The organism is Parabacteroides caeci, from assembly GCF_023656795.1.
Lineage (GTDB): Bacteria > Bacteroidota > Bacteroidia > Bacteroidales > Tannerellaceae > Parabacteroides > Parabacteroides segnis.
Genome location: NZ_JAMOKT010000015.1, coordinates 1 through 57671 on the forward strand (window position 1 = coordinate 1; position 57671 = coordinate 57671).

Consider the following 57671-nt stretch of genomic DNA (forward strand, 5'->3'; position numbering starts at 1 on the left):
AAGCTATATCGTTATTAGTTAATAATGAATTTGATACAATACAAAGTTAACTAAAATGGTATAGCTTTTGTAGTGCTATCTCGTGCTATCCGTCTTTTCCGATTTTAAACATAGGAACTATTTTTTTCATACGACAACTTCATTTATTCAAGCGTAGAACCTATTTTATCATAAGGAATCTCTTCAAATCCATTGATCCGCTTAAATACGTCCGCCCCTTTCCTAAATCCCTTCAAAGGGTCGGAAGCATCTACAAATCCCGGATCTTCATTGGTCGTCCAGTTGTTCCAGAACTCGCCCCATTGGCTATTGCCACGTAGGACATTCGTTACCTTATAAAACAGGTTTCCATGAATCCGGTTCCGCTTCGGGAAAGCGGGGTCTTCCTGCCAATAATTCACCAGTTCGGGATAAGCCACGCTATAAGGCGGTTGCGTATAATTAACGGCCTGAAAACGCTCGTCATAAATTCCTCCTTTGTCAAGCATACTCTTCGCCCAATTCTGCAAACGATTGTCTATATGGATAGCTGTCGGCGAATCGATGAAAATATTATTGTAATAATGATGGTCCATCCCTCCGCCAATCAATACAGGCAGAGACCCTGCTTTAAAATAAATATTTCCGTAGACTTCGCTTCCACAGGCTCCGTCATCATGATAGGTGGCTGTCACCCGATGACGGGGACTCAACTCATGGAAATAATTGTAACGAATCACATTTCCTCTTTCCGACGGATCACGACCATAGTAAATAGCCCCTTGATCGTCTACCTCCTGACACACCTGCGTGATGTCGCAATATTCAATTACATGCTCATTGCCATGAAACAAAATAGCCATACTGGGAGCGTCCGATATGTCGCATCGGGTAACCCGGTTTCCTACGCCATCCATCCAAACACCCGGGCGGTATGACTTTTCAATACGGTTATATCGGGATATCTTACAATTCTCCACAAAATTATCCGAACGTTCCAGCGTCAGACGATTCCCGCCTCCCAGGCTGACACCCCCGGCACCGGTATTATAGATATAACAATCTTTCACGCCATTATGCTTTCCCGCTTGCCTATCCAACACCGTGTTTTCATAAATCTTTCCCATCATATCCCCGATCACGCGCCCGCACAATTCGCCACCGGCTTCCATGGCATGCTTGTGGAGAGGACTCTGTTTCTCCGAAGAATCCGTCCCCTTCCCGATACAGACACCCACGTTACCGAGATTACGGATCGTACATCCCTGTACCACGACATGTTCCGTGTTGTCCATATAAACACCTATACCCCGGCTATTTTCAATCGTAATCCCTTCGATAGTCACATTACGGCATCCTTCGATCGCTATCACAGGTGTTTCCAAAACAGTCAAGCATACGTTAGAGGACTTTTCCCCATCCGGCAAAAAATAAAACTTACGGCTTAACGGGTCCATCACGAACTCGCCTGGCCGATCTATTTCCTCCAATAGGTTCAAGGCAAACCACCGGCGAAAATCCGCCCCCGTAAAGAATTGGTAAGTGGTAAACATTCCCACATGGATGGTCGAATCTTCTGCGCGGATCGACCGAAGAGGAATCATATCATCGGCATATCCATATCCGAAATAACCGCCGATCCATATATTGTCCGTAGATTTCCATTGCGACGGACGTTCTTCCTGATAATGGAATACAGGTAACCGTCCGGCTTTTTTATCTTCCAAGCCACCAGACACGTCCACCCGCCCGATCAACGCCATTGAATCGTTCGGCCAGCGTGAAAGATGGAGCGGTTCCTTATCAACAATCAACTCCGACCACGAAGGCAACGATTTACGCCCGAAACCGGAAGGGTGAATATTCGCCAATGTATCCACAATACCCCGACAATCGACCTCCATAACCTTCCCTCGAACACTCTCCTGCAAACGGGCCAAGACTTTCTTGTCTTTCACCGGCCTTATCCGGTTCAAAGGAATCACCTTATCTCCCGAAACAGAGACATGCTCCCCTGCCCGGCTCCTGATCCGTAATGAGTTCCAAGCTCCTTGCCCTATTTCAATAGTCTTTTCCGTCCGATACTCGCCTCCCTTCATTTCTATGACAACATCCCCCGTGAGCCCGGAAGCTCTACGAATGGCCTGTTGCAAAGAGGTAGTTCCGGGGTTAACCGTAATCGTTGTCGGTGAATCATGAGATTCGTCCGCCCCATATACAAAGACAGTTCCACCCAACCAAAGAGCTACCACAGAAAGTAGATATTTCAACTTCATAATCTATCTATCCTTTTTATATACTTACTATTTTACATTCAGCACAAAAATAAAAGCAACTATCACTATAAAAAATAGTAAATAGTTGCTTTTTACGTGGATTATTACTTCTTTTCCACCCGTTTGCAGGGCGTAAGATGTAACACACATCCGCTATCGCCTTCCACTTCCAACGTCAAATGGTCTTGTTCCTGCCATTTGAGTTCTTTTACGCGAACAACATCTTTCTTATTACCCGGCTGGTAATACAAGGTCGCTTTATAACGAGATGCCGATTTCAACATATCTGTCAGAATGGTAACCTGCCGTTTATCGCCGGCATTCAGGACGCTGACATACCAGTCGGATGCCGAACGGCGGGCAACTACCGCATACGAATCCATATCCCCTTCATAGAAGCGGGTATCATCCCATACAACAGGAATCGAACAATAAAAGTCGGTTATGGCATCCGTCTTAATCACCGATTCGGTTGAACCGGCACCTCCGTCACGTGCCGGAGCCTTGTAAGGACGGTCATACCAGAAAATAAACTGCCAGGGACTGTAAATGGCAATACGTTTAGCCAATTGAGCCGCACGACCGCCCATCTTTTCCGTGACCCTTTCGGCAAAGAAACAGTTTGTATTATCGCCGGCTCCACAAATCATACGGTTATACAATGTATAAACCGACTGATTCAAGTTCGGGCTTTCCTCATCTCCGCGGATACCTTCCTGCGTAATCAGGTTCGGATAGGTACGGGAATAACCGGTCGGACGGTATTCGTCGTGAACATCGACCATGAGTTCATATTTGGCCGCTTTACGGATTGCCTGATGCAGCCAGGCTGTCGAATATTGGTCGCCGACATTTACAAAACCGAATTTAATACCTTTGATTCCCCATTTTTTATACAGCGGAAGGATTTCATCCAACTGTTTATGCAAGGCCTTTTTGTTTACATAGACCAGGATCCCTACGTTTTTAGCGTTGGCATATTCAATCACTTTCGGCAAATCGAGCGGTCCTTTGGAACGCGCCGGGTCGACGATAACGGTTGTGGCATCCGAAAGCGTATCTTCTTCCGCACCGTACCAGCCGGCATCGAACTCGACATAAGCGATATTGTTTTCAGCGGCAAAGTCGATGGCGGCAAAAGAGCCGGCAGTGGTTAAAGTCACCTCACGGAGCACTTCTCCCGGTTTAATCCAGCTGGTATTCTGAATCTGGTTCGGTTCGTTCAGGTTCAACACCAAATCATTGTTCTGCACCAACTGTCCGGGATGGTCGGCCACCATCACATAACGCCAGGGAGACTGGTAACCGGCTAAATCAAGATTCACATGACCGGACAAGACAGACTGCACACCTATCCCCTCGTTACTCTTGCCCAGCTTCATGCGGGAATAATCCACCAAGGCAGCTTCGCCGATTGCCACAAACTTCCGGTCGTTTACCTGTATCACCTGCGGACGGTCTCCTACACCTTTCAGCGCACTCAGTTTCGTTTTAGCATAAGCGCCTTGCGCCATACCGGTCACCCAGGTATCGCAATCGCGGCTAAAGAGGAACTGCGTATTTTCGGCAGTCAACGTACAATTCCAGAAATCCAGCTTATCGAAGGCATACCGGAAAGCCAACCCTTCATCATACAAGCGGACGAATAGGGTCATTTCTTTTTGGTTCTGATCGGAGCGTAATAAAAGTTCCAGTTCGTTATACCGGTTTGTCACCAGCGAACGTTCCCCGTAAACCGGTTGCCAGGTCTGGTCGACCGAAGTTCTCGTCTGACCGGCTACCTGCCAGTTTCCGGCTAACATGTTTTCTTTCAGCTCCAGCTGTAATGTTTTCGCTTCCATGACTTTCTCCCCCTTGTCGGACAATGCAATCCGTACAGACTTTTCATTCACCAGGATATCCGCCTTCAATGTTTCCGAAGGGCTTGTCAATGGCAACATCGTTTGTGCACAAATCCATAAGGGTTGTAATAAGGCACACAATAACAAATTTACTCTTTTCATGATATTTCTTTTCATACTACCAACATCTGCCTAATTAAAAGGGTGTTGTACAAGCAATGGACGCTGCCACAACACCCTCTTTCAATATGTACTACAAAGGAACGAATAAATTTTAATATCCGTCATTCTGAATCAAACCACCTTCCTTGTTTGCTTCTATTTCAGAATTGGGGATAGGTAATTTATTCAGATGATCATCTAATTTATACCCGGCTTGGATAACCTTCGGGTTATATTTCATCAGGTATTCGACCAGTTTATTCATTCGCATCAGGGTATTCAGACGAAAATCTTCCATATAGAGTTCACGGGCACGTTCGTCCAGAATCAAATCAATATTTACATCTGAAGCTGTTACCGGAGTTGCGTTTGCCCTATTACGTACCGCATTTATGTCTGCGGCAGCAGCATCTGCTTTTCCGGCCAGCAAGTTTGCTTCGGCACGCAATAAATAGGTTTCTGCCAGACGCATAATATACCAGTCTTTATAAATACGGCCATTGTCATGGGTTTCTCCGCTCGTGGCATCTTTGAACTGTCCGTGATGCTGGGCGGTAACGACTTTAATAAAAATAGGTTGAGTAACCCGGAATAAGTCTTCTTTATTGCCTAACGTCTCTTCTGTCATCAGTTGACCGTAAAAACGGCTATTCGGGTTTGTCCAGTAATATTCACGCCGCATATTATATTTGGAGTTACGCATATCACGCTCCCAATCTCCTTTGTACTGCCATATTTGATTGGCAGCATAATCTGTTATGGAAATCTGATCTACCGGACGTCCGCTTAAGACATCTTTCAACCAGTTCGGATTGCCATCGGCATCTTTCAAGTTCCACCACATTGTTCCTATCCAACGTTCCAAAACAAAATTTCCTCCGGAGACACCCACATTTCCGCCTCCTTCCAGTTCTACATCAAACTGTACATTCCAGATGCATTCCTTATTCCCGTCAATTCGATTAAAATTATTCTCTCTGAACAAATCCCAGTATACGTCACCCCAGCGTTCTTTCTCTCCCTGGTAGTCATAACCTTCGAATGTAAAATCTTTCAGTTTACCGAACCTCTCCGTCATCAAAGACATCGACGGATTGTCAATAACAGCGGTAGCCTGTTCCACCGCACCGTTATAATCTTTCATACAAATCAAAATCTCCGATAACAGATGACGGGCCGCTACATTTGAGGCTCTTCCTCCTTTTTGGCTATCTATTTCCGGCATCCACTGGATGGCAAACAATAAATCTTCTTTACATTGCTTATAGATTTCCTCCTGCGACACACTCTGGTAATTAAATTGGGGAGAAGTTGTTTCTTCCAAAACGACAGGTGCATTTCCCCACATATTAGCCAAAAAGCGGTAGGCGAACGCACGTAAGAATTTCGCTTCCCCTACAACCGCATTCTTTTCTTCTTCGGAATTCCATTTTACAAGCGAACTTTCTGCCCGGTTGATAATCACATTACAACTGTAAATATATCCGTATAACCGCTGCCACCATTTTTTAGCAAATCCGTTATCAGCATTCAATGTATTCCAGTAGAAATATTCCGGATATGTATCCGTACCGGAACGAGGACTGTTCAAATCTACATCAACCCCCATCAGGTCATAATTCTGCCAGCTATCCGTATTGGCATAAAAATCATTCCTGATGCTCAAATAGATATTCGCCAGGGCTGCCTCAAAACCTTTTCTATCCGTATATGAGTTTTCCGGTGTTAAGAAGTCCTTAGGTACCTCTGTCAATAAATCATAACATGAAGTCATGGACCCGGCAAGTACCAATCCTATAAATAGTTGTCTTATTACTTTCATTTTTAATCAGATTAGAAGTTAAACAATAAAGTCATTTGATATGTACGGATAGAAGGAGAAGATGAAATCTTCAATCCGGAATCCGTCTCAGGATCCAATCCATCCCAATGAGGCGCGAATGTGAACAAGTTGTCTGCACTCAGGGACAGACGCATGTTATTAAATCCGAACGGTTTCACGTAAGGAGACAAATCATAGCTTAAAGCAACCTTCTGCAATTTAATAAAGCTGCGGTCCATATATTTGGTACCCTTGTATCGTGCATTTGAATTATAGTCCAGACGGGGATACTTCGCTCCCGTATTCTGTGGTGTCCAATAGTCGAAAACAGTCCGGTTATGGGCTCCGCTGTTTATATATTCATCATAATAGGGCGTATTGTTGCCTGACAGGAAGTAACCGTTTCCACCCCAGATGGAATTAATATAAATCATTAGGGAGAATCCTTTATAATCAAACGTATTCGTCAGACTCCAACGGAAATTTTCTTTAGAAGTACCCAAGAACTGACGGTCTTTGTCGGAACTGATTTTCCCATCACCATCCACATCTTCCAACTTGTAGTCACCGGGACGCATACCTTCCATGATTGTACCATTGTCCACATCTTCCTGTTGCCACATGCCATTTACTTTATAATTGTAAATAGTACCTAATGTTTTTCCGATAAAGTAACCGGAACTGATCAGGTCATCCTCTTTTCCGTCACCATCATTATCTTCGCCATAAATAGTAACCACTTTATTCCGGTTCAGGGAGAAAGCAAAATCAGAAGTCCATCTGAAGTCTTTCGATTCTATATTTACCGAATGTAATCCAATCTCCACACCTTTGTTTCTAATCTTTCCTAAATTAGATAACATAGATGTTTTACCGGAAACAGAAGGTAATGACAAACTAAACAACAAATCCGTCGTATTGGTAAAATAGGCATCGACATTACCGGAGAGACGGTTATTCAAGAGAGAGAAGTCAATTCCCGTATTAAATCCGGTTGTTTTTTCCCATCCCAGATCATTCAAGGCAAACGAACTGATGCCCTGTGTAATCGAATAAGAAGGGTCTCCGGCAAAAATATACTTATTAGTTCCCACTTTAGCCAGCGTACTGTAAGGGTCAATCGACTGGTTACCGTTTGAGCCGTATGAAACACGCAGAGCCAGATTATTAATAGGTTCAACATCTTTCATAAAAGACTCATTGGAAATGTTCCAGTTCAAACCGCCAGAAGCGAATGTCGCCCATTTCCGGTTAACACTAAACGCGGAACAACCGTCACGACGAACCGTTCCTGTAATAGAATAACGGCTATCAAAAGTATAAGTACCCCGTGCCATCCAAGCTATCGCACCACTTTCACCGGCACCGGTGTCTACCGTTTGTTTCTTTCCATCTTCCAGTTTGTTATCACCTAAAATCGTATTATCGAAGTTTTCAGCATAGGCAGTTGTACTTTCCCAGGTGCGACGTTCCCGCGAGTACAGGAAGGTTGCATCGACATTATGTTTTTGATTAAAGGTGTTATTATACTTTATCATGTTATCCAACAACATGTTATAGTTGTTCTCATGCTTCCGTTCACCTTTACCGTTTTTCCCCTGGCCGGTCGTGGTATATTCGTCATAGAAATAATATTTCTCCGACCAGCGTAACGTATTCGAATAAACCATCTCATAAGACAATCCTTTCACCCAGGGAACGGTTATCTTAGCATTCAGGATAGCTCCCAGGATATTGTATTTTTCCGTATCATCGGTCTTCATACTCCAGAAAGGACTTTCAAAAGAAGTCGTTGTTTGCGGATATTGCAGGTAACGGCCTTCATCATCATATAAAGAGGCATACGGACTGAATTGTGCCGCTTTAGTCATCGAAGGAGAGTCGCCGGAATAATCGCGAATACTATAATTTGTTTTTACTCCCACTTTCAGCCAGCTTGTCAAATTGCTGTCGATATTGACACGTCCGGAAAAGTTTTTATAACGGTCGTTCATGACAACACCTTTCTGGTCGGTCAGTGCCGCTGAAATATAATAATTGGCAAAATCCGAACTGTTGGATATGCTGACATTAGCCTTTAAATTATAAGCATTCTGACGGAACAATTCATAAGGATCGCTAAAGGTCGGACGATGGTCTGAAGTGGCATTATAATTGTTAGCTTCTTCCGGTTGGAGATAAATAGCTATCTTCTCAGGATCGGCATCCAATCCGTTAGCCTCACGCACATCTAACAATTTTTTAAGATATCCCTGTGCATCATAGACTTTCAAACGTTTCAATTCATTGCTTATCCCATACGACAAATTCACTGAGAACTCCGGCTTAGAAGTTTTACTTCTACCCCGCTTCGTCTGAATCAGGATAACCCCATTCGACGAACGGCTACCATAAACAGCCGCAGCGCTGGCATCTTTCAAAACCGTAAAACTCTCGATATCTTCAGAGGGGATGTCTGCCAACGAACCGTCGTAGATAGCTCCATCCAATACGATCAACGGATTATTACCACCGTCCCGGGTTGAATTCTGGCCACGTATACTGAATCCTGCCACACTACCGGCTTTATTCACACCTCCGACATTCAGACCGGGAACCGAACCTTTAAGCGTTTCCATAATATTGTTTGTCGGTACATCTCGGTAAGTATCAATATTCGCTTTAGTAACAGAACCGGTTATCGCTTGTTTGTTTAGCGTACCATATCCAATTACGACCACTTCATCCAGGGTCTGTGTATCTTCCTGCATTTTTATCTTATAGACAGTCTGATTACTTACCGTTACTTCTTTGGTTGCATATCCGATATATGAAATCAGCAAAGTCATGCCCGGAGAGGCTTCGAGATTGAACTTTCCGTCCACATCCGTTATTGTTCCGGTTGTAGTCCCTTTTATCGAGACATTGGCACCGATAATCGGTTCGTTATTATCGTCGACGATGGTTCCGGAGACTCTTAAGGGATTGGCACCAGCTTTCTTTACAGCAAGATAAATCTGATTGTTATCTTTCTTCTCATAGATTAGTCCAGTCCCATTCAGCAGACGGCTCATAGCTGCATCTATCGACTGATTATTGACTTCAAAGGATACTGTTTTATCCAAATCAGGAAGTTGATTACTGTAAAAAAATCGGTAATCTGTGGCTTTCTCAATAGTACGTAACGCCTGCTTGATCGTTTGTTGCTTTACGTTGACAGTTACCTGTGCAAATACTGAAGTTGTGAGAAAGGCAGACAAACATATAGCCCCTACTTTTCTCATAATCTTTCTTTTTTGAATAATGGAAGAAATAGTTTCTGATTTTTTATTCATACTTTTGTGTAGTATTAAATGGTTAATTACCAGAGAGTGACTACTTGCGAATATTCAACTCTCTTGATTGACTAATGGAGGGGAAGGTGTTGCAAGCACTTTCCCTTTTTGCATACATGTGTTTTTTCTACGTCATATCGATAAAATTTAAAAGGTTAATCACTATAGAGTTCTATCACGTCATCTTTTTTCTTATAAGAGATAGAAGATGTAAATTGCAAAGCATATAGTGTTGATTGCAAGCTGGCATTTTTCAGTGTACCGGAGAAAGTAACGCTATTCAGTTTATCGCTTTTAATCTCAAACTTCACATTATAATTACGCTCCAGCAGTTTGATAATATTCAGGATCGGCTCATCGTTGAATACCATTTCATTATTCATCCAGGCGATAAACAACCGATCATCCTCCTCTTGTTTCTTTGTCATCCGGGTATCTGCCAACGAATAAACAGCCACTTCCCCCGGACTTAAATTAAAGGACTGGTCCGGCGATGAAACTATAACCGAACCTTCTGCCAGATAAGTCGTGATATTTTCATCATCAGGATAAGCATGGACATTAAATGAAGTCCCCAAAGCACGTACCTGAATATCGCCGGCTTTTACAATGAAAGGAGATTGGGCATCCTTTGCTACATCAAAATAGGCTTCACCGGTCAGTTCTACCTGACGCTGTTTCCCGTTAAAATGACTGCCGTAACGCAGTTTGGAATCGGCATTCAGATGGACTATTGTGCCGTCCGGCAGGGAAATGTCCGATTTTTGTCCGTGACCTACTTCTACGGTCATATCATTATATTTGGTTAACAACCGGTTTTCGTTCCAATAGAACAATGATATGGCAACGGCACCGAAAACTGCCGCGCAGGTAGCCATACGCATAAAAAACCTTCTGATATTTATCTTTGCAGGATTGACCGTTGCTGTGATAGCCTTAAAAATCCGCTCGTCTACCGAATCAGGCATATGACCGAAGGAATGATCCCATATTTCATCAAAATCATCCGTCCACCTGTCTGGATCATTCAACAGCCCGGCTAACTGACGTTTCTCACTTTCGGTAGCTTTATTGTCGTAGAATTTATCTAATAATTCAATCTGTCTGCTCATAGTTATTTCTTTAAAATAAGAATGAAAAAATAGGATAAAGTAATAAAGCTATACCATTCAGCAGGTCACCCCTGTTCGCTCTCAGCATCTGGGTAAGGAACTTCGTCGACTGTTTCAGATGACTCTCCACCGTGTTTTCCGAAATACCCAGCAGGCTGGCTATCTCCTTTTGCGAAAGATGCTCGATGTGTTTCAAACGATATACTTTTTGTCTGGCGGGTGGCAACATGGAGATGATACGCTCCACTTCCTCCAGCAACAGGTTCAACTCGACTTCATCCTCCACACAATTCTCGGCTACCCTGACATTCTCTATCTGTGAGATCATCAATTGTTCCTGAATACGTTTTGCCGTTTCTTTCAGGAACAGGTTACGGGATACCTTTTTCAGATAACCCTGAAATGAAAATTCAACCACAATCTTCTTCCGGTTCTCCCAGATAATGATAAATGTCTCCTGCACAACTTCCTCTGCCATCGAATAATCGCCGTGCGAAAGCCGGATGACAAACTGAAAGAGAGTATGTTTATATCTATTGTAAAGCTCTGTGAAAGCTTTAAAGTTATCAGACACGATCTCCCTCATTAACTGTTGGTCTGATAACTGCTCCATTTTGTGCATTCGTGGTATTTTTTCTATAAATGATACATTACATTATTACCGAATCTATATTAAGGATACTATACCGTTATAGTTTCCGTGATTCGACAGTCAATATTTAACATTGTTTTGCATATCAGATCTACGATAACAGGAAATACAATTGGTAGCACTATAATATCACCCGTCTTCACATAGTAGTGCTAATGGTACTGACACTACTATGTGAAGGCGGGTGACACTATAGTGCTGGCATGATGGCACTACTATGCCAAACATCCATATCGGTATCAAAGCCGAGGCCAAATCTTCCATTCCTGTTTACCCGGCTTTTCCACTTCTATAGGACCGGGAAAAGGAGCCGACTTCTTGCGCTTCTTCCCCCAATAATCAGTTGAAACCTTTAGCGGGCTTCCGTCGGGATCCGTAAACTCCTGTTGGGGGACAACCGCCTTTCCCAGCATACCGGTCGTAACGAGTTTTCGTTTCCCATGCTTCTGCCAATCCGGAGAGACATTCATCGACAAATACCAACCATCCGCCCTCTCTTCCAATTGAAGGTCCGGTTGGAATATAGAATCCGTCAATGCCGTGTTATCCGAAGAGGCAGCGACAGTACCTTCCAAAAAGATATTCCCATCGTACTTGACCGGATAATGGAACTCCTTCCAGTTTCCGAATGAAGCCTGCCCCATCAGCAGATTATTGTACCATTGCAGATCACCTCCTTTGCTCTCTATCTTTCCAGCCGACACAGTCCCATGAGGTTCATAAAAATAGGTATGGCGACCATCGCCATGGGCAGAAATAGTTCCACGAGCCAAATTATGTACACATGCCACCCCTTCTCCGATATTCAAAGATGTCTTCGACAATAGGATGTTATTTGCCAAAAGAATAGGTCCATGACAGACTTCAATGAAAATATCCTCCGTCTGGTCGTTATCATGGAAAAGATTCCCTATAACCTGGGCACCCTGTCCTCCCCAGTCTAACCAGAGACCTCGTATCGTACGATAGATATGATTGTTTTTCAAAACCACATCATTTGCAAAATGCAGTTTGATACCAGCTACCTCTTCACCGGTAAAGGTTTCCCCCATACAGATATCATGTATCTCATTTCCCTCTATCCGGCAAAAAGCTCCGCCGCTACACCCAACGATTCCAGCCTGGCCGCATGCATAAATATGATTATTGCGAATGACATGAAAACCGGCAGCCTCTTTTTTCCAGGATGCATTCTCAAAATAATCCAGCAATTCTTCTACCGTCTGCCCTCCATCGGGATCAGCATACACACGCGGAGGTAACTCCTGATAATGATGCGAATGCCCGAATGTAGGACGCCCTAACGAAATCCCGGAACAACGTGAGTTCCTGATTATATTATCCTCAATAATCCATCCTTTTGACCATCGCGGGCCAATAAGACCGGGTTGTTCAGCAGAAGGGGAAGCCCAATTGGTCGCTGCATTCTCTAGGATAAATCCGCGAACCGTAATGTAGTCGATACCGGTTTTATCCGGATAAAAGACTTGTGGGCGGACGGATATTTCAACAGGAGTATTATTCGGATCCATCCCTTTCGGGAATTGAGCCCAAATCGTTGTTTTTCCGTTCTCTTTAGCCTTCGGAGCCTTGACCACCAGGCAAATGTCGTTTTTCCCGGACAGTTTCCGCGCCATCTTCAGATGAAAAACCGAGAATGTTTCCCAATCACCGGTATTGGTCACAAGATACGTTCCCAGCAACTCACCGTTTGCATTTCCCAGTCTTACCTCCAACAAGCTTTCCTTGACCAACGTTGCCGCCTCAAAAGAAAGGGAATCCGTTCCTTTTCCAAAATCAACATCGTCGAAATACATGACAGAACCATCTTCCAGATACCCGAAAGGCCAACCGGCATCGGGCGAACCCCATTTATAACAAATAGCCTGGTCACCCCCCTCTACAGAGGCTTGTACAGAAGTCATCTTCTCTCCCCCGGCAGGACAAATCCAGCCCAAGTTCATCAACACCGGACCACCGTTTCCGTCCGTTTCCGCATACCAATAAGGCTGTCCGTCTATTGGTTCCAATATTTGCTTGAATGAAAAAGCTTCCTGTATCCGTTTCCCGTCCAGATAGACACTTCCCGTATGATTGGGGTTTCCTTTCCCATGATACCAACTTCCATATATCTGCTCATCAAAAGGATTTACCTCTCCGAAAAAAGAATCAGGAAGGGTTAGTTTCCAAGTATCGTTTTGTACTTTTTGCCACCCCGTAACAGGTTCAGAACCCGTTATCACAACTATTTCACCAGGAGCTGCCTGATAAACAATACGTTTTTCATCTGAAACACCACCTCTCGGAGGTATCACCCGTTCACGATACACTCCTGCATGGACAGTCACCACATCACCCGGATAAGCCTCCCGGGCAGCTCTTGCTATTGTCCGGAAAGGGGATTTTTCAGATCCATTATTACTGTCATCTCCAACCATTGAAACATGGTATTCTTTCGCAGGCAATGACAGACAATTAACGCAAAAACAACACAGATAAATTAAACAAAGAACTTTTTTCATCATATAACCTTCATATTACATCAATTCCTATGTCTATAAAGTTGATTTACTTTATAAACATAGGAACTAAAACTATACAACAAATCACTTCAATATAAAACTAACCGGAGCATACGCACCCAGTTCCAACTCTAATTTACCAGAATCAATAGATATATATTTTCCAGTCTTTTCTCCACGTAAATTTACAAGTTCTGCCACAGATACATTCATTCCTTTAGGCAATGTCACTGTCAGTTTTCCGGAAATTCCCGCCTGTTCCCAAACGCGTAAAAGTGTACCTGCATTTCCATCCGGATCTTCACCAAACGCAGTTACTATCACTCCCGGACGAGACAATTCTATCCCCGATTGAACGGGAGAAAGGGTCCCCCCATTCTTTTCAGCAACAGTTGCCAATAAAGGATTACGTGCCTCCAAGGCACGTGTTATAAAGTCCTGATTTCTAGCATTTCCAGAAGTACTATTTTCTATAGTCCACAGGCGTACACGTGAACTCCATGTACCGGGATACCAATAGCGGAAATTGGTATTCCACTGATTATTATAAAGATTCAGATATACAACAGGTTTCTCCGGAACATAATCGTCCGAATATTTCCAACAACCAGGTACTCCCAGACTGACCAACGGATGATCCAGAGGACAAACAGCGATACCAGCCCCGTCCGGTCCTGTTATCGTAAGTCCGTGCTCGGCGGCATATAAATGACGATTGGCTCCCCGCTGAATATCGGTAGCCGGATTCATTACCCCCAGCTGGCGATACACATTAAACTCCGGATTCTTTATTTTAAAGGGAAGGCAAAGCCAATCCGCTTCCGGCCAGTTATCTTTTTCCTTATCCTGTATGGTTATTTCCATATCTACATAAGGTTGCCCTTTATACAAAGAAACACGGAGGACCGTTGCCGGTAAATGAGCCGACCGGTCGGATGGCATCTGTAACTCTGCCGTTTGAACAAGACTGTTGGCCGTAACTTTCAATTGACCGTTCTTCGGGGAAGCAGCACGATAAGAAACTTCTTTCTCCGAGATCATCCCGGGCTTATGCATTCCGGGGTGAGGCCAATCCTTTGCCCGTCCCTGTTGATAAGTCATCGTATAATCCAGGGTCTGTTCAAATGTAAACCGTTCATTCATATATTGTCCGAATCCGTGAGAGGCATTTTTATCTATCCATTCCCGTCCGGTCTGTTTATCCAGCCATGAAGAGACAGCCCCTTTCTCCGGATCAAATGTTATTTTAAAGAATTCATTCTCTATGGAAGCTGATTTACTTTCATGCATACTCTCGTCCGGATTGTCCACCGGGATAGTCCGATAGCCACAGGAAGGAATATCCTTCACAAACATCACCCGGTTACCAACTTTCACCAATCCGGAACGAACCCAAGGTAAAGGATTATATACGACATAAGAGGTACTGTTCCGTCTCACATTTTTAGCAAGACAAGCCAGATCGGACGTTGCTATAGCCTGCGTAATTTCAGACGCATCACGGATATAATCGGTCTTATCTTCCCAAGATGCTTCCAGATCTTTATATTCTTCGGTCGGCAACTTACGGAATGCTTCGCCATAAGCACTTATCGCTTTGGAACCTCCCCAGGTATGTTCTCCGTACAAGGCAATTTTTTCATACGCATTTGCAACCTCTTTAGATACAGACGGCATTTCAACACCCCAGCATTTAAGTTGTGTATTCAATGTCTCTGCTGAAGAAATAAGTGAACGGACTTCACGTGACAAACGAACACCTCCGGGGTCGCACATCACTCCATGTACCCAAGTATCCGGCATAGCCGATTTTACGACGGGCAATACAGGATTCTCCTGCATCATTGCATCATAAAAATCATCCATCGTACCCATATGTACATCAACACCGGGCATCTTTGCCTTTATTTCTTCAAACATGGCTTTTATCTGTTCGCCAGTAGGAGGTCCGGAGTTATCGCCCGTAACTAATATGGCGGGCCATACTTTATAAGGCCAGTCTTTTGCCGGTATCAGGTTTTTCCCGATCATCGGATCGTCAGGGCTTGTCCATGCTTCAGGATACAGGCCGTAACTGGTTCCATAGATAGGAGAATACAGGGTTAGAACACGGGATCCATCAGGACCTTCCCACCAAAACAGCCCTGGAGTTTTAACAAATCCACTGGGCCAGTTACAGCCAATATGTAAAAACTTAACACCTGCATTAGCCAGAACCGTAGCCAAAGCCCCCGTATGCGATGGTTCATCCGTCAGTTTACCGGAACGGGAAAGCGGTAGGTTATACTTACGGCTTAACGCAGAAGAAAAGCCCAATCCTCTCACCATCTCTTCCAATCCGCAGATATCAGATGTGATAGTAAATGGCAATGCATGAGAGATGATCTGTCCTGATCTGTACTTCTCTTCCAGCTTCTTTTTCCGTTCAGGATTCTGTCCGTCCCAATCCTCCATCGTCTTCGACAATACCCACCCGGGAAGCGTCCATGCAAATTGCTGCTCTTTCGGAAGATCTCCGGAAGCATCCATTGCCTTAAACGCATTATCTATCATATCTGTCTGATAATAATTGACGATATCTTTTACACGATGCGTAAAACCTATGTCAAAATGAGTTTTACAGATGACTATTATTTCTTTTACATTGGGATTATATTTCTCCGGAGCCTGACCTCTCACAAGAAAAGGAAGTATGCCCAATATAGCTATGCTTATATTTCGTATTTTCATAGGACTTAATTTCATTCGGCCATTGTAAACAAGTACGTCTGACCGGCCTCTGTCTTCATTTTTATAAAATCACCGTCCACGGTTCTCTTACCGGCAACCGAGTCTGTAATCTCGACTTTCTTACCTTTCCACGGATTCTGCAAAGTTAAATCGCGACCTTTCTCACTGACAAGAGTCAAAGAAGTAACTACTCCGCCTTTCAGTTCGCTGGAAACCAAGAAAGCGCCATCTACCCGGATCTGATGGAACGACGCATCCTTATCGCGAGGCCATACAGGAAAGACACGGACAATATCCTGGTGTCCCATACAGAGCATTTCGTTGATCGTATTGGGTACCGTGCTCCAGTTTTCGATGCCATGCGGGTTACCTGCTTGGAATCCATTCGGGTAAGTATGTTTTGAATAAGCGTTCAAACGAACTAAGATGCTATCCGGTTTATAACCGATCCGCACAGCTGCCGGGAAAAAGCTGTTACTTCCATTAGAATCCAGCCAACGTTGCATTTCATCGACTGTGTTATAAGCAACCTCCAGCAACTTGGGATCACTGTTCAGACCGATCTGGCCTGCGGGATAAATATGCTGGATTCCCAGTGTGTTTCCGTCCCACCAGTCGCAACCTTTTTCCGTATACCGGAAGACTGTCTTACCGTTTCGCTCCTGCAACGGATAATCGGAAAGATGCTCGTTGATAAACTGCCACTGTGTTCTCTTTTCTTCATCGACACCTAAAAGAGCGCTCATGTCAGAAACGGTCTGCATCACCATCCGCACCAGTCCCAATGAAAGAATAGGATTCATCGTCCCGACCGTACCTTCATGGATCGCATCATTATAAATGACATAGCGGTCACCTTCACGTGTCAGGTAATTCTCCCAAAAGGTGGCAACCCCTTTTACGAAAGGATACACTTTCCGGGTATAGGCTTCATCCCAGGTATGATAAAACTGCATAGACATATTAACAACAGCATAGGCAGAGTTGCTTTTTTGTCCCCAGAACATACCTTCGTCTTCTATATTTCCGCTTTTAATCCAGTCATAATAATAGGTATCCATGAACGGAGTCCTGCGGGTCGTCTCAACACCTAATGGTCCCGCACCTACAGGCAGCAAAATGCCTCCCGGAATACCGGTGACTTTCTCTGAGTAATAGTTTCCTCTCTCTATCTGTGCTAGCATAGAGGAAATATAGGGATCAGCCTGCTCAATCCTGTTTGCCGAGTAAAGCGCATAATAAGGGGCCATATGGTTATAGTTCAGATGATAGTCCCCATTCCAGTAAGGACGTTCCTTCGTGATCCAAGTACCAAAAATAGAGGGTGGAAAATCAATATCCCGGCTACAGGAACCCATACCGTAAAGAGATAGATAATATTGTTTTTCAATTACACTGTCCGGTATGCTGACATACGATTTTTCCCAATAATTCCGCCACCATTCTTTATGGCTTTTCTCTATCTCAGCCTGTCGTGCCGGAGTAAAGTCTTCTACTTTTTTTATGACGGTAGCCACACAATCGTCACTCTTGAAATTGCTGGAGAAGGCACACACCAAACGGACCGTTTTTCCCGGTTCCAGGGTGAATTTGCCATCCGTAGATCCGCTCACCCGTAACGCCATAGCTCCTTTAGTCGGTATATCGACAGAGTCTACAAAGGCACGGGATAGATACTCAATACCATTCGGTTTCGTCTCATGCTCCCTGACATCGGAGAATATCCGTTCACGAGGCGGATTATCAATCTGTTCTTCTTTTCCCAAGAAAAATATTCCGGCAGTACCTTCCACAGAACCATTCCCTTCCATATTCAAATCCACAATCAACATATCTTCCGTGGCAGGAACAAAGGCTTTATAGGAAACGGAAATATCCCCTTTGGTAAAACGGGCGGTCGATACGGCATCATATAGCTGCTGTTCCACCAGATAGGAGGCATCTTTCAATTGAGGGATATCCAGTTCTATCTTACCCAGGACAAGAGGAAATGATTCGTCCAAAGCAGACTTCAGTCTCCAGAAATCATTCCTGGCGACATAAAAGACCTGCGACTCCGGTGTTCCCGACAAGGCTACCCCGGTAAAACCATTCCCCAACAAAGGTGCATCGACCGAATACGGTGCGGGTATACGTTTAGGAGGTTCCGTAAAGCGGATGGTGTGTTTTCCTATGATATTTTCTGCCTGACTTTCCGGCTGATTAGCTTGATCCGTACAAGCAGAAAATAAGAGTGTACTCAATACGGACAGGGATAGTATTAAAATCTTCTTCATTTGTAAATAAATTGTGCTCCGCTAAGGGATTTATGTGTCTCTTCATTTCAAACACAAATATAAAAGCAGCTATCGCTATAAAAAATAGCAAATAGCTGCTTATTGTGTGGATTATTATTGCTTTTACAATAATAACAAGCTCTCTGATTATTCACATATACTCAACGAGACAGGGCCTAAAAGTCCGGCAACCCCATCTCCCCTATATGGAGTCGGAATCGTCTGATAATGATTCGACAATGTGCTATAAACTAAGACTTCCAATTGGTTATCACCTTGTTTAACATACTTGCCTATCTCAACTTTGTATGGCGGTCTCATCAGTATGCCCACCTCTTTACCATTAACTTTTACCTCACAGGAAGCATTTACATTGCCCAGGTCCAGAATGACTTTACCGGATGCTTCGGCTTTTGGTATTGTTATCTGCTTTCTGTAATACATTCCACCTGAATAATATTTCAAGGCTCCGGTCTCCGACCAATTACCGGCATCCAAAAGCCCTTTCCCTGTTTTTATTTTAACGGGTTCACAAATCACACCAGTCCCCTGATAACCGGGTTTTCGTTTGATCGAAAAAGCGACCAGGCCAACTTTCTTCCGGGTCTCAGGAAAGATTACCCGATACTTTCTCATCCCCGAAGAATCTTCAGATAGAAATCGGATATTCCCTTTTTCTATTGCTTTCCCATTAAACCATACTTTCAAATCGCTTCCGGCTATCATCATGTTCATTTCCTGCATTCCCGGAACAGAATTAAAACGATAATTCCAAGTAAGATTCTCTCCTCCGTAAGGATCATACAACAAATGATCTCCTAAAGCCCAGCGTGTAGAAATTATTTTGTCGTATGAAGACGGCTTTGCCGGGGTAACGGATGATGCAGGGAAAAATACAACGGAACTTCTCTTTCTAAAATCCCGATACGTACCTTTCTGAAACTTGAATTTACCTTTCTCTGTATTTGCATATGCTACAGTACATGGATGCCATCCTTCTTCCAACCAGACATTTTCATTCGCAGGCTTCTGGTCGATCAAAAGAGAATCAGGTTGAACACCATCTATTTCGATCCTATATGAGCCTGTTACAGGGACATAGACTTTACTTTTGTATATTTGATGCGCTCCCTGGTCCAAAATGAAAAAGCCGTCGCTGACTTTACCTTTCAAACCATGCCATCCTTGTGATCCCGGATTGTCAAAAACACCATACTGCCATGAAAACTCCAACATATCTCCTGACGATTCATTTCTTTGTAACACATTATCCAACGGGATATCCGTGGACGTACATTCTGTGACAAATTGAGGTCCAAACCCATACACACTTTCAGGCCATTCCGAATCATCGAAATCTGTCGACATCCAGTTTTGAGGAGAAAAAGCAGCCGGTCGATGTTTAAAAGAACGCGCCTCAGCACCGATAACATCCGAAGCCGGAAAACGATAATCCCCCCATTTATTATCTAATGTCGGCAACAATTCCGTCTCCCACAAACCTGTAATTAAGGATCGGTATATCAACTTCGATTCCTTTTTGCCTTCAGGCATTACAATGGGTGTTCCTTTTGAAAAGACAAACAAATACGAATTATCCGACTCTTTATCCAATCGGAGCCATGTTCCTTCTTTTGTTTGGCGAACAACCGGATAATCGGAGATTGTTCCGTCAGAAGCATTCCAAAGTTCAACTTTACCCGTAGCTCTGAAAAAACATTCTGTACCTTCAGGCACGTCCATAACCATATAGACATCACGTTCTCCCACATATCTATGTAAAACCTTCCCTTCTCCGGTACCTGATATAAAATCCGGAACAATCAAAGATTTTATCTGCTCCGACACCTTATCCTCCGACATATACAATCCTACTCCCCCCGAATCATGAACCTGTTTCTTTACTTTCTTTCCTTGAGAAACTTCCAGGGATGTCGCACCGAATACTTCCCGGATTATTGCATCCGCATTCGAATCGTTTTCTCCCATACAGGTACTGGCCTTCGGCAACTCGCCTGTTGCTATTATTATCCCTCCCGAACGATAAAAGTCCCGTATTTTTAATAAAGAAGAATAATGCATCGCTTTCATATCTGCCAAAATCAATATACGATACTTTTCTCCCGAGATATTCAAACAGCCGTTCTCTACTTTTGATTTTTGCAAGGACCTGTAATCCATAAAATCATAATCCAAACCGGAATTACTAAGTTTCATTGCCTGTTCAAACGCAATCTTTGTGTTAGCATCCGGATAGGCCTGCATCGATTCCGTAGGATACATCAAGGCTATATCACAGACATGAGTACCTTGACTCATCAGAAAACTCAATCTCTCTGTATATTGAAGCCATTGTTTCATATGTGGCCAATAAGGCATTCTAAAATGAAAACAAGGCGGAGCCCATTCCCTCCAACCACCATGTGTGGAATAATATAATCCATGCATACAGACTAAATTTCCACCTGCCATAAAATGATGGTCCATTTGTTTGGTCAGCCATGAGCCCGTACTTCCCCATCCCATACTATGAAAAGCCTCAAGCCATGTTCGCGGACGTTCATATAAATGAGCTATTGAACTGGATACTTTCGTTTGCAAAAAACTAGAGCCGGTCGATGGAGCATCATTCCCCGGAGCTGTGTACCAAGAATTAGCCCTGAAATAATCAATATATGCCAATGGTTCCATTCCACGTCCAAAATTATCGCTTCCATAAATCAAACCGCGTGAAGCATGCCAATTATAAATGGGCTGAAAAAAGCGTTCTTCCGCCAAATCCATTAATACATCACAATAATCCAAACGTATCTTTGGCGTTATATCTCCGATACTTTCTTTCAAAGCAGGAAGATAAAGTGTGATATCATACCCTTTCCTTTTTTCAAATTCTTCCTTAAAGTCCTCCGACCAGGACCCTATTTTAATAGGATAAGACAATTCATCCTGAAAAAAATAGTTCATCCCCCCCGAAGCTGCATCTCCCATATTCTTTTCAAAACGATCGAAATACACGTTCACATATTCTCTTCCGATATCCGGATGCAACAAATGACTTTTTTTCGTTGAAAGAATATATACTTTATAGTCTTTCCCTTCCGGAGCTCTCCACAAAAGTTTTCCGCCTGATATATATTCTGTCAGATCTATTTTCCCTGGCCAGGCAACAGCACCGACCAATCTTTCCGGAATGTCATGAATAAAAGTGGTCCCTCCCCGAACAGAATCAGACACAATCTCCAAGTCACCTTGATAATTCTGAAATTTTTCTTCTTTCAACAACTCATCCGTATAATATCCATTGCCAATCCATCCTATGGTATAATCATCCATACCTAAACCGATGTTTTTCCGGGAACATTCTTTGGCAAACCAATTCCAGAAATTCCACCAATCTCCGGAGAACACCTTAGGCTTTCCTGCTTCTGTTTTTCCGGAAAGTCCATATCCGTCTTTCATTTCCCCAACATCCACTTCAGGGTCCATGTGTATATAACTTACAGCAAAACCATCTGTCGCAGATGCAGATAAAATGTCAAGCTGTTCTTTCATTCTTTCCTTATTCAAACTATCACCATTCCACCAATAAAAAGGAACGTTTCCATATCCCTTCGGAGGGTTGGCAAATTCAGAAAAGATATCCGTATCTTTTTTCGGATATCCCTTATATCTTTGTGACTGAGCATAAGTTACCAGACAGGAAAAAAAGTAAAAAGCAACTATTTGAAGAACGACTATCTTCCTCATAAATAAATTATTATTTTGTATTTTATTCGAAATCATAAACATCTGGTCATATAAAGAGGCTTCCCTTTTGACCACGGGAAACCTCTTTACTAATTTATTCTTGTCTTTAAATGACGACAAGATTATTACCAACCGGGATTTTGTTCCAGTACTACATCTTTATTCGTATCAATAACCGTTTGAGGAATAGGCCAAAGATTAAAGGGTTTTGTCAATGTTAATCTCGGATAGTCCCAATATGAATATTTTTTTATACGATCGGCAGCAACTGTTCCTCCCATGCGAAGCAGAGTATTCCAACGACTCTCTTCATACATCAATTCACGGGTTCTCTCGTCAAGGATCAAATCAAGACTAACATCATTAGCAGTCACCAGGTAACTACATTTTGCCCGTGAACGTAACATGTTTATGTCAGATGCGGCACCAGACTTGTCTCCGACTCTCAATTTAGCCTCGGCACGCAATAAAATGGTTTCGGGTAAACGTATCAGATAATCATCACGGAAAATGCTGCGCAATACCCTACCATCAGCCGCCAATGTATAAAAATCAGGACCTATTTTACATGATATCGGATATATCAAGGTGTAAGCACCATCGTCATATTTACCATTTTGATCTTTTTTATAAAGAACATCCCATGGAATCTGTTTTCCATAGTATTCGGATGTTTTTATATTTCCCAAAAAAACACGGCGTAAAACAGCCTCCGAATTACGTATATCTTCACCCCATTTTCCTTCATAAATACCATCACGAGAATAAGGAGTAGGAGTTACCTGGCTACAACCAAAACCCCCGACGTCTTCCATCTGACCACCGATATGCGCTCCTCCCTGATCTCTGAAAACAGGTCCATAAATAGCAGGGTAATCCAAACAAGCCAAACTTCCGTCGGACTTATATACCTCATAATCTGATTGAGCACACCATATAGCTTCAGTGTTCCCATCCTGATAATCCTGATTTCCTACCTGGAAAAGATCCCAATAAACATTTCCTTCTATAGGATAACCTGCTGATGAATAAGTCCGGTCAGCAGTCTGTTCTACTGCCGAAGTTGCATAATAGAACTCCGGACCTTCATTTTTACGTGCACCGAAGCGCTCTGTCATAAGACTGTAAGTACCAGAATCTATAACATCATTGGCATACGAAATAGCCTTATTATATGCACTGGCAGCATCACCGCCTTCCGCTTCCAGCAACACTCCCTTATCAATGTACAATTGGCAAAGATTATGCTGAACAGCCGCCCTTACCAAACGTCCGGCTTCCGCTGTCGTAACAGGCAAATCGTTTATGATATCTTCCATTTCATCGATAGCATATTGATAGGTCTCCATACGTGTCGAACGTTTATAATCATATTTAGGAGTAGAAGTTATTTCTGTTACCAACGGAACTCCTCCAAATAGTTCTCCTAAATTTCTGTAAGCAAAAGCTCTGAAGAATCGGGCCTGAGCAATGATATAAGCTTTGTCGGATTCCGAATTCCACATTATATGCTCTAAATTTGTGGCATAAATGGCGGTATTGGCAGCATTAATCAGATAATAAAATGCGGCATATGTATCTTTGAATACCCCATATTCCGAATTAATTATACTGTAATCATTAAACCGGTAAGAATAACGTATAGTCGGTACATCCAGCACATCAGTTCCGTTTCCCATTCCATACGACCACAAATTCAATTCCCCAAAGTTATTATAAGGACAATATATATTATGTACTTTGATATAGCAAGTAGTAAGTACTTGATCTACCTGTTCGGAGGTAGTAAATACATTGTCGATTGTGTAAAATGTTTCAGGATCTTCTTCCAGAAATTTATTATCATCACAACCAACGACAGTAAAGATTGTCATTAATAGCAATAACGTTTTATATATATATGTTCTTTCCATTGTTTTATAAAGTAAAATTTAGAAACTTAAATTCAAACCCAAAGAAACGTTCGTCATTATCGGATATGTCTGACTCAATGCAGTGCTACCGGTTTCCGGATCACCACCGTCCCAGCCGGTAATCGTTGCCAGGTTTTTCCCTGTAATGAACATTTTAAAATTATTAATTCCCATATTCTTCACCCATGGTTGGTTGAATGTATATGAAAGTGTTACATCCTGCAAACGAACATAAGCTCGGCTTTGTAATCCCAGGAAATAGCTATCTCCTGTAAAAGTTGCAGACGGATATTTGTTACTCGGATTCGCCTCTGTCCAATAAGGAATATACAGACCGTTGGAGGCAAACCACTTTCTATCCCCGCCTGTTATATAAGCGTTCGTATTTCCGGCCTGATAATAACCGTTACCTCCGAATACACCGGCAATCATAACATATAATTCCCAGTTTTTATATTGCAAAGTGTTACTTAAGTTTAGTTTGAAATTAGGAGCTTTATTCCCTATGATAGAACGATCTTTTTCATTAATCACTCCATCGTTGTTTTTATCCACATACTTAGGAGTTCCGGCAGAAACACCATTGGCTTTCATATATTCAGTATCATCCGTCTGAACAATTCCATCCTGTTCATATCCGAAAATAGAATGTATCGACTCCCCTATAAACAGGCCATTTCCAATATCATCATCTTCCTTTCCATCACCATCAAGATCCTCACCATACAGATGAACCAACTTATTACGGTTCAACCAGAATGTTAGTCCCGTAGTCCAGTTAAATTCCTTATTCTGAATATTGACAGTCCGTACAGTAGCTTCCACACCTCTGTTTTTGACTTCTCCCATAGAAGAATACATACTTGCAAATCCCGTCATAACAGGAATCGACCGGGAGAAGATCTGGTCATATGTTTTAGAGAAATAAACATCTACATCGACAAACAAACGGCTATTCAACCAGGTTGATTCAAATCCCATATTCCATGCTTCGGTTGTTTCCCATCCCAAGTCTGAATTACCGATAGTACTCTGGTTAATACCGTATGACGGTTTTCCAGAATTACCAAAAGGATAATATATTCCCCCGGAATGGCCGGTTGCAACCTGTGACAATGTGGAATATTGTGTTAAACCCTGATTCCCGTTTTTACCCCATGAAAGTTTTATCTTCATATCATCCAGAAAAGCCACACCTTTTATAAACGGTTCATTGGTGATACGCCAGGCTGTTCCTATGGCCCAGAAATTACCCCATTTGTTATTTGCACCAAAAACAGACGAACCATCTCTCCTATAAGATGCTGTCATATAATAAGTGTCGTCAAACGAATAAGATGCTCGTCCAAAATATCCGATATTCGTTCTTTTCCAGTTATTCAAAGAAATTTTCTGTGTAGAAGCGTAATGAAGGCCGTTCAACCCTAAAGCCGTATTCCCGTTCGATGCAAAGTCACTACCCGACAAAGTCTGAGATTCATACTTCTGATAGTCACGAGTCGCTACAGCTGTCAGATCAATGCTATGTTTTCCAAATACCTGGTTATAATTTAAAATATTATCAATCACATAACTGGTTGTTCTTTCGTTTGCCATACTACCTCCGGCACTACTTAAATAACTATTTTGAGTTGCAACAGAGTAACGCGAATCATCATCATACGATCCGACCGGAACATTGTATGACTCATGCGTAAAGTCACCGGACTTCCTGTAATTAAGATTTCCTGCATAATTGAAACGGTAACTTAAACCGGAAATCCATGGGCATTTAACTACGGCATATGCATTTGCACGAAGATTATCACGAAAATCTACATTTTCTTTCTTCGACTCATCATCGATCCCCCACAAAGGATTACCTCTACCACGTGTACCGTCAGGTATAGCTTCAAGCATCCCATTCGGTCTGTACATCATTGCATACGGAGATAATATTGTAGCAGACCAGATATTAGCGCCAAGGCCGGAATAATCTGTTCGGGTATATGCAGCATCAAGACCGATCTGCAGCCAACTTGTAATATCGGTATCTACCTTAGCCAATACCGAAACACGTTCATAATCATCTCCTTTTATCACACCACCACTCTCAGTATAAGAAGCAGACAAATAGTAATTCATTCTATCCCCTGCTCCGGATACGGCAGCCTGATAATCCTGGGTCCATCCTGTCCGTGAGATTTCATCCAGCCAATTGATTTCTTTCCCTGAATTCAAATTCAGTTCTTCCTGAGGAACCAAAAAACTATAATCAGAATATCCGTTTGCCGCAGAAGTTGCATCAAGCCACTGTTCGCCATTCATCAGTTCCGGTTTAAGATGCCACGACTGCATGCTTCCTTTTGCATTAAAATGGATGACCGGCTTACCTTGCTTACCTTTTTTAGTTGTAATAATAATTACTCCGTTAGCAGAACGGGAACCATATGCAGCAGCTGAAGTAGCATCCTTCAGGACATCATAAGAAGCTATATCATTAGGGTTAATATCATTAACACTTCCCATAAATATAACTCCATCTACTACCACCAACGGATCGTTTGAACCAGATATGGAATTCTGTCCGCGAATCTGCATAGAAGGAGTTCCCCCGGCCGTATTTGTAGCACCAATATCAAGTCCGGTCACATTTCCTTTCAGGGATTCCAATGCATTTGTATTTGTCACCAAAGAAATAGGAGAATTCTCCAGCTTGACGGAAGATACGGAACCTGTAAAATCTTTTCTTTTAGCTGTTCCGTAACCGATCACAACGATCTCATCCAAAGATTGTAAATCTTCTTTCAACAGAACATTCAAATGTTCTTTGTTTCCCAAACTGATCTCCTGGGTAATATATCCTATATAGGAAATTTGAATTACCACATTCTCCGGCACTTCCAAGATAAAATTTCCATCAATATCAGTGATGGTTCCAATTGTCGTTCCTTTTACAGAGACATTCGCTCCGATAACAGATTCCCCATTCTGATCCTTGACTGTACCACTAATTTTTCGGGATTGACTACTTTGACTGTTACGCGATATCTTCAGAATAATCTGTTTCCCTACCACTTCATAGCTGATTTGTTTTCCCGCAAAGGCTTTTTTCAAAATAGCATCCAGACTTTCCTGGCGAGCCTCCACTGATACCTTTTGTGACTGATCTACTGTCTGATCCAACATAAAGGAATAATCAGTTTTTGTTTCTATCTGTTTAATTAACTGCCGAAGCGATTCATTCTTTATTGATAAATCAATTTTTTCACTTTGGGCATAAGTAGAATTGAATATAAATAACGCAAGTAATAACGGAATTAACTTCCTTCTTAATTTAAACATTATGTAATAGCTTTAAGATTATAAAATATATTATATCTTTGCCTTTATATATCAATTAGTTATTCTGTCTAATTTTCGGCAGGATAAAAGTACAGGTATATATATTTCAAAAGGCATGGAGATTAGGGGTCTCTGTGCCTTTTACGCATAAGGCAAAACACGTCTGATAAAAGACTCTCTATTTATATCTGATCGTCACCTCCTTTCCGTTCAGTTTATACTCTATCGGAGATATCTTATTGATCATCTCTAATAATTCCGTCAATGATTCCGTCTTAATTGTAAACCAATAAGACTTAAGGGTATCCACATTAGATAATGTAATATCCACTCCATACCAACGCTCCAATTTCTTCCATACTTCTTCCACTGGAGCACCATCAAACTTTAACAGGTTATGCCGCCAACTGGCTTCGATTTCCGCATCACAGGATTCAACCCGACAAGACAAATTCTTCTTAGAAACTATAGCTTCCTGATTAGGAGATAAATAAGTCAACAAATTCTGGCCAGTAGCCGATAACAGACTTACTTTACCACGAAGCAGGGCAACCATAATATTTTCTTCATCCGCATAGGTACTGACATTGAAGGCCGTGCCATGCACTTTGACATCTACTTCCCCGGCTTTCACAATAAATGGATATTGAGTATCTTTCTTTACATCAAAGAATGCCTCTCCTTCCAGATTGACGACACGGTCGTATGTACTATATTGATAATTATAAGATAAACGGGAACCGGAATTCAACCAGACAAGCGTCCCGTCGGGCAAGACAAGCTGTGTTTTTTGTCCGGGAGGAGCTATTATCACATTTTCAAACTGAGTAGCCTGCCAGGATTTTTCCGGGTTATTGATCAGAGAAGACAAAGCAAAACCCAGAACCAACGCTACGACAGCCGCAACGGAAGAGACGCGGATCAACAGGGAACGTGAATACAACGGAACCAGTTTCACTTTATGTCGGATACGGTCCTGTATCTTTCCCCAAACCATTTTCTTATCCGGTATCACATAAGCAGAAGTGTCCAAACGGACAGCTTCCCACTGCTTTCTTAACTTATCCAGTAAAAGGTGATGTCCTGGCTCTTCATCAAGCCAGCGGATAACCTGTTCCTGCTCTTCGGTCGTACATTGCCGGGAGAGGTATTTCGCCAATAGTTCGTAAGGTATCTGTTTTTTATCCATGTTCTGCTATTTTATTCAGTAGACACATGGGCAGGGACAAAACCCCCAAAAGGATATGAATATTTTTTTATTCTTCTGTCAGTTTCAGTAAAAGGAAGAGAAGGGCAATGGTTTCATCAGAGTGTGCAGCCAGATACTCCCGGATCTTTTTAAGTGCTATCCCCATCTGATTTTCAACAGTCTTTACGGATATATCTTTTACTTGTGCTATTTCTTTATAGCTTAGTTGCTCTTCGCGGCTCAAGATGAATATTTCTCTACATTTCTCCGGCAAAGACTCAACGGCGGCTTGCAATAGTTGATAGAATAACTCCCGGTCAACACAATCTATGGATTCGTTCTTCTCCAACTCGATGCGGGCCCATTTCTCTAACAAGACATTGTGGTTTTCTTCATCACGCAGGTAGTTCAACATACGATTACGGGCACTATTATAAAGAAAGGTCTTGATGTACTGAACGTCCTTTCCTTCATAATCTTCCCAAAGGTTTACAAAGACATCCTGCACAACTTCTTCTATCACCTGATAATCACGGGTATAATAATTCAGGAAGCGGCATATAATTTCAAAATAATCATTATATGCATCTTTGAATGTACTCTCGTTAATAATCATAGCAATATAGTTTTTTCTCTGTATATAATAGTAAAAAGCGGATGTCTCATCTCCTTATATCCCCGCGCAAAAATAAGTAAATAAATAATTATACAATCAATATCGGGATAAAAATAACAAAGCTTGCAGTAATTGATCCCAACAGATATGAAAACGGATCAATCGCCTGCAAGCTCGTATACCGGAGTGTTCTATCTCCCTTTCGGTTATTGGTTATTACAAGGGAGGCAGTGCTGTTTGCCTGCTTTCCCTTGTTATTTACATCTGATTCTTTTTGCATATCACAGCTGTGATACAAAAGAAATCCATCTGTGAAACAAACGGAATCCAACTGTGATATGAAAGGAGCACAGTTGTGATATGCAATAGAAATTAATAAACTACATATTTCTCCCCTTCAATCTTCAGTTCCCCGAAGCTACCTTCCGATTTATAAGGCTGGCCGCCGCCGATATATAATTCGACTGTGCCTTCTTTCTCGACCTGGTTACCCTTTTCATCCACCAAAGACAGTTCTTCGGGAGAAAGGGTGAAGGTTACCTGCCGGCTTTCACCTGTATCCAGATGAATACGTTTGAAACCTTTCAGGGCACGTAAGGGGACACGGGTGTTGCCGTTCTGCGGATGGGATACATACAACTGAACCACTTCGTCGCCGGCACGCTTTCCGGTGTTCGTTACGATTGTGGTTACCTGAATGCTTTCTCCGGTCTTGACGGTGGAGGCATTCTGCAAAGGAGCATACCCGAAGGTAGTATAACTCAAGCCATAGCCGAACGGATATCTTACATCGCCTTTGAAATAACGATACGTACGGTTTGCCATCGAATAATCCTCGAAATCCGGAAGATCCTCGTCATTCATATAGGTAGTCAACGGCATACGGCCGGCCGGGTTATAGTCGCCAAAGAGAACATCGGTAATGGCATCGCCGGCAGCTTGTCCGCCGTACCAGGCTTGCAGGATCGCATCGGCATTGCGGCTCTCCCAGTCGAAGCTCATCACGGAACCGGACATATTGACCAGGATTAGCGGACGGCCCGTCTTTTTCAGTTCCTTCATCAGTTCGGTCTGCACGGGAGGCAGTTTCATCGTTGTACGGTCACCGCTGGCAAACCCACCGTAACCGGCAGCTCCGGCATCACCGGCTTCGCCTTCGTAATCAGCGCTGATACCACCCACGAAAATGATAATGTCTGCTTTTTTCGCCTGAGCAGCCACCTGGGCAAAAGAAGGAGCACCTTCGAGTTTCTGAACAATACCGACACCTGTCAGCGTATCGATCTGAATACTGTTACCAAAGCGTTTCTGCAAACTCTTATACGGGGTAATGATTTCGCTCGGCGTACCAAAATAGTTAGCCAACAGCGTGCTGCCATTATCCATATTCGGACCGATCAGGGCGATACGTTTGATCTTGGAGGCATTCAACGGCAGGATATTCTTATTATTCTTCAATAACACCATTGATTTCTGCGCCATCTCATAGGCATGCTTTTTGTGGGCATCACATTCGATCACTTCACGACCAATAGATGCATAAGGCACGCAGTCAGCAGGATCGTACATACCCAGCTTAAACTGGATTTCGAACAGGCGAGCCAAAGATACATTGATATCTTTCTCGGAGATCAAGCCTTTCTCCACCCCTTGCTGCAATTTCTGATAAAGATTACCGCATTCAAGGTCTGTACCGTTCAGAACGGCATCGGCTACGGCTTCCGTATCGTTGCTATGTGTTTTATGATACTTGGCAAAATCACTGACCGCCCAGCAGTCGGACGTCACATATCCATCGAACTTCCACTGGTTACGAAGAATATCCTGTAATAACTCGTTATGCCCGCAACAGGGAGTTCCTTCGAAACGGTTATAGGCGCACATCACACCATGTACCTTCGCTTTAGTCACCAGTTCCCGGAAAGCGGGCAAGTAAGTATCCCAAAGGTCATACATGGAAACACGGGCGTCATAAGAATGGCGGTTGTGTTCAGGACCGCTGTGTACGGCATAATGTTTAGCACAAGCCACCGATTTCAGATACTCCGGATTATTTCCTTCCAGGCCGTGGACGATCGCCGAACCCATTTTGGCTGTCAGGTACGGGTCCTCGCCATAGGTTTCCTGTCCACGTCCCCAGCGGGGATCACGGAAGATATTGATATTCGGAGTCCAATAAGTCAGTCCACGATAGATTTCGCCGGTCTTGCCTGCTTTCAGGTCTTCATTGAACAGGGCGCGTCCTTCCGAAGAGGTCATATCTCCCATCTTTTGAAGAGCTTCCGTGTCGAAGGTGGCAGCCATACCGATCGCCTGCGGGAAAACAGTCACCTTTTCCTTCGTACGAGCCACGCCATGCAACGCTTCGTTCCACCAGTTATAAGCAGGAATACCCAAACGGGGAACAGCCGGGGCGGCATGTTTCATCAACTGGACTTTTTCTTCCAGCGTCAGACGGGAAATGATATCCTGTACCCGGACATCCAACGGAAGGTCCGGATTACGAAACGGATAGTCGTACGTTTGTGCCGTCAGGCCGCCCATAGAGAGAGCGGCCAGTAACACGATACTTTTCAGTTTGCTTTTCATGTGATTGCCTATTTTATTTGGTTACTTCTACAATAATCTTACTCTCTTTCAACCCTTCCGATACAGCAGTCAATTCGATCGGTTGTCCGGAACGGTCACTGGTGACAAGTACCTGGGCATAGCCGTTAAATGCATTCCGGTGTACATCGCTTCCGGCAGGGAAGACATCCGGTTCCTGACTACAAGGATTACCATTACCCACTCCCAGAATCTTGCCGTTACGGACATCGAAATGAATTCCGTTTTCAGCAGTAGGTACTACACGTCCTTTGGCATCCAACACTTTTACGGTAATGATAGCAACGTCGTTACCATCACCCTGGATAGAAGTACCGTTTTCACTGACCAGTTGCAGGGAAGCCGGATTTCCGGTAGTTTCCACCAACTCGGTGTATTTCTTTCCGTTCTTCTTCCCTTTGGCCAACAGCTTACCCGGGGTATATTTAACACGCCAAGCAGGAATATCGAACTTTTCAACCGTCTTTTTACCCAGGCTTTTGCCATTCAGGAACAATTCCACCTCATCCATATTGGTATACAGATGTACATCGACCGAATCCGTACCGATTCCATTCCAATGAGGAAGCACATGCAACACCGGTTCTTCCGTCCACCAAGCCTTGTAATACCAGAATGCATCTTTCGGGAAGCCGCAATAGTCTAATATGCCGAAATGAGAAACTACACCCGGCCAGAAATGTAACTGCGCCTCGCCTCCATAATCGAATCCGGTCCATACGAAAGCACCGGCAACAAACTTGCGTGCATCGACATAACGCATCCATTCCTGTGCACGTGCTCCCCATCCCGGAACATCACGATCGTAAGCCTGATGGAAACCCTTCTTCGCATCAGTCTCATAAATACCACGCGTCATCACCGTACTTGCCTCTTCGGTGAAGATACAAGGCAGATTCGGGAACTTTTCATGAACTGCGTCGATATTGCCTATTTTATAATAATTAGAACCTTGTACATCTACGGCATAGGTAAAACCTTCCCCCCAACTACCGTTCATGGCAGCCGTGCACGGACGAGTAGGATCCAGTTTGCGCTGAACGGCTTTCATGCGCTCAACAATCATACGCCCCTTCTCTGTTCCCTGTATGGCAGGTTCTTCGTTTCCCAAACACCAAATGATAACAGACGGATGATTCCTGTCGCGACGAATGATTGTCTTCAGCTGGCTCAGACCTTCATCACTGGAGCTCAATACACGCAGTTCATCCATGACCAGCATACCCAGCGTGTCGCAAGCATTCAAGACAGATTCCGTCGGAGGATTATGGGAAGCGCGGTATGCATTTACTCCATACTCTTTCAGACGGGCGATTCGCCACGCATTCAGCTGGTCCGGAACAGCAATCCCCACACCGGCATGGTCTTGGTGGCAGCATACCCCCTGAATCTGTACTCGTTCGCCATTGAGGAAGAAACCTTCGTTGGCATCGAAACGGATGTCACGGATACCGAAAGAGGTATCGTAGCTATCGACCACTGCCCCATCCAACAAAATATCAGTATGCAACGTATAAAGCGTCGGAGTCTTCAACGACCATAAGTCAACCTGCCGTACATCCATGTATGTTTCCACCTCTTTCGTTTCCAACGAGGGTACGGTAAGGGTTGTACCAGATTTGTTTACTTCTTTCCCTTGACAGTCGATTATACTGTTTTGCACAATAAGATCGACCGATTTACCACTTTGGTTCGTCACTTCTATCTGTGCCTTCACACGGGCTTCCTTCTTTTGCAGATCCACTTCGCTGGTGACAAACGTCCCCCATTGCGGAATATGCACAGGAGCCGTGCGAGTCAACCATACATTCCGATAAATGCCGGCACCTTCGTACGACCATAATTCGGAATGAGTCGCATCTACACGGACGGAAATCACATTTTCCGCATCCTTTTCATAATTCAGGCATTCCGTTACATCGAAGACCAAAGGTACATAACCGCTCTCACCGCGTCCTAAATAGACACCGTTCATCCATACCTGTGCATCACGGAAGATACCCTCAAACTCCAGCGTATACCGATCCCCTTTTACCAACTCGGGAGTAAACCGTTTCCGATACCAGCCCACACTGTTTTCGGGTGCACGTCCGCCCAACTTGCGGTATCCTTTCATCTTGAATTGCTCTTGGCTATATCCCAAAGCCATCCCCCAGTCATGAGGCAAAGAGATCTTCTCCCACTTGCTATCGTCAAACCGTTGCGTATGAGGAATAGCCAAACGTGATTCCTGGTCTGCATCCAGCATAGTCGACTCCTGCAAAAAGGCAATCTTAGAGAACGACAATGCCTGCCCGTAATTAAAATCCTTCTCCGGATTGGCCGCATGCCCTTTAGCAAAAAGCCAATCCTGATTCAACAACTCTCTCTCCCGCTGTGACTGGGCACCCAGCCAGAGGCAGGGGAGTAATAACATCACTGTAAAAATCAATCTTTTCATTTCTCTGATCTATTGTTTCTTAAATGGATTAACGGCAGACCTCCACCTGTTCGGTCCGGGTAATACCGTTTTCGTTATAAGTATCTATCGTGAAATAATAAGTAACTCCTTTATTCAGGCTGCCGATCTCCAGCGAAGTCTCTCCCATCACCTGGAAATTACTATATAGCTTGTCTTCGGCAATGCCATAACGGACAATATACCCCTGGGCATGCGGCACTTCGTTCCAGGCCAGGCTGACTTTACACGGGTCTTCTTCATTCCGCTTAACCGTAAAGCCGTTCACCGGACGGGGTTTGCTGCCCAAGCCGTTACCGAATATCCTCAAATCGCGGACCGAGAGGTTGGACGATACGGTATATTCCTTATTCTGTAGTTTGATATAGCGGGCTTTAAACGGTTCTTCAAACTCGATATAATCGTGCGGGGTATCCGTCTTTTTCGTGCTGTAATCCACTACCGGATACCAGTCCTCCCCATTCACCGAGGCATAAATCACATAACTCTGGTAAACACCCGGAACGAAGCCCTTCTGTTTGGCCCCATATTCATCGAAATTGACCTGAATGGCATTGACAGACGAAAGATGTTGCAAATCCACCTGCAACCATTCCGTATCGTTGTTGGTAGCGGCAACCCAGGCCGTACGCGAATCCTCATCCACGATGTTCCCTGCCGGAAAACCATCCAGCGTAGAGGAAGCAGTAACCGTCTTGCCGTAAGAAAGCAGCATCCAACCGGGTTGGTTGCTGCCGGAAGCCTGTCTTTTTCCCGTAGGTAAAAACATCGGATAGTCACCGAGATAAGTATCCGTATAGAGATAGCCGTCTTTGTCGAAACCAGCCGGATAGAAAGAGACACGCCGTTCGAACATATGCCGGACGGAAATAGAATTGGTCGCCGCCTTCCAGTAGTTTTCGTTGCCTACGGTAAACATACAACCATGCCCGGCTCCCCCGATAAAGCCTGTCGGCTTATAAGAGACCGGACTGTTTTCCATATAGGTAAAAGGGCCCGAGGGAGAGTCGCTGACATACGTTCCGTCGGCATACGATTTCCATTCGGTTCCGGGAGCGGCATATTGTAAATAATATTTCCCCTGATGAGCCGTCATCCAGGCTCCTTCGATATAAGGGCGGCGGGGCAATTCGTTGTGTTCGCCTGTCCGTTCCCAGCCATATTCTTCTTTATTACTGTTGAAACAAGTAATCACTTCTGTCCGGGCCTCCAGGGTGTTCAGGTCCAAAACCTGTGCATAGATAGGGTCTACGGGCGAACAGCCGTAGTACATATAGAGATTATCCCCTTCCACATAAAAAGCGGGGTCCCAGTAAGACCAGATTTCCTTCACCGGTTCCCACTCTCCCGTTTCCGGTGCAGCCGAACGGTACAACATGCCTTTTCCATGCGTAGAACCGACATAATAGAGATGGTCTTTATGTATAAAAAGCCCCGGTGCATAATCCTCTATCGGCAACACGGAATCGGTGATGAAGACATGTTTCCAATCTGTAAAATCCTCGGAATACCAGTAGCCGGATGACTTAGAGGCAAACAGGTAATATTTGTCTTTAAACGACACCACAACAGGGTCGGCAGCTTCGCGAATCCCCTCACCTCCATCTATTTTCATAAACCGGTAGTTGAGGTTGACCGGGTTACAAAAGGTTTTCGGGGACTGGGCAATCTTTGCCTTTATCAGATGAGTATCCTGGCAACCGATCAATAACGGTGCAATCAAAAAGGTTAGCAACAAACTTTTCATACTTCTTGTACAAATTACATCTTATTATTATGTTTTTCAAGCATCTACAGCCACAAATATACAGACTATCAATCATATAAACAATAAAAACGCACATATTTATTGTATACATAACAACATCTATATCATATCTTCTCCCTTCATTTCGAATACCAGTTCTCCTCCCTGCAATACTTCTTCGAAAGTAATATAGGTTCGCTTCAATTCCTCCCCGTTCAAAAAGACTTTATCGACATAGATATTGCTATCGGATAGATTCCTGGCCTTTATAATAAAATCCGTACCCGAAGGCAGTTTGATCTTTGCATATTCAAACAAAGGAGCTCCCAACTCATATTGGCCGGAAACCGGGTCCATCGGATAGAAACCTAAGGCACTAAAGACATACCAGGCACTCATCTGCCCCGTATCTTCATTCCCGCATATGCCATCCGGCGTATTATTATACAAGGTTGTCAGTACCTGATTGACATACTTCTGGGTTTTATATGGCTGCCCCACTTTATTATACATATAAATCGTATGATGACCGGGTTCGTTGCCATGGGCATATTGTCCGATCAGGCCGGAGATATCACCGGATACATCGTCGCCCTCCAATGCAGAAGACATTGTGAAAAGCGAATCCAGGCGGGCAGCCAGCCGTTCCTTTCCGCCCATCAAAGCCGCCAACCCTTCCACATCGTGAGGAACAAAGAAAGACCACTGCCAGGCATTCCCCTCGCAATAATCATCCTTACGATGCGAAGATGCCAACGGAGCAAAAGGTGTACGCCATTTACCCTCTTTTGTCTTTCCCCTGACAAAGCAAATATCAGTATCAAATACATTTTTATAATTGAAAGACTGTTCATTGAAATAAGCGGCCTCTTCGCTTCTTCCTATCTGTTCGGCAAAACGTGCCAACGCCCTATCGTCGAAAGCATATTCGAGTGTGCGGGCCACCGATTCCATTTCCATATCACAAGGGACGTAACCGTATTTCCTATAATTTTCCAATCCGACGAAATACCCCATCGAATACCCGCATGTATCCTTCATCGCCGATTCGGTCATTGCTTTGAGAGCCAGTTCCGTATCGAAACCGATAATACCGTTCAAATAAGCATTGGTAATTACGGGAAGCGAATGTATTCCGGTCATTTGATAATTCTCAATGCCCCACAACGTCCAGATAGGCAACTGTCCGGCATATTTGTAATGCTCCAACAACGTTTTTACATAGTCTTCGGCCACCTCCGGATGAAGCACCGAAAGAAGCGGGCAGGCCGCCCGGAACGTATCCCAAAAACCGATGACTCCCCCGTAATAATCGAACCCGTCCGTCTGATGGACCTGCCAATCCGGTCCCCTGAAACAATGATCCACATCAGAAAATAAAAACGGATACAGCATCACATTATGTAAAGAAGTATAAAACAGTTCTTTCTTCTTACGGTCTGTCGTTTCGATTTCTATCTGTCCTAACACATCGTGCCACTTGCCGGCGGCCTCTTCGCGGATGGCATCAAATGTTTTATTTTTTGTCTCTGCCCAAAGATTCTTGGCAGCCCCCTGTGTATCCACCGAAGAGAGTGCCGTCCGGACCTCCAATTCGCCCGTATTACTCTCAAAAATCAATAAAGCCTTTATGTTCGTTCCTTCCGCCGAAGTCATCCCTTCCATTCGCCGGTCGTCGACATATAAAACGCACTCTTTAATAGGGGAAGAAAAGGTGGAATAAAAATAAACCTGTTGCCCCGGCGTCCATCCGTTCGAGCAACGATATCCACGAACGGTATACGGATCAATCCATTCAAAAGCCGACGCATACACCGTATCGACATCATGCTCGCTTTGTATGGTACAAGCACTTTCCGAGCCATATTTTAAATCGACAATCACCGGTATCTCACCTTCAGAGGCATACGTATACCGCTGTAGGCCACAGCGTCGGGAAGCCGTCAGTTCAACCGTCAATTGTTTATCATATAAACCGACAGAATAATATCCGGGTTCGGCCTTCTCGTCTTTATGGGATAATACCGCCTGATACTGTTTTGAATAAAGTTCTTCGTCCGTCATACCGCTATTCAAAGGTAAGGGCATAAATAAGATATCCAGAAAATCGGCACATCCTCCGCCACTTTTATGCAGATGGCTGAAGCCCAGGATAGAAGGATCGTCATAATGATAGCCGGCACCATACGGACGCGTATCCGCTCCTATCTGCATCATCCCGAACGGAACAGACGCTACAGGAGCCACCCTTCCTTCCAAACCGGTCCCAATCCATTTATTCACATATTGATTATTACTGCCTGCCTCATTCCGGCAGGCAATCAGCAGGCAGAAAAGCAAGCCGCTTAACAGACGATAGCTAAAAGATGATGAAGAAATATACATAGATTATTATTTAAAAAGATTCAAGATTCAAACGATAAATAACACAATAGTGCCACCATGCACAGCACTATAGAGCTACTATATGTAACACTATAATGCTATCCTTAGTGACACTACTGTGCTATTTTAATAACCTTTCGCCCGTTTCAGGTCAAAGGTTTCCACACTTTTTCCATCGACAAGCCGGTGAAGCGTCCAACTGTTACCGTCTGTGCCAGCTTCCAACCGCCAGTCGTAAGACGGGTCGCGCAGGAGTTTCTTTATCGCACGGGGGAAAGCGTTGGCATGGCGGGCATCTTCCCAGGTGCGGATCGCAGCAAATATCTGATCTTTCTGCGGACAACTTTCCACATCTTTCTGGTTGATCGCCAAGAAGTAAGTGGCCCCGTAACCGACCGAGATTGCCTGAACATGCTCATACTGCTCAACGGTAGAGGTATCTTTAATGGCAAAGTTTCCACCGAAAGAGACCGGGTAATAATTGGAATAAGTAACATCGCGCAAGTCTTTTCCCTGACTGGTGGCACTGCCCCACTCGCGGGTATCGATGTCATAGAGGTTACGTCCGCCACCGACATTCCAGACACTTTGGTAATGCCACGAACCTTCCGACAGAGTGGCACCGGAGAAACGGATATAGGGTACTCCCAACTCTTTCGCCCGACCGAACATTTTCCGGAAGAAGCGTTTGGCGGAATAGTAACCGTGACCGTTATTGAACAGGAATTCCTGCCCGTCGAAGTCGTAAAGGGTCAAACCGCACAGATGGGATACATCGGCATAATATTCGGCGATCTTGTCCTGGAGGGCCAGATTCGGGATAATGCCTTCGTAACCGTAATTGATGGTTACCTGCAATTTATAGACGGTATCATTCGCTTTATGTGCGATTGGCTTGGTTCCCCAATAGCCTCTGGTCACATTCTTCAAGGTATAAGGGGCCGTTTCGGAGACACCCAGGTAATGAATCAGTTCGCCGCCGATCTTTACCATGTTCAGATTTTCACAATGTCCTTCCCAGCTGGCTATTTCTTCCAGATAGGTAGGATCGTCCACAATGATAACGGTATCTTCGGGGGAAAGGTCTTTCATCAAGATGCGTTTCTGCTGATAACACAGGCTATCGCTCGGGACAGGGCTGGCATCCTTCGTGCCCGGTGCCAGTGAATTCGTTATATTGACACGTCCCAGCATGATACCTTTCGCGGCCGCCATGTCGGCAAATTCACGGTGGGATTTGTTACCCGAGTGAAAGCGGAAAGGTTTCTTTTCCTGGTTCCTGCCGTCCAGATAACCTTCATTGGCACGGTCGGGACGCAAGAAACCCTGGTCGTAGGCATGGATAGCCGGGAAACCGAGTTTGGCGGTATAGGAAATGATGCTGTCGTACTGGTTTCCGCTGGTCATAACATCGGGCGAATAGGCGGCTGGATCTTTAATCCATTTTCCATTGACAGTCGGATGAGGCAGTCCTTCGGACAGGACGATATTCTGTATCACGTCCATCAAAGCCGTGCTGTCGGGACTTCCCCACAAGGCGATGGAAGAACCGATAAAATCGACTCCCGGAATCGGTTCCACATCGATATGGTTCGGAATATTGGCCGGCATATTAGGTATCAGGGAATAATGAACCTGACGACTTTTCGTACGGTCGCGCGACTGATAATTCAAAAAGATACGTCCCAGGCTATCGACCATCGCGGCATTTCCGTACATGATGCGGTAATAAGGTTCTTTATTGGCATAGAAAGCGACGTCGCTGATACCGTTTCCGCCCAGTGTAAACACCTGTCCTTCATGCAGGCTATCCGGCAACGGGAAACGTTTCGCGTCGGGCGTATGAATGATATATTGGAATGGAGCCGCATCCCCTTCTATATCAGCGGTACCGCCAATGGTATTGTCGTTGAGGGCAAGCATACCGATGCTGTAATTGACTACATCGCTGGTATCGCGGGCCACTCCGATGATTTCGCCCAACAGGTTGTCGATATTGGTATAATAGGAACCCCATTGGATGCAGTCGATGCCATTCCGGGGCTCGAGACTGTTCAGGGTCAGTTTGAAATATTTATCGGCCGGTTGCAGGGTTATCGTTGCTACCGAACCGTTCGGGTATTCAAGGGTAAAACAATCAGCCTCTGCATTATAAACGGCCTTTTGGGGCGTATAATACACTTTCTTTTCACTGTCATAGAGCGACAGCAACGGAGAGGGTTTGTCGGCAGGACTGAACTCGCGGTTCGGGGAGACAGTCGTATTCTTCATACTCGTGATATACCCCTTGTCATTAATGCCGATACTGAAATAATCGGTCCGGAAATCCCATGTCTTTTCGGTCGTACAACCGAAAAGCGTCAAGGATACAGCCAGGAGAGAGATACATTTCTTACACATATTATCCATATAAGTTATTCAATTAATTTGTTTGCAATTCAGATATTGGTTTGGATTCATATTGGGTTCAATTATTGTCAAATTTGAATGTAGCGTTGTTGGTAGGGGCGGTTCGTGAACCACCCTTACGGTGTCAATGTAAGCCTGTAAGGCTTTAACAAACCAGCCCAGGGTTCTAACCCTGGGTTTATGAAAACTCGTTCCTGCCTTTCCGCCCTGTAAGGGCGGGGCAAGCTAAATATCAACCCTTTTCATCTTGTCGCATCCCTATAAATTCAAAACACTATCTTATAGTTTACCGTTTTACCGGCCTTTACCGTCACCTTGTCTTTCCATTGCAGGAAAGCGTTATCACCCAGAGGGCGGGAAGCCTGTTCCGCATTCTCGGCTAAGATTGTTACGGTGGCATCATAGGCGGTAGGATTTGTAATTTGAAGAACCATCTGCTTGTTGTTTTGCTTTACTATTTTCGCTTCCACATGGTCGAAGATGTACAACGAACCGAGGTCGGTACGCACATAAATACCGGGGATTTCCAACGCCATCAGGGCACCGTTCGTCTCGTTCCAACCCGTCTGTCCGCCGTCGCCACGTGAACCCCGGCTGTCGGCATCGCAATAGGTCAGGCGTTCCGTAATCTTTCCATTCGGCTGGATACCTTCGGCGTGCGCATGGATGACATCACGCAACAGTTCGGCATACGAGGCATCGCCGGTCGAACGATACAATTTGAACAGGGCATCGCCGGACTGGGTGCAGAAACCGGGAGCGCCATGCTTATTCTGTGTACTGGCCCATACGGCTCCGGTCAGGTTTGCCCCCAACTTTGCCAGGGGAGTATTCTCCGGCAAGCGGTAAGGGAAAGAGACAGTCCAGGTGGCACACAGGTTTGCCAGGTCGGCCGACTGTTTCAGATATTGTTCCTTACCGGTTACTTCATACAAAGTCATCAAGGAAGTCATCAAAGCAACTGCCGTCTCCGAATCCGCATTTTGCAGGATATCACCGCAACCACCGGAAGTAAAACCGACCAATGCGAAACTGTCATAGTAATCTTTTGCCGCTTCACAAGCGACCTTCAGATAATCCGGATTATTATAATAGCCGGAGGCCAATGCCAGGCCGGCCACCGCCATGGCACCACTGGTCGTATTGTAAACAGCGATATCGCCGGATTCTACGTCCAGGTAATTTCCCCATGTCCCATGTTTCTTCCAGGTATTGACGAAGGCATCCGCCAGGAGCCGTACATTGGTTTCCCATTCAGGATCGATAGCATTGGCTTTTTCCTGTTCTTTCAGCAGCATAAACTGCTTAACCATCCAATACAGGATATCCCCGTTCTTGCGGGTCAGTCCGACTCCCGGATGATTGGCGGCGGCATCCCGGGAAAAAGGCTTTCCGTCTGCTCCCAGCACATCATAATAATATCCGCTTTTCCCTTTGGCACGCGGCAAGGCGAAATCGAATGTGTTCTTCACTTTTTGCAGATGTTCCGCATCACCCAAAGCCAGCATCGGATATGTATTCATCAGGCCGCCTATCCAACCGTACGACATCCAGTTGGCATTTTCCGGGCAATAGTATTGCCACTGGTCGCCGATATAGTAACGGTCATCGATATTTTTCACCATACGGGTCAACACTTCACTCATCGGCATCAGGTTGCGGGGCGCTTCTCCGCCGGCATGCGACTTACGGTCTTTCATGAAGCGAGCCAGCAGTTCAGGTACATCTTTACAAGGGAAAGTCACTTCCGTTACCCGGATAACGATCTGATCGCCTTTCTTTACCTGTACGCCCCGGTCGGGACTTTTGCTGAAACCGATAAATTCAGGCTTCCGTTCACGTACCCCCGGAGCACTGATTATAAAGGAAGCCACACTTCTGTCGGGAGTTTCCTCCACGATCAGGGCATGGTCCAGCACCTGGTTATTCCAGTCTATACCCTGGTCGGTCAACAGGAATATACCCTTTTGTTTTGCCCGGTCCAGGATCGTGATAGCCGGAGTAGCCGTATTACTTATATTCACTTCCAGGCGGGAACCGGCACCATATTCCGGGGACAATTGAGGAATAGGGTTAGAGGTCAGTGCCAGGTCTTTCCGGCGGTAATCAGTATTATCCAGTCCGGTCGCATACGCACGGTTAACGATACGCTGCCGGTTTCCATTGTACACGGAAGAGGGAATCATCACGTAGTTATCGCTCGTCCAGCCATATTGGTCGAAAGCGACTGCTACGCCGGCATCTTTCATATCCTGTTTGGCGGTAAAGGTGAAGGTATACGTTTTACCATCTTTCACCGCAGTCTGTTCCGTACGGACTTCCCAGGCAGAAGCCGCAGTTATTTCCTTACACTGTTTCAACTCCGCCTCGTTGTAACTGCATTCCAACAACCGGACGGGGGCGCCGGTATTCTTTACTGCCGGCAGCCAGGAAGCCTGAGCCGTTACGTGTGCATGACTTCCTCCCAAAAGACAGAAGGCACACATGATAATCGCATTTTTCATATATCTGATATTATATTTTATTTATTCAGGGTAAAATCAGGAACATCTTATGACATAAGTACTCCCCTTTTTTGTCTTAAATGAATATACATCATTTTGTCTTTTTACAGATATGGCCTTACCGTTTTCGGTAATCCGAATATCTTTACCTTTCCAGGGATTGCTTAATTTGCACTGTCCGCCATTCTCACTGAATATCTCCAACCGGGACACCGTCGTTCCGTCGTAACCGGCCGAAACGAGGAAGGCTCCTTTAGCCCTCAGCCGGGTAAACGAAGCCGGCGTGTTAGTCCAGCAAGGGAAAAAATACATTACATCCTCCACCGTCTGAAGCATCATAGAGTTGACTGTTTCTATAACAGTTGTTTTCTCCGTGCAATGATGTCCGTCGATGATCAGGAAATTAGGTTTAGCTGTTTTTATCAAAGCCTTCATGTTATCGACCAATATATCCGGATCCATCCCGACACGTGCCCCCATCACAAAGGCGCTCAATCCCAGTTCATTCATTGTCTCGGTAAATCCTTTTTGCGAAACCTGGTAATAATATAATGTATTCCGGGCAATCTGCAAGGCGGTAGAATCAGAATGCAAATTCAGCACTTCACACGGATATGCACAATGCATCTGTATGGCATGGCTGGGCCAATCCCATCCGGCTTCATTCTTCGCATAGACCGGAAGGCCTTGATTAGGCGTTTTAGTGGGCATTATTACCTTATACTCCGGAAGATGGGATAAAATGTCATTCCACTTTTTCCGGCGGTCCTTGTCTATCCCTAACAGTTTACTGTATTTGAGTAACAGGCTAAACGTTTGTTCTACAAAAGCTAAATCGGAAGGCGGATTCAAATCCCAAGAATTTTCGTGTCCTCCGGTTGTGATCGTATAACGATATGAATCTCCATACGCTTCTTTCTGCATATAATCTTCATAAAAATCACCACAAAGCCGGATATAAGGATAAGCCTTATCACGCAAGAAATCCATATCACCGGTATATTCATAATACCAACTGAACAGAGGGACATTAAAGGGAGCATTCATGGTTTGCTGCCAATAGTAATTATAAAAGACTCCGATGCCCAACGCACCGACAGGGAAAAGCAGTCCCCGGCAAGATTTTCCTTCCCATGAGGGATGCATCACTCCCATTTCTTCTTTAGCCCGCCGTTTGCCTTCGGGTATAAGCAGTTCAATGGTCTTATAAAATGGCAATACTATTTCCGGACGGTTGGCTGAGAACGCGCTGTAGAATCCAGCCTGACTGTTATAGTTCAGGTGAATATCACCATGATACATCATTTTATCATCCATATTCCACACGCCGTACATACCTCCGGACACAGGCGAATGTTCGTTATAGGCAGAAGCCAATAAGTAAATGGACGATAAATAATGGCGGTTCAATAACTCATCATTTGTTTCTACATACGAACGGGTCCACATATCTTTCCACCAGGCGGTTTTATCGTCCTTCAACCGGGCGATGCTTGTTTTATCGAGTCCGGACAGCCGCCGGGTTGCTGCGGACAATTGCGGATCATTTCCTTTTCCACCTCCGGACACATACGTGGCAACAAACACTGTATCGGATGCCGCCAATTGGAAAGTCGTGCGGATCATCGCCCCGGAAAGGCGTTCCGGCTTGGCAACTCCCGTCCCCACAATCCGGGTGGATATACCGGCCTGGGAAATCCATCTGACCTTTTCCGTCTTTGTCTGACGCGACACCCGGGCGACCGTCCCCTCCACGTCGGCCGTTGTGGCATAAGCTGCCGACCGGCTGTCGGCATACGTATCCACCGAGATGCTGACCGGTGTATTCGAAGGGTTTGTCAGTTCGGTTATGATCACATTTTCCTCCATACTCATCCAACTGGTCATCTTCACCTGTTGGGCGGTGGCAGTTGTCATGCGCAATTCACTGTTCAACTGATCCATCTGGTAACAAAATGCGGACGGATCAGGATGGTTGACCGTGGTAAAACCCGAACAAACCGGAGAATTGACTGTGACAGTCACCCCTCCAACGGGTAAAGCGGCAGGCCCGCTACCAGCCCAGTCAGTCCAACCATCCGTAACAAAATCGACTTTCGATATTTTTAATGTTTGACTATTATCCGATGTAAATGCTACAACTCCTACGTCTCCATTTCCCATATAAGGGCCAAGGGGCGCCTGATTGCTTTTTATGCTGCTGTAGCTGAACGGCTCATGCCATGTCGCCGTAAGCAATTCTTTTTTTCCGGCAAAAAAGGACGTGTCCTCCGGCAGCATCGTATCCAGTATATTGTTTTGTGAATACAGCAAGAAGTTACAACCTAATAAAAGAAGAGTTATTTTCAGTTTCATTGGATATAAGATTTTATTATCTGTCAGATATGATTTTATATGTTTTGTTTTTCTTTGTATGAAAGGTGGTCAGATAATACCCGTGCCCGTCTTTCTCACAACTGTATCCGGCATTTACAACTTTCAAAGGGACATCGGTACGAAGCGTGCACTCGCGATCTCCCGAAGCCTTAACTTGTGCGGAAGCCAGCTTCTTATCCCGCCAAACCATGTCTACTTCAAAGCCTCCCCTGCCCCGTAAACCGCGCACTTCGCCATCCGCCCATACGGAAGGAACGGCCGGCAACAGATGGAGTTCATTCCGGTGGCTCTGAATCAGCATCTCCGCCACTCCGGCTGTCGCGCCGAAATTGCCATCTATCTGATAAGGCAAGGCATTCAATAAATTCGGATAAACACCAAATCTACCCAGCGAACCATCCGCCAGCACCATCGCCTTTTTCAACAGCGAGTGCGCCCGTTCCCCGTCAAACAACCTGGCTCTTAATGCGATCTTCCAGGTCAGACTCCATCCCATTCCTACATCGGCACGGGCATCCAGACTCTTCTCGATGGCTTTCGCATACTCCGGCATCGTCAATGGAGAAACGGCATCCCCCGGATACAAAGCGATCAAATGGGATAAGTGGCGGTGCGTATCCTGCGGATCATCTTCTGTATATTTCCATTCTTTCAATTGCCCCCAGCTACCGATAGCGAGCCCTTTATCCAGGCGGTTATATTTTTCTTCCAATTCCTTTATGAAAACATTGTCCGTGCCGATCAGCTTACCAGCTTCAATCGTGTTCTCAAACAGATCGGCTATCAATTGCTGTGCATAAGCCACTCCATCTTCCCAAGGTCCGTGCTCCGGCGACCATTCATCGGGAGCAACCCAACAGTCCTGTTTATCGAGCACCAGCCTGTCCATCCAAAACTCACAGGCCGATTTCATGACAGGATATGCCATGTTCTCCAAATAATCTTTACGCGGATCGTATAAATACTTTTCCCAGATATGCATGCAATACCAAGCATTTGCCGGACGGTTCCAATTCCAGTCGGAATAACCGAAAATATTATTCTGCGTACGCATTGTCCAGCCTTTACAATTCTGTTCGCGTGCCATCTTTTTCCACGATTCATTCGTCTGCGATTCGTTATAGACATAATTGATAAAAGGCAAATGGCACTCTGCCAGGTTGGTGACCTCCGCCGGCCAGTAATTCATCTGCACATTGATATTCGAATGGATGTCTCCTTCCCAAGGCGGTGTATTACTATTATTCCATAGCCCTTGCAGGTTTGACGGTACATCCAATCCGTCACGTGATGAAGCAATCATCAGATAACGCCCGTATTGAAAAAATAAGACATCGGCAACAGGATGGTATGTACCTTTCATATAATCGGCAAACAACTCATCGGTCGGCACATTGGACTTCTTTTCCCCTAACTTTAACTGAACCCGGCCGAACAATTCTTGATAGTCAGCGACATGCGCTTTTCTTATTTCTTTGTAACTCTTTCCCGATGCCCTGGAAACCGTAGCGTCTACGGCTTTCTTCCACGAATCTCCCTTCATGATATAAGAGGAATTGGTCGCTGAGAAATTTGTTCCCATCCCCAACACGATTGTTGCAGCATCAGCGTTTTCAACCTGGAGCTTTCCGTTTTGTACAGTCAGCGAACCTCCTTCGTTTTGTACATGCAAACGGGCAGCATAGGATAATAAAGTAAGTTTGCCTGATAGGCTGATCTCCCGTCCTTCTACAACCTTGATTTCATCCGGATGGGTACCCTCTAATGATAAAGAGAAGTTGGTTTTCCCTTTCTTATCTGCCGATAAACGGATAACGATCACATCATCCGGAAAGCTGGACAGATATTCTCTTTTATAAGATACTCCCTCCTGTTGATAACCGACCGAAGCGATTGCCTCTTCTATATCCAGAGACCTCTGATAGGAAGTGACCGGTCCCTGTGTTCCGAAGTCAATCCGTATATTTCCGAAATTCTGGAATGCCCCCCTCGATACCGTACTTCCCGTCCACAATGTTTTATCGTTAAACTGTATTGTGTCTTGTTCAATTCCTCCGAAAATCATTGCGCCTATACGACCGTTCCCTATCGGCAAGGCTTCAGTCATCCAGTCTGTAGCCGGTTTTGTGTACCACAACTTTAAACAATCAGTCTGTACCTTCCGGGAAGAAGGTACAGCTGATAATGCCTGGGAAAACCCAAACAACACAAAAAAACTAATACATATAAAAACACACTTGTATAGATTCATATCAAACCTGATTATTACTTTAATCGCCATTTTACAAATTACCTTTATCGACTAACAACCTACCGATGTAAAATTTACCATTATATAATAAATACACCTACCACTCCGGTAAGATTTATATACAACAGTCTTTTTTTACATTTTTAAGGTTCGACTACTACTACATTGATAGAATCTGTAAAGCAAACTGTATGACTGCTATTTCATCAATCAGAATTTCACCTTATAAGTTTCTATTGCATATTTTCCTAAAACAATCTCTTGAACCGGTTCCAACTCTTCTTCAATCAAATTTGTATGGATTACAGCCTTGGGTTGTACAGCCATTTGTAAACCGACTTTTTCTTCGTTGCCCGAACTGTTATACATACGAATAATCAGGCTATTGTCATCCTCACATTTTTTCAATGCCGTAATTTTCACATTCGGATTGTTTACGGATACGAAAGAATATTCTTCAGGCAAAGAAGCCTTTTGGAAACGCTCCGGATTGTAAACGGCGACCAGAGGGGTATTGGCTGAAACTCCGAATTCTTCCCTGGCCTTATCGCCTGCCGGATGCGAAGTTAACGAGAAATGATAAGAATGGTCTCCCGGTTGGAAAAAATCATTTCCCTTATCATGGCAACTTCTTCGGGAAGCCAATAAGATCGGTTGCAAAACCGGATAGTCGACCGGATCGTTAGTCGGATCGATGTAATCGGCAACAGCCACGGAAGAAGATAAAGTTAGCGCACAGTTTTCTCCCGTAACACTTAACCAGTTGCCGATACCACGCGGATGCTGTTTGCTGTTTTCCACATAATAGCGTTCGCCGGCAGCTCCCGGTAACTCGTCTTTTCCGACAGTCAACGCACCGAAAGGTACTTCGTAAGAAACGGCCGATTGTTTGAAAGCGACAGGCCACATCAAACGATATTCACGAAACATGACACCCTCCCAGTTCAACAGATCGACATCCATATCAATCTTCTTAACCTGATGATAAACCCGTAAGGTCTGTTCAATCACGGCATTACGGATCGGGGTACGCATCTTGTAAGAGGTAAAAACCGGACCATTCTCTACCAGTTCCCAGGCAACGGCATGGTTGGATGTCTTATCGAATCCTTCCATATCCGGCTGTTGTACGGCATCGAACTCACCGGCTCCGTTGCCATAAGAATGCATGGTTATCACTTCACCACCTAAAAATTTCTCCGTATTCAATAAAGGACATCCGGTTGCTTTGTCGTAAATCTGCCGGATACCGCCATCTACCAGCTCGATTGAATAATAGGAATTCTCCACCAAGGTCGTTTTCCGTGCTTCCGTCAGTTTTTCCATTCCCGCCGGATTCAGATAATAGGTTTTCAATCCCATTGAGGGCATATCAGCGGCAGTAAAGGAAAGACGGGCCTTCTCGATGGAACCATCGCCATAATAGCAAACATCTGACAATTGAGATGCTATATTTTTCCCGTGGCTATCCTTCAGCTGCAAATGCTGGGCATATCCCGGCTGAAAAGCAACATCGACCTGCACGGGAGCAGTTCTGCCGAAAGACAAATTATTAAAGACAACGATCGGATTCCCTTTTTCATTAGAAGTCTTCACAGAAGAGGCCAGGTAAAAAGCTTGCTGGTCTACGATCTGTTCAGCCCGTGACAAAGCGAATTCATATTTTCGGAGAAAAGTATTGTCCGTCATGATTCCTCCGTTGCCACCCCATCCATGATCCGGATAGATTTTAGCCTCCCAGGCTTCCTCCAATTCCCGGGACGGATACCGTTCAAACGAACCGCGAACCATCGCCGAATAAGATGACATTTTCTCTGCATCGGGCAATAAGACATCACCGGCACGGCTGGCAGTCAACGCTTTCTCATGCGAAGGCCCATGAATATATAACCAGACATTCGGACGCTCTCCCTGAACAACCGGCAACGCAGAGGTAGAATGATCCAACGTCTTGAAGAAATCGTCCGCCGTTGCATATTTAAATGAAGGCAAAGATACTTTTGTCTTTTTACCGGTTTCTTCATTTCTTATATAACGAATCCGATTCCATTTATCCATCAATACAGGACAATTTTCAACCGGCTTCTTACTCCATGAAAGCTCATAGTTGAGCATGGCCGGCATCACGGTCGGCACCTTTTTCACATCGTTATATTTAGTATACCATAAGATGGATTCCTTACCGATTTCTTTAATAGCCGCTGTATCTTCTTTTCCCAATACATTGTAAAAATAGATATAATGTCCCGGCGTATATGTCCTGACTTTCGAACCGTCGGGTGATTGCCAGTAGAACAACCCTCTTTCGTGACGACTGATAATCAGGTTGTCGATGCCAGCCTTCTTCATTATCTGCGGCATTTGTAATGTGCGCCCCGGTACATCTACATTAAAATAGGACAACGGAGCATAACCGTCAAAATTCTTTTTCAACCAACGACTTCCAAGGTAAAACTGCCGGGCCAATGATTCTCCCGAATACATTTCTTCATAAGGCTGAATAAAAGTACCTCCCACACAGATACGTCCTTCCTTCATATATTTAGCAAACAAGGGCTGTGTCTCCGGATGACGATGAATATATTCTTTCAGAATAGATGTTTGCTCTATATCCATCCTGAAATTGGGATCATCGGCCAGACGTTTCAGAAACGGAGTAAGCCAAAGCGTATCCCGGTCTGCTATACAGGCATCGAGATGGTTCAGCCACGCCAGGTCCTGATGCGTCGTGGTGAACACATAGATATTCCCCCGGCTTAACGGCGAATCCGACAAATTCTTCAAAAGTCCATATGATTCATTGTCACATGAATAAGTATCGTTCAGTACTTGCGCCTTAACAGATAAGGACGACAAGACACATAAAACAGTGAGTACAATTCCTTTTTTCATCGTGGTTACTTTAATACGTCTTCAATTATTGCATACAAACGATTCCTTTGCAAAGGAGTCAAATCCAAATAGGCACAATCCTGTTTATGGGTATCCGATTTTTCAACAATAATGATTTCAACCTCCGGATCCATAGCGATATTGTGCCAGGTTCCTGCCGGGATATTATAAGTGACTCCCGGCTTCATTTTTACACATTCAAAATGAACATCTTTATCGTCAGGTTTTGCCGCTATCAATACAGCCTCCCCTTTAAACAGAATAAAGACTTCATCCGTAGCCCGGTGAACTTCGATCTGGTCGATATCTGCCAAACCGTGTTTTGCCACATGATTCAATTGGGCAACCTGCCATCCTTCCCTGATAAGAAACGGATTATATCCTTCCTTATCGTGATAATATGTTTCTATCATCTCTTCCCCTATTGATTCTGTAAACGCATAATCTCCTCATAAGAACCGTATTTACGGGCAGCAGCAATAAAGGCCTTGAAATTCTCCGGAGGAGTATTCCGCCCCATGGCACAACCCGAACTGATGATATGGCTTCTGCCACGGGTTGCTTCCACCAGTTTTTTCACTGCCGCATCCACTTCGGCCGGCGTACCGTGTACCAGCGGGAAACTGGGATCTACATTTCCCATCAGGATCGTGTCCATCGGAACCAGTCTTCGCGCTTCTTCCATGTCGAGTTTCCAATCGACTTCCAGAATCCGTGCCCCCGTTGTTCCCATATCCCCGATAATAGCATTTGTATTACCGCAAATATGCAGGGAAAGAGGTATTCCGTAGGCCTGGACTTCTTCCGTCATTTTCTTTTCCGGTTCCAAAGCAAACTGGCGATACATATCCGGTGAGATCAAATTCGGACCGGCCAGAGCATCACCGATAGACGTAGCGTGGGCTCCGGCATCTTTCTGCGCTTTAGCAAAAAGGACACTTGCCTGACGGCAATACTCGATCACATCCGCTATTACTTGAGGATCTTCCGACAACAAATCCATCATAAACTGAGTCGTACCCCTCAGCAGGCAAGCAATACTGAAAGGTCCCTGGTCGGCACGTCCCATAATAAAAACATGATCGCCGATAGCATCGACCAGAGTACGGGTAGCTTCCAGCCATTCACATAAACGTCCCGATTTCTGCGGATCCGGCAGAGGTAACTCATAAATATCACGCAAATCCTTCAATACGGGTTGTTCTTCATCGACCGTAGCCGGCTCATCTTCCCTGAATATGACCTTGGCTCCGATCGCTTCTGCAATCGACGCATCATCGAAATCGATCACACACCCATCGTATCCATATTTTTCCTGAGACAAAATATGCGCCTGGGCCATCTTTCGTCCGTCCTTATTCACATCGCTGATTTTCAACCCGGCTGTTTCGACAGCATACATAAAACTTTGAGGTATCACAGGAAGCATATCAGGTACTTCCCCATTCAGAACAGCCATACAACGCTGTAAAGATGTCATTTCTTTCATAATCGTTCAATCATTATATATTAATATTTCATTTTTACAGAAACCAACATGATATAGATCAGGGCCAAAAGCGGTACGAACAAGCTGATCCACTGATTGGTTGCATCGGCCAGAATCCCCATAACCATCGGAAGAATAGCACCTCCGGCTACTCCCATTATCATCAAGGCTGATATCTCATTGGCTTTAGAGGGATCAGACTGAATAGCCGAGGAAAATATAATGGGGAAAACATTGGCACAAAAGAGCCCGATAAGAAAAAGGGCTACCAGCAGAACCGTCATACTGGTTGTAGCCATAAACAACAGGAAGACGAGTACCGCTGCCACCATATTTCCTATCAGAAAACGCCGGGACGAGTAACGGGCTAAAATGATCGCTCCTAAAAACGTTCCTAACGTACGGGCCGAGAAATACAAACTACATCCTAGCCCTCCCTGCTCGATCGGCAGTTCACATCTCTCCAAAAAATATTTAGGTACAGCCGTCATCAGACTGATTTCAAAGCCTACAATCAATAAAATCACAGAAAAAGCAATCATCAACCGGCCCTTTTTGAATAACGCCAGCACATCACGCCCCTTCTGTTTTGTCACCTCTCCTTCCACTTCACGAATAGGAGTAAATACCAACCAGAGCCATGAAAGTAATGTGATAAAGGCATAGATAGGAAATATCAAATGCCAATTTCCCCAGACCCCGGCAGCCACACCGGCGATAACCGGTCCCAAGGTGGAAGAGATTGCTTTAATAAATTGCCCCAACGTCAGCATACTGGTCACTTTCTCTTTCGAAACAACATCCAGCAACAACGGATTCAACGATACCTGCAAAATCGTATTTCCTATACCCAGCAAAGCAAAAGCCAGCAAGACCGTCGGAAAAGAATAATATATTAATGGAATAAGCATGGCCACACATGTCACCAACGAACTGAGAAGTACCGTTTTCTTCCGTCCGATACGCCCCATCAGTAATCCGGTCGGTAACGAACAAACGGCAAACCACAGAAAAACCATCATCGGTAACAGGTTTGCCAGCGTATCGCTTAAAGTAAAGTCGTTTTTCACATAGCTTGTGGAAATGCCTACTACGTCCACAAAGCCCATAACAAAAAAGGCAAACAAAACAGGTATCAGTTGATATACCTTACTCTTATTTTCTTGTGTTTTCATGGAATTAATCTATATTACATATTCTACCATTCCAGTCTAACCGTAGTAAATCCCATCGCCGGAACTACGATTTTTCCATCCGTAACCTGTTCCTTATCCGGTTCTTCTCCTGATTTACATAGAGATATCCGCCGGGGAATTTTAGTATTCCAAGTTAAAGAAACTTCCTGTTCTTTATCGGATACAGAACGCAAACGTACGATCTGAGACTGCCCCTCATCGATTGTTTTTATCATAGAAACAACCACGGATTCGTCTCCTGTTAATTTCATATTCGGTGAATATTCATATTGTTGTTCCACCGGCACCGCAATCATAGGCCGAATCTGTTCCATTCCGAATCGGTTCGCTTCGGCTGCATTATAAGCACCTTTTGCCGGTTGAACACGATAGTCAAACCGAATCGTTCCCTCCTGCGACAAGGCAAAATTCGTATGCCAATGATTGTTTAAAGCCCATGAATAGATTGTTGCAGAAGGTTTTATTTTACGTATCCATTCAGGTGACCTGAATGCACCTCCCAGTATATTGGCACTCATCTCTCCGACTTCAAAAGTACAGGCATTGAGTGCACACCAAGTTACATTCTTCTCCTTGTCCGACAGATTCAACCAACGCTGGAAAGCCAACCAATTCCTGTTTCCGACTGCCAGCTGATCCTTTTCTATTTCCATGATTCCCCAAGGTAAATCTGCATGAATCACCGGTTGCTCGAGATCGAAAGCAAAACCGAAATGGACTCCTTCTTTATCGGTCGTCGCAATCTTGTCAAGTATGTTATGAAAAGATACATACGACTGACCGGCTATGACCGAGACCTCACGAGTCAATCTGTTACATCCTTCCGCTTTCGATTCTACAAGTAAAGAATTGATAAGCGGGCCGTTTTCTTTGACACGAATCCCTACATCGTAGGCTCTCGTTGCCCGGCTTCCTTCATCGTTTCCATGCAAATAACGGTAACTGTTCAGAGCACACATGGATTTACCATCGACAAATTCTTCTCCTTCATAAACCAGACTGACGACATCTCCCGTTTCAGGACTTATTTTTACTTGTACAATACCGTTATCCAAAATATAATCCTTTATAGCCGGAACAGTTTGTTTCCCGGCTGGTTTTGTTGACAACCTGTACTTCTTTGTACCTAGCGCCTTGACATTTTCAGCCCAAAAGGCCAGTTCACCTGTGGAAAGACGTTGGCTCAGGACAGTCTTACCGGTCTCTGCATCTATTACAGAAGTGTAATTCTTGCTTATATCCAGAGGTAACCGAACCACTTCACTGCGTTTCCATGAAGAAGTATTAAACAAACTGATAGTTTCCGACTCTTCGGTAATACCAGCTATGGTTCGGGCAAATAATTCTTTCTGCATCTTATCCGAATTGCGGAAATAGTCTAACTTGACATTCAGTATGATATCGCATATCGGTTGCTGGGATGGATTCATATAAGCCCAGGTATGTTCAGTTCCCAATATAATGTTCCGCCATGCCTCTTCAAAGGCTGCACGCGGAGCCGGTTGGTCCGGTTTCAACATACTCCAGAGCGTTTCCGTCTGTACCAAATTCTCTTTTACCTCCCGGTGACGGCCGGTAAATGCTGCCTGCGACCCCAGTCCGTCAGTCCAGTATTCCGTAAAGTCACCTTTCAAGACGGGAAGCTGATCACCGTATTTATGGTCGAAGGCACTCATTATCTCCGTTGCTGTACAAATCTTTAAACGAGGATACGCAAACTCCTCATTCCAACTTTTAACAGCCTCCGGCAAATCAAAATCAATCGGCGTATTATCGGCCATACACCATGTCATGGGAAATATATCATACGGATAGTAATCAGCCTTTTCCAGTTTAGGCAACATCTGGTCGAGATACGGATCGATAAAATTAGCCCTCGGATTGTCGGTCTTGACTATCCGCAGCAGTTTGTCCGGATCGGTCTGTCCGGCCATCTTCGGCCAAAACATATAACCTTTGTTGTGAGCTCCGGGAGTATAGGCACCCGGTTGAAGGAACAGGACTCTCGATTTTCCATCCGGTCCTTCCCACCAAAAAGGTTTAAAGCTGATCTCCGGAGCAAGTCCTACCCGGTCCGTTCCATTGAAAAGTGCCATACAATAAGGGATTTCCAACTGCGCTGCTACCGGTACTATGCCCCAGGAAACACCGGGAATATCCACCTGGACCATTGTCTCCACTTTCTTACCGGTCAGTTTCTCCAACTTCTTTCCGTAATTAAACAATTCGAATAATTCCTCATCATTGGCCGAACTTGTATTGGTACTGACATAACCGGCATCAATAGCTATCTGTCCGTTCTTTATAGCCCGGAGCAATTTGTCACATTTATCTTTTGGCTCAGTTTTCAGATATCTTTCAACAGGCCACGTTACTTCCGGATTCCATACAAAACGTGCTCCATCCGGATAATCTTTTGTCTTTTCCGCCAATTCGATGGCATATTCCAGATTACGTTTATGGATAAGTTCCACATTGGCCTGAGTATTCGTATAACCAATGTCAACATGTGAATGGGGATAAATATAGACAGTCCATTGTCGTGCATAAGGTACAACCAGTTGCTTTGAGAGAAGAATCTTTTTACCTAAAACCAGATTTACCTGTATTGTATCGTCTTTCGACACGCCAATATCAGGCGGCAATAAAACCGGGATAGAATCACATGTACCGGCAGCCAACCGTGTCTGTTCCTTTTTATTTCCTGCCACGATTTCAATACAGGCATTTTTCAACGGCCTTATTCCGTTATAGGTCACAAAGACTTCGCGCCCTGCAAGTTTATCCTCCCGATATTTATAATGCCGGGATACTTTACAGTCAATACTTTCTTCCGGAAACGGATTATTCCCGGCAAACAGAGTATTCGAAAAAAAATAAAGTAATGCTACTGTGATAAAAATATTTCTCATAATGTTCATTTATTAGAATCCAACTACAATTCCGCCATTCACACCTTTCTTACTATAGCCATTCGTTTTATTTAACCGGTTCAAAAGAAAGAGAAAATTATATTATGGTATAAACAGATTATCGACAACTACTCCTTTTGGGGTAAAATCATTATTTCCGATATTCTCCAAAAGGATTTGAACAGCCTGTATTCCCATTTCTTGAATAGGCATTAACGTAATGCTCATATCGGGAGCCAAGATGTTCAATGCAATCGTTTCATGAAAACATCCCATATGAAAGCGACTCTGATAATCAATTTTATGATTTACGAAATAGCGTATGGCTTCCAAAGCCAGATAATGCGTAGAAAAGAAAAATCCGTCTACATCCTGTACCTCTTCAAAAAGGCAATCCAGTTTATCAATTATATCCGTCATATAACTTTGCCGGTCCACAAAAACTTCCAATGCTATTTCTGCTTGAAACCCAGCATCCGTTATAGCTTTCCGATACCCTTCTATACGCTGTTTCATCACATACAAATGTACATCGGTCGTTAGCAAAGCAATCTTCCGGGATCCTTTTTTAATCAAGTGAGATACCAGGTCATAGCAACACTGGCTATTGTTTACAATCACATAGTTTACAGGCAGGTTCGGATAATAACGATCAATCAATACGAACGGCAACGAATCTTTCATCAACAGATTTATACCTTTTCTTGATATCTTGGTTGGTGCAATAATAATTCCGTCCACCTGCTTGGATCGAAGTATTTTAATCAGTTCAAACTCTTTCTCCCCATCTCCCTCCGAACTACAGACTATCAATACATATTTATTACGGACAGCCTCCTGTTCAATGGCTTGTACCAACTGAGCATAAAAAGTATCCCCGATAAACGGGATAATCAACCCGATCGTATTGGAAGTACCCAACGACAAACTACGAGCCAACAAATTAGGACGGTAATTGACCGAATCCGCA

General features: G+C 44.3%; 28 protein-coding genes (1 of these 28 running past the window's edge). All 28 read right to left on the minus strand.

Annotated features, from left to right (window positions below; genetic code table 11):
- Positions 1-143: 143 nt before the first annotated feature.
- A complete protein-coding gene (locus NBH15_RS09855; protein ID WP_233566722.1) occupies positions 144-2255 on the minus strand; it encodes a right-handed parallel beta-helix repeat-containing protein in 2112 nt (703 codons plus the stop codon).
- A gap of 104 nt (positions 2256-2359) precedes the next feature.
- A complete protein-coding gene (locus NBH15_RS09860) occupies positions 2360-4258 on the minus strand; it encodes a glycoside hydrolase family 97 protein (RefSeq protein WP_250822575.1) in 1899 nt (632 codons plus the stop codon).
- A gap of 112 nt (positions 4259-4370) precedes the next feature.
- Positions 4371-6080: a RagB/SusD family nutrient uptake outer membrane protein gene (locus NBH15_RS09865; protein ID WP_250822576.1), complete on the minus strand. Its 1710-nt coding sequence runs from the start codon at positions 6078-6080 to the stop codon at positions 4371-4373.
- A gap of 11 nt (positions 6081-6091) precedes the next feature.
- The gene (locus NBH15_RS09870; protein WP_250822577.1) at positions 6092-9343 is read right to left on the minus strand and encodes a SusC/RagA family TonB-linked outer membrane protein; all 3252 of its coding nucleotides are present in this window, start codon (positions 9341-9343) and stop codon (positions 6092-6094) included.
- Positions 9344-9549: 206 nt separating this feature from the next.
- The gene (locus NBH15_RS09875; RefSeq protein WP_250822578.1) at positions 9550-10506 is read right to left on the minus strand and encodes a FecR family protein; all 957 of its coding nucleotides are present in this window, start codon (positions 10504-10506) and stop codon (positions 9550-9552) included.
- Between the two features lie 10 nt (positions 10507-10516).
- Positions 10517-11128 (minus strand): RNA polymerase sigma factor, encoded by a 612-nt coding sequence (locus NBH15_RS09880; protein WP_128133070.1) that lies wholly within the window; start codon positions 11126-11128, stop codon positions 10517-10519.
- A 269-nt stretch (positions 11129-11397) separates the two neighbouring features.
- Entirely contained in the window at positions 11398-13623 is a 2226-nt protein-coding gene (locus NBH15_RS09885; protein WP_158579632.1) for a carbohydrate-binding protein, read from the minus strand.
- A 141-nt stretch (positions 13624-13764) separates the two neighbouring features.
- Positions 13765-16410, minus strand: coding sequence for a glycoside hydrolase family 38 N-terminal domain-containing protein (locus NBH15_RS09890; RefSeq protein ID WP_250822579.1), 2646 nt, complete (start codon positions 16408-16410; stop codon positions 13765-13767).
- Between the two features lie 11 nt (positions 16411-16421).
- Entirely contained in the window at positions 16422-18686 is a 2265-nt protein-coding gene (locus NBH15_RS09895) for a glycosyl hydrolase family 95 catalytic domain-containing protein (protein ID WP_250822580.1), read from the minus strand.
- Between the two features lie 147 nt (positions 18687-18833).
- Positions 18834-22433 carry a glycosyl hydrolase gene (locus NBH15_RS09900; RefSeq protein ID WP_250822581.1) on the minus strand — a complete coding sequence of 1200 codons (3600 nt, stop codon included), beginning with the start codon at positions 22431-22433 and terminating at the stop codon, positions 18834-18836.
- A gap of 125 nt (positions 22434-22558) precedes the next feature.
- The gene (locus NBH15_RS09905; RefSeq protein ID WP_250822582.1) at positions 22559-24346 is read right to left on the minus strand and encodes a RagB/SusD family nutrient uptake outer membrane protein; all 1788 of its coding nucleotides are present in this window, start codon (positions 24344-24346) and stop codon (positions 22559-22561) included.
- Positions 24347-24364: 18 nt separating this feature from the next.
- Positions 24365-27514 (minus strand): TonB-dependent receptor, encoded by a 3150-nt coding sequence (locus NBH15_RS09910; protein WP_250822583.1) that lies wholly within the window; start codon positions 27512-27514, stop codon positions 24365-24367.
- Between the two features lie 334 nt (positions 27515-27848).
- Positions 27849-28859 carry a FecR family protein gene (locus tag NBH15_RS09915; protein ID WP_128133075.1) on the minus strand — a complete coding sequence of 337 codons (1011 nt, stop codon included), beginning with the start codon at positions 28857-28859 and terminating at the stop codon, positions 27849-27851.
- A gap of 67 nt (positions 28860-28926) precedes the next feature.
- Positions 28927-29475 (minus strand): RNA polymerase sigma-70 factor, encoded by a 549-nt coding sequence (locus NBH15_RS09920; RefSeq protein ID WP_010802056.1) that lies wholly within the window; start codon positions 29473-29475, stop codon positions 28927-28929.
- 372 nt (positions 29476-29847) lie between these two features.
- Complete coding sequence (locus NBH15_RS09925; RefSeq protein ID WP_244050788.1) at positions 29848-32064, minus strand: glycoside hydrolase family 3 C-terminal domain-containing protein; 2217 nt, start codon at positions 32062-32064, stop codon at positions 29848-29850.
- Positions 32065-32077: 13 nt separating this feature from the next.
- Complete coding sequence (galA, locus tag NBH15_RS09930) at positions 32078-34522, minus strand: beta-galactosidase GalA (RefSeq protein ID WP_186959026.1); 2445 nt, start codon at positions 34520-34522, stop codon at positions 32078-32080.
- Positions 34523-34550: 28 nt separating this feature from the next.
- On the minus strand, positions 34551-36287 hold the full coding sequence (locus NBH15_RS09935; protein ID WP_128133077.1) for a discoidin domain-containing protein: 1737 nt from the start codon (positions 36285-36287) through the stop codon (positions 34551-34553).
- A 120-nt stretch (positions 36288-36407) separates the two neighbouring features.
- Positions 36408-38672, minus strand: coding sequence for a GH92 family glycosyl hydrolase (locus NBH15_RS09940; protein WP_128133078.1), 2265 nt, complete (start codon positions 38670-38672; stop codon positions 36408-36410).
- A gap of 126 nt (positions 38673-38798) precedes the next feature.
- Entirely contained in the window at positions 38799-41081 is a 2283-nt protein-coding gene (locus NBH15_RS09945; protein WP_250822584.1) for a hypothetical protein, read from the minus strand.
- 266 nt (positions 41082-41347) lie between these two features.
- On the minus strand, positions 41348-43585 hold the full coding sequence (locus NBH15_RS09950) for a hypothetical protein (protein WP_128133079.1): 2238 nt from the start codon (positions 43583-43585) through the stop codon (positions 41348-41350).
- Between the two features lie 36 nt (positions 43586-43621).
- Positions 43622-45940: a glycosyl hydrolase family 95 catalytic domain-containing protein gene (locus tag NBH15_RS09955; RefSeq protein ID WP_250822585.1), complete on the minus strand. Its 2319-nt coding sequence runs from the start codon at positions 45938-45940 to the stop codon at positions 43622-43624.
- Positions 45941-45956: 16 nt separating this feature from the next.
- Positions 45957-48098, minus strand: coding sequence for a glycoside hydrolase family 95 protein (locus NBH15_RS09960; RefSeq protein ID WP_233566752.1), 2142 nt, complete (start codon positions 48096-48098; stop codon positions 45957-45959).
- 324 nt (positions 48099-48422) lie between these two features.
- Positions 48423-51104: a glycoside hydrolase family 38 N-terminal domain-containing protein gene (locus NBH15_RS09965; RefSeq protein ID WP_244050784.1), complete on the minus strand. Its 2682-nt coding sequence runs from the start codon at positions 51102-51104 to the stop codon at positions 48423-48425.
- 5 nt (positions 51105-51109) lie between these two features.
- A complete protein-coding gene (locus tag NBH15_RS09970; protein WP_028729562.1) occupies positions 51110-51517 on the minus strand; it encodes a cupin domain-containing protein in 408 nt (135 codons plus the stop codon).
- Positions 51518-51525: 8 nt separating this feature from the next.
- Positions 51526-52593, minus strand: a complete 1068-nt coding sequence (locus NBH15_RS09975; protein WP_128133081.1) for a uroporphyrinogen decarboxylase family protein — start codon at positions 52591-52593, stop codon at positions 51526-51528.
- Between the two features lie 20 nt (positions 52594-52613).
- Positions 52614-53768, minus strand: a complete 1155-nt coding sequence (locus NBH15_RS09980) for an MFS transporter (protein WP_128133082.1) — start codon at positions 53766-53768, stop codon at positions 52614-52616.
- A 23-nt stretch (positions 53769-53791) separates the two neighbouring features.
- A complete protein-coding gene (locus NBH15_RS09985) occupies positions 53792-56701 on the minus strand; it encodes a glycoside hydrolase family 38 N-terminal domain-containing protein (protein ID WP_244050783.1) in 2910 nt (969 codons plus the stop codon).
- Between the two features lie 102 nt (positions 56702-56803).
- Positions 56804-57671 carry the 3' portion of a LacI family DNA-binding transcriptional regulator gene (locus NBH15_RS09990; RefSeq protein ID WP_244050782.1) on the minus strand. The gene runs 128 nt beyond the window's last position, so the window shows 868 of its 996 coding nt (coding positions 129-996); its start codon lies beyond the right edge, outside the window — the gene reads right to left on this strand; its stop codon occupies positions 56804-56806.

Coding starts and splice junctions, on each gene's coding strand:
- NBH15_RS09855 (WP_233566722.1), bottom strand. CDS start 2,255: ATGAAGTTGAAATATCTACTTTCTGTGGTAGCTCTTTGGTTGGGTGGA.
- NBH15_RS09860 (WP_250822575.1), bottom strand. CDS start 4,258: ATGAAAAGAGTAAATTTGTTATTGTGTGCCTTATTACAACCCTTATGG.
- NBH15_RS09865 (WP_250822576.1), bottom strand. CDS start 6,080: ATGAAAGTAATAAGACAACTATTTATAGGATTGGTACTTGCCGGGTCC.
- NBH15_RS09870 (WP_250822577.1), bottom strand. CDS start 9,343: ATGAGAAAAGTAGGGGCTATATGTTTGTCTGCCTTTCTCACAACTTCA.
- NBH15_RS09875 (WP_250822578.1), bottom strand. CDS start 10,506: ATGAGCAGACAGATTGAATTATTAGATAAATTCTACGACAATAAAGCT.
- NBH15_RS09880 (WP_128133070.1), bottom strand. CDS start 11,128: ATGCACAAAATGGAGCAGTTATCAGACCAACAGTTAATGAGGGAGATC.
- NBH15_RS09890 (WP_250822579.1), bottom strand. CDS start 16,410: ATGAAAATACGAAATATAAGCATAGCTATATTGGGCATACTTCCTTTT.
- NBH15_RS09895 (WP_250822580.1), bottom strand. CDS start 18,686: ATGAAGAAGATTTTAATACTATCCCTGTCCGTATTGAGTACACTCTTA.
- NBH15_RS09900 (WP_250822581.1), bottom strand. CDS start 22,433: ATGAGGAAGATAGTCGTTCTTCAAATAGTTGCTTTTTACTTTTTTTCC.
- NBH15_RS09905 (WP_250822582.1), bottom strand. CDS start 24,346: ATGGAAAGAACATATATATATAAAACGTTATTGCTATTAATGACAATC.
- NBH15_RS09910 (WP_250822583.1), bottom strand. CDS start 27,514: ATGTTGGATCAGACAGTAGATCAGTCACAAAAGGTATCAGTGGAGGCT.
- NBH15_RS09915 (WP_128133075.1), bottom strand. CDS start 28,859: ATGGATAAAAAACAGATACCTTACGAACTATTGGCGAAATACCTCTCC.
- NBH15_RS09920 (WP_010802056.1), bottom strand. CDS start 29,475: ATGATTATTAACGAGAGTACATTCAAAGATGCATATAATGATTATTTT.
- NBH15_RS09925 (WP_244050788.1), bottom strand. CDS start 32,064: ATGAAAAGCAAACTGAAAAGTATCGTGTTACTGGCCGCTCTCTCTATG.
- galA (WP_186959026.1), bottom strand. CDS start 34,522: ATGAAAAGATTGATTTTTACAGTGATGTTATTACTCCCCTGCCTCTGG.
- NBH15_RS09935 (WP_128133077.1), bottom strand. CDS start 36,287: ATGAAAAGTTTGTTGCTAACCTTTTTGATTGCACCGTTATTGATCGGT.
- NBH15_RS09940 (WP_128133078.1), bottom strand. CDS start 38,672: ATGTATATTTCTTCATCATCTTTTAGCTATCGTCTGTTAAGCGGCTTG.
- NBH15_RS09945 (WP_250822584.1), bottom strand. CDS start 41,081: ATGGATAATATGTGTAAGAAATGTATCTCTCTCCTGGCTGTATCCTTG.
- NBH15_RS09950 (WP_128133079.1), bottom strand. CDS start 43,585: ATGAAAAATGCGATTATCATGTGTGCCTTCTGTCTTTTGGGAGGAAGT.
- NBH15_RS09955 (WP_250822585.1), bottom strand. CDS start 45,940: ATGAAACTGAAAATAACTCTTCTTTTATTAGGTTGTAACTTCTTGCTG.
- NBH15_RS09965 (WP_244050784.1), bottom strand. CDS start 51,104: ATGAAAAAAGGAATTGTACTCACTGTTTTATGTGTCTTGTCGTCCTTA.
- NBH15_RS09970 (WP_028729562.1), bottom strand. CDS start 51,517: ATGATAGAAACATATTATCACGATAAGGAAGGATATAATCCGTTTCTT.
- NBH15_RS09975 (WP_128133081.1), bottom strand. CDS start 52,593: ATGAAAGAAATGACATCTTTACAGCGTTGTATGGCTGTTCTGAATGGG.
- NBH15_RS09980 (WP_128133082.1), bottom strand. CDS start 53,768: ATGAAAACACAAGAAAATAAGAGTAAGGTATATCAACTGATACCTGTT.
- NBH15_RS09985 (WP_244050783.1), bottom strand. CDS start 56,701: ATGAGAAATATTTTTATCACAGTAGCATTACTTTATTTTTTTTCGAAT.